Genomic DNA, 54,610 nt, shown 5'->3' with positions numbered 1-54,610 from the left:
ACAGGGTGTCCTGGCCGTCGTCGGCGTCGGACAGGCCCGGTTCGGGCAGGTCCGCCGGGACGGGCAGGCCGCGCAGCCGGGCCCAGGCGGCGCCGAGCGACCGGGGCGCGCCGAACCGGCCCTCGTGCGCCAGCAGCAGCGCCTCGACCAGCCGCAGGTCGTGGCCGCGGGCGAGCCGGTCGGGCAGCTGCGGCAGCAGCGGGGCGTACCCGGAGTCGGTGGCGGCCCAGACCCAGCGCGGGTGGTCGGCGGCCTCCCGGGCGGCGACGGCGGTGGCGAGGTCGCGGACGGTCTCCGGCGGGCCGAGCGGGGCGCCCGCGTCGTCCAGTGCCTGGAGCCGGCCGCCGGGGCCGTGCGGGTCGGGCGCGAGGGCGGTCCTGGGCGCCACGGGGGCTGCTCCTCTCCGGCGCGCGGTCGGGCGTGCGGGGACGGGTACGGGGGGTGCGGGCCCGCGGGCGGGCGCGCGGCGGCCCGCGACCGACGGGCCCGCGCCGTCGACGTTAACGGGTGGGTGTGACAACGCGTGGCAGGCGGGCACGGCGGCGCCCGGCGGGACGGCCCCGGCGGGTGTTCCGCAGGGGTGGTGAACCGCGTGGGCAGGGCGGGTGACACGGCGTAGGGTTCGCGAAATGACCGAGAACCCGTTCTTCCAGGCCAGTCCGCTGGTCTACGAGCTCCCGCCGTTCGCCGAGATCCGCGAGGAGCACTACCTGCCCGCGTACGAGCGGGGAATGGCCGAGCAGCTGGCCGAGATCGCGGCGATCACCGCCGACCGGAGCCTGCCGACCTTCGAGAACACCCTGGTGGCCCTGGAGCGCTCCGGGGAACTGCTGCGCCGGGTCGACGCGGTGTTCCGCAACCAGTCCTCCTCGGACACCACCGACGTGCTGGACGAGGTGGAGGCGAAGGTCAGCCCGCTGCTCGCCGCCCACCACGACGCCATCCACCTGGACCTCGCGCTGTTCGCCCGGATCGAGGCGCTCCACGAGGCCCGCGCCGGGCTCGGACTGGACCCGGAGTCGCTGCGGCTGCTGGAGCGCCGGTACACCGCCTTCGTGCGCTCCGGTGCCCGGCTGGGCGAGGCCGAGCAGGCCCGGCTGCGCGAGCTGAACGCCGAACTCGCGGCGCTCGGAACGACGTTCCAGCAGAACGTGAACGCCGCCACCCGCTCCGCCGCGCTGGTGCTGGACTCCGCCGGGGAACTGGCCGGACTGTCCGAGGGCGCCGTCGCCGGGGCCGCGGAGAACGCCCGGGTGCTCGGTCGCCCGGGCGGCTACGTGCTGAGCCTGCGGAGCACCTCCGGCCAGGCCGAACTGGCCCGGCTCGACGACCGCTCGGTGCGCGAGCGGCTGCTGGCCGCCTCGCTCGGCCGGGGCGCCGAGGACAACGGCCCGCTGGCGATCCGGATGGCAACGCTGCGCGCCGAGCGGGCCGCGCTGCTGGGGTACCCGAGCCACGCCGCGTACGTGGTGGCGGACGAGACGTCCGGCACCGTCGAGGCGGTCTCCGGCCTGCTGTCCCGGCTGGTCGGCCCGGCCGTGGCGATGGCCCGGCGGGAGGCCGGGGAGCTGGCCCGGGCGGCCGCCGCGGACGGGATCGGGGAGCTCGCCGCGCACGACTGGGCGTACTACTCGGAGAAGGTCCGGCAGAGCTCCTACCAGGTGGACGCGGCGGTGCTGCGCCCGTACTTCGAGCTGGAGCGGGTGCTGCGGGACGGCGTCTTCTTCGCCGCGAACCTGGCGTACGGGGTGAGCTTCACCGAGCGGCCGGACCTGACGGCCCACCACCCGGACGCCCGGGTCTTCGAGGTGTTCGAGGAGGACGGCAGCCCGCTGGGCCTGTTCATCGGCGACTTCCACGCCCGGGCGTCCAAGCGCGGCGGTGCCTGGATGGACGCGCTGGTCTCCCAGTCCGGGCTGACCGGGCAGCGGTCGGTGGTGCTGAACAACCTCAACATCCCGCGTCCGGCGCCCGGCGAGCCGGTGCTGATGGACTGGGACGAGGTGCGCACGCTGTTCCACGAGTTCGGGCACGCGCTGCACGGGCTGTTCTCGGACGTGCGCTACCCGCTGTTCTCGGGCACCGCGGTGCCCCGGGACTTCGTCGAGTTCCCCTCGCAGGTCAACGAGATGTGGATGGTCCGGCCCGAGGTGCTGGCCAACTACGCCCGCCACCACGCGACCGGGGAGCCGCTGCCGGCCGAGCTGGTCGAGCGGATGACGGCGGCCGAGGGCTTCGGGCAGGGCTTCCGGACGGTCGAGTACCTGGCGGCCACGCTGCTGGACTGGGCCTGGCACACCGTGCCGCAGGGCGAGGAGATCGCGGACGCCGAGGAGTTCGAGGCGCGGGCGCTCGCGGCGGCCGGGATCGCGGTGGACGCGATCCCGCCGCGCTACCGGACGGCGTACTTCCAGCACATCTTCTCCAGCGGCTACAGCGCGGCGTACTACGCGTACATCTGGTCGGAGGTGCTGGACGCCGACACCGTGCGATGGTTCGAGGGCAACGGGCGCCCGGTGCGGGAGAGCGGCGAGCTGTTCCGGCGGGAGCTGCTGGCGCGCGGGTTCAGCCGGGACCCGCTGGAGTCCTTCCGCGCGGTGGTCGGCCGGGCGCCGGAGACCGGGCCGCTGCTGGCCCGCCGGGGACTGGCGTGACCGTCCCGCGCGTGCTGATCGGCCCGTTCGGCCCGTTCGGCCCGTTCGGCCCGCTCGTTCCGCTCGTTCCGCTCGGTCCGCTCATCGAGCGGTGAGCGTGACCGTCACGGTTGTGCCCCGGTGGGCGTGCGGGAGCCGGACGCGTACGGTTCCCGCCCGCCCGCCGGTCGGCTGTTCGACCTCGACCCGGGCGCCGGCGGGGGCGACGGTGACGTCGGCCCCGTGCGGGAACGCGGCCGGGGGCAGCAGGATCTCGCTGCCGCGCCCGGTGCCGTCCGAGCGCCAGCCCACGGTGGTGGCGGCCGTCCGGACCTCGGTGCCCGCGACGGCCACCGGGTACGGGCCGAAGGCGGGTTCGTCGCCGGGGGCGGGGCGTCCGGCCGGGTCGAGCGCGCAGTAGCCGCCGGTGCCCCGGCACCAGTACCACATCGTCCAGCCCTCGGCGAAGCCGTCCATCGCGGCGACCTGACGGCGGACCAGCTCGGCGTTGCCCGGGGTGCGGGAGTTCGGCGGGCCCCACTCGCCGACCAGGACGGGCAGGCGGTGGGCGGCCGGGTAGCCGGTGATCGCGGCGGTGTACTGCTCCACGAAGCCGCCGGCCGGGTCCCAGTCGGCGCCGCCCTCGACCGCGGTGTCGTAGAAGTGCGGCGCGTAGCCGAGCCGGGGTGCGCCGGGGCGCGGGTCGGCGAAGCCGGGCAGCCGGGTGGGCACGCCCTGGCCGACCAGCACGGTCGGCTCCACGAACAGCCAGGAGCGGGAGTCGACCCGGCGCACGGCCGTGATCAGGCGGCGGTACATGTCGGCGAGCCGGCCCTGCTCCAGGGCGGCGGAGGCGGCGGCCAGCACGGCCGGGTCGCTCGGGTCGCCGTCCACCGGGCCGAACGGCTCGTTGAACAGGTCGTAGCCCAACAGTGAGCTGTGGCCGCGCAGTTCGCGGGCGAGCCGGGCGTAGAAGTCGGCCTGCCAGGCGCGCAGGTCGGGGTCGTCGTAGAGGTGCCGGAAGGCGGCCTGGACGGCGGGCTGGAAGTAGCCGGCGAACCAGTCGTCCGGGTCGGGGGTGAACGGCAGGTCGTCGTCCCGGGTGGCCCAGACGGGCACGCCGTTGGTGCCGCCGCCGAACTTCGGCCCGTAGACGTCCTGGTGGAAGTCGATCAGGACCAGCAGGCCCAGCCGGTCGGCCCGGTCGAGGAGCCGCTGCACGCGGTGCAGTTCGGCGGGGTCGAGGCGGCCGCGCCCGGGCTCCAGCCTCGTCCAGGAGACCGGCAGCCGCACCAGGGTGAAGCCCTGGGCGGCGACGGAGTCGAGGTCGGCGGGGGTGGCCTCGGCGTACTTGTCGAGGTTGAAGCCGCGCAGCCGCAGGCGGCGGCCCTGGGCGTCGGTGAGGGAGGTGCGGCCGTCGGCGGCGGTGACCGTGCCGGTGGGGAAGCGGTCCGGGGCGGGGGAACGGCCCGGCTGCCCGCCGTGGGCCGAGGCCGGGACGGCGGTGAGGACGGCGGTGGCGGCGAGCAGCAGGGCGACGGCGGTGCGGCGCAGGCGCATCGGGGACCTCGCACGGCAGGGGTGGGGGTGGGGCCCGATGATGCCCGGACTGTCGTGCGCGGCACAAGAGTTCGGGCGCCGGACGGTTCCCTCGGCGGTCGGCGTTCGGCGGTCGGCTCGGGGAGGGGCGCTCCGGTCGGCGGACGCTGTCGGGCGACGCGGGCCTCAGTCGGCGGTCGGCTCGGGCGCGGTCGGCGGGACGGCGGTCGGCAGGTCCGCGGCGGCGGCGAGCCGGCCCCAGAGCAGGTCGGCCAGCGCCTGCACCATCCGGGTGCGGGAGCAGGGCCTGGTCTCCAGCCACCAGTCCCCGGCGGCCAGCACCATGCCGGTGATGCCGCGGCCCCAGGCCTCGGCGAGCAGGTCGCGGTCGGCGCCGAGGTCGACCTGGCTCCGCACGGCCCTGGTGATCTCCTCGGCGATCTGCTTGAGCGCGGGGGCGAGCGCGTTGCCCGCGCTGCTGGGGTCGCCGGGCTCGGGGTGGGTGAGCAGCCGGTAGACCTGGGGGCGGGCCTCGATGCCGGCGAGGTAGGTGTCCAGGACGTGTTCGACCCGGTCGCGGCGTTCCAGCGGTTCGGCGAGGGCGGCCCGGACGGCGGCCAGCAGCCCGCCGGTGTGACGTTCGGTCAGGGCTCTGATCAGGCCGTTCCGGTCGCCGAAGTGGCGGTAGAGGATCGGTTTGGTGATCCCGGCCTCGGCGGCGATGGCGTTCATGCTGGCGCCCGGCCCCTCGCGCTGGATGACCCGGTCGGCGGCGTTGAGCAGCTGCTCGCGGCGGGGCTCTCGGGACATGCGCTGCTCCTCGGGATCGGGTTCGGCGGGGTCTGCCTGGGCGTTGACACCGGTTACCAATCAGTAGCAGACTCCCACGATGTTACCCGAGGTAACACCCCGGTCGGCCGCACACGTCTTCGGAGGCACGCACCATGAGCAGCACGTTCTCGCTGGACCCGGGCGCGGACCAGCTCGCCGTACGCGACTGGCTGCACGGCTTCGCCGCCGACGTGATGCGCCCGGCCGCGGCCGAGTGGGACGAGCGCGAGGAGACCCCCTGGCCGGTCATCCAGGAGGCCGCCAAGCTGGGCATCTACTCGCTGGACTTCTACGCCCAGCAGTACTTCGACCCCTCCGGCGTCGGCATCCCGATCGCCATGGAGGAACTGTTCTGGGGCGACGCCGGCATCGGGCTGTCCATCGTCGGCACCACCCTGGCCGCCGTCGCGGTGCTGGCCAACGGCACCGACGAGCAGATCGGCACCTGGACCCCGCAGATGTTCGGCACGCCCGAGGACGTCAAGGTGGCGGCCTTCTGCTCCTCCGAGCCGGACGCCGGCTCCGACGTGTCGGCGCTGCGCACCCGGGCGGTGTACGACGAGGCCGCGGACGAGTGGGTGCTGAACGGCACCAAGACCTGGGCCACCAACGGCGGGATAGCCGCCGTCCACGTGGTGGTCGCCACCGTCGACCCGGCGCTCGGCGCGAAGGGCCAGGCCTCCTTCGTCGTCCCGCCCGGCACCCCCGGACTGAGCCAGGGCCAGAAGTTCAAGAAGCACGGCATCCGCGCCTCGCACACCGCCGAGGTCGTGCTGGACGGCGTCCGGGTGCCCGGCAGCTGCCTGCTCGGCGGCAAGGAGAAGCTGGACGAGCGCCTGGCCCGGGCCCGCGAGGGCGTCAAGCGCCCGGGGGGCAGGGGCAACGCGGCGATGGCCACCTTCGAGGCCTCCCGTCCGGCCGTCGGCGCGCAGGCGATCGGCATCGCCCGGGCCGCGTACGAGGTGGCGCTGGACTACGCGAGGACGCGCGAGCAGTTCGGCCGGCCGATCATCGACAACCAGGGCGTGGCCTTCCAGCTCGCCGACATGAGGACCCGGATCGACGCGGCCCGGCTGCTGGTGTGGCGCGCCTCCTGGATGGCGGCCAACAACCAGCCCTTCACGGCGGCCGAGGGCTCGATGTCCAAGCTGTACGCCGGTGAGACCGCCAAGTACGTGACCGCGCAGGCGATGCAGATCCTCGGCGGCAACGGCTTCACCCGGGAGTACCCGGTGGAGCGGATGCACCGGGACAGCGCGATCTACTCGATCTTCGAGGGGACCAGCGAGATCCAGCGGCTGGTGATCGCCCGGGCGATCTCGGGGGTGCCGATCCGCTGACTCAGCGGGCCAGCCAGAAGGTGAGCCCGGCGGTGAGCGCGCCCACCACCGCGCCGACGACCGTCTGCGCGGCGGTGTGGTCCCGCAGCACCACCCGGGACCAGCCGATCGCCGGAACCAGCGGGGCGAGCAGCAGCCAGAGCGGGCCCAGTGCGATGGCGAGGCAGACCACCGCGCCGCTGGCCACGGCGGTGTGGACGGAGACCTTCCACCAGGCGGTGATCACCAGGATCGGGACCAGCGAGGCGAACATCGCCAGGACCAGCGCGGTCAGGTCGGCCGGGGCGTCCAGTCCGATCATCACCGCGAAGCTGAGCAGCACCGAGCCCATGATGAGCGGGAAGACGGTCAGCCGGCGCTGCCGGTGGCCGACGTGGCGGTCCGCCACGGTGCCCTTGCGCATGCCGTGCCGGATGATCAGGGTCGGGACGACGGCGGCGAACAGGATGGCGAACAGCGCCCAGCCGATGCCCGGCAGGCCGTAGCGGAGGCCGCCCAGCACCGGGAGCAGCGCGATGATCACGTTCTTCGGCTCCAGGCCGTCGGTGATCCGGCGGGCCCAGATCGTCCGGCTGGTGGGGGCGGCGGGCGCGGCCTCGGTCGTCATCGGGGTGGGTGCTCCGGGGGCGTGAAGGGGCGTGAAGGGGCGGTCCGGTGGCGGGTTGGTGGCGGGCCCGGCTCAGAACCGGGCGGGACGGCCCTCCAGGAAGGCCGTCAGGCCCTCGCGGATGTCCGAGCCCTCCCGGGAGCGGAGCAGCCAGGGGGCCAGGACCTCGTCCGCCCGCTCGGGCGGGGCGTCCAGGACGGCCTTGGCCGCGCCGATGGTCTGGGTCGAGCGGAGGGTCAGCACCCGGGCGAAGTCCAGTGCGGCGGCGTCCAGTTCGGCGTCCGGCAGGACGCGTTCGGCGAGGCCCAGCGGCAGGGCGTCCCGGCCGGCCACCAACTCGCCGGAGAACAGCAGGTACTTGGCCCGGGCCGGGCCGATCAGCCGGGACAGCCGTACGGTCGGCACCGCCGAGTAGACCACGCCGAGCTTGGCCGGGGTGATCCCGAGCCGGGCGTCCTCGGCGACGAACCGCAGGTCGCAGGCGACGGCGAGCTGGCAGCCGCCGCCGACGCAGGCACCGTGCACCACGGCGAGGGTCGGGTGCGGGAAGGCCGCCAGCGCCTCCTCGGCGGCGACGTTGGTCGCGTGGTAGGCCTCCGCGCGCTCCGGATCGCCGTACACCTCGGAGAGTTCGGCGATGTCCGCGCCCGCGCTGAAGGTGTTGCCGGCGCCGGTGAGCAGCAGGACGCGCACGCCCTCGTGGCCGGCCAGCTGCTCCAGCACCTTGGGCAGCGCCTGCCAGATCGCCAGGGTCACCGCGTTGCGGCGGTGCGGGCGGGCGAACTCCAGGACGGCGACGCCGTCCTCGCCGACGTACGCGTTGAGGCCCTCGGCCTGCGCGGGCAGGGCGGAGCGGTCCCGCGTGAGCAGCGGCTGGTCCATGCGCACCTCCGGTCGGTCGTGGTGCGCCAACTCTCTCAGGCGGCGCGGGTGCAGTAGTCGCCGAGGCCGTGTTCGAGCAGGGCGAAGGCGCGGCCGGCCTCCTCCAGCGCGGTGGGCAGGGCGTCGGCGGCCCGCTCACCGGCGAGCATCCGCCGGTGGTTGGCGGCGATCAGCGCGACCCGGACGGCCAGCGCCTGGGCGGTGGCGACCCGGGCGGTGAGCTCGTCGTGGGCCGGGTCCTGGGCGATCAGTTCGGCGGAGAGCGCGGCGTGCGCCAGCAGGTCGAAGCCGTGGGTGGCCCGGGCGGTCAGTGCCGGGGTGCGGTGGATCAGCCGGACCACGTCGAGCACGATCCGGTCGTCGTTCAGTCCGGAGGCCGGGTCGAAGCGTTCCAGCGCGGCGAGGAACTGCTCGCGCAGCGCCGTCGCCGCGGAGCTGCCCGGGGCGCGGTCGCGCACCGCCCGGGCGGGCTCGTCGAGGTGCTGCTCCATCGGGCGCATGACCAGCTCTTCCTTGGTGGGGAAGTAGTTGAAGACGGTCATCTTGGACACCTCGGCGGCGGCGGCGATCTCCGCGACCGAGACCTGGTCGAAGCCGCGCTCGGTGAAGAGCGCGATGGCCGTGCGGAAGATCCGCATGCCGGTCTGGAGCTTCTTGCGCTCGCGCAGCGGGAGCGCGTCCAGGTCGACGTCGGAGCCGGGGTCCTGTGCGGGTCGCATCGCCATGCTGGGGACTGTACCAGGCTCAAATGTTGACCGGTCCGAAAGATTGGTCAGGTAGAAAGATTGGCTGGGCTGAAAGATTGGTCGGGATGAAGAATTGACCGGGTACAAAAATGCTGCCATGGTGAGGACGCGCCGCCGGCCACCCCGGCCCCGACGCGAACTCGACCGACCCTGGGGGGACTTGACCATGGCCACCGCCGTACCCGCACCGCCCGACGCCACCGCGCCGATGACACCCGGCCGACGCAGGGCGGGCATGCTGCTCTGCCTGGTCACGATCGTGCTGGCCGTGCTCGACATGAACATCGTCTCGGCGGCCACCGTGCCGATCGTCCGCGACCTCGACCCGGTCCACGGCGTCGACCGGCTGCCCTGGCTGATCAGCGCGTTCGCCCTCGCCGCCACCGCGCTGCTGCCGCTCTACGGCAAGCTGTGCGACTCCTACGGCGCCAAGCGCGTGCTCCTCGGGGCGGTCGCCACCTTCACGCTCGGTTCGGCGCTGTGCGGAGCGGCGCAGTCGATGGGCCAGCTGATCGCCTTCCGGGCCGTCCAGGGCATCGGCGGCGGCGGGCTGATGAGCGTCACCATGGTCGTCATCGCCCAGTTCAAGGAGCCGGGCGGGCGCGCCAACGCCAAGGGCAGCGCCATGGGCGGGATCGTCGCGGGACTGGGCATGTCGGTCGGCCCGCTGGTCGGGGGGCTGCTCGCCGACCACGTCAGCTGGCGCTGGATCTTCTACGTCAACCTGCCGCTCTGCCTGGTGGTGCTGGTCGGTGTCGCCCTGGTGATCAGGCTGCCGAGGGCGACCGGCCGCGGCGGCCTGGACTTCCTCGGCTCCGCCCTGGCCGCGGCGTTCGCGGTCGGGCTGCTGCTGGTCACCGAGTGGGGCGGCAAGGACTACGCCTGGACGTCCCCGGTGATCCTCGGGCTGGCCTTCGGCACGGTCGCCGCGTTCGGCCTCTTCCTATGGCGCCAGGCCGTCGCCGCCGCGCCGGTGCTCCCGCTGTCGCTGTTCCGGATCCCGGTGGTGCGGCTGGGCTTCGCGATCCAGGGCCTGGTCGGGATGGGCATGATCGGCGCGATCGTCCAGGTGATGCTCTACCTCCAGCTCGCCCGGGGCGTCGCCCCGACCACCGCCAGCCTGTACCTGATCCCGATGGCGGCCGGGATGACGGTCTCCGGCCTGGCCGTCGGCCGGCTGCTCGCCCGGGGCCACTCGCTGGGGACCTTCCTGCTGGCCGGCGCGGGCTGCGCGGCGCTCGCCCTGCTGCTGCTCGGCCTGAGCGGGCCGACCACCGCGCTGCCCGCGGTGATGGCCGAACTCGCCCTGCTGGGCTGCGGGTTGGGTCAGCTGATCGGCCAGCTGATCGTGGTGGTGCAGCAGGCCGCGCCGGTGCACCAGCTGGGCGTGGCGACCACCGGCATCCGGTTCTTCCAGAACCTCGGCAACGCGCTGGGGGCGGCGGTGTTCGGCACCGTGCTGACCAGGGTCTTCGCGGACGGCGAGCAGGGCCGGCCGCTGGGCGCCGTCCGGACGCTCACCGGGACCGCGCGCGAGCACGCGGTGCGCAGCTTCACCGACGCCGTGGACGTGGTCTTCCTGTCGGCCGGCGGGGTGCTGGTGCTGGTGGTGCTGCTGGTGTGGCGGCTGCGGGTGGTCGGCGGCGCGGCCCTGGATGCGGATGCGGGTGCGGTCCCGGGTGCCGGCGAGGGCGGGGCCGCCGAGCCGCCGGCCGGGGTGGCGGCGGAGCGCCCGGCGGTCGGGGCCCGGGCGGCCTGAGCGAGGGAGTTCGAGCGGGGCGGTGTTCGAGCGAGGGGGTTCGAGCGAGGGGGTTCGAGCTGGACGGTGTCGGAGCGGCGGGGCCCGGTGGCACGGAGGTGTCCACCGGGCCCCGCCGCTTTCGCGGGCGGCTCAGCCCTGGGCGGCGGCCGTCCACTCGGAGGCCAGGATGGCCCAGATCTCCTTGTCGTAGCGGACCCCGTTGTACGGGTACCACTCGCGCAGCACGCCGTCGCGGGTCATGCCGACCCGCTCGGCGACGGCCCGGCTGCGGGCGTTGACGGAGGAGCACCACCACTCGGCGCGGTGCATTCCGCGGGTGGCGAAGGCGTAGTCGAGCAGCAGCTTGACGGCGGCGGTGATCAGCCCGTGGCCCTCGCCGGCCGGTTCCGTCCAGGCGCCGATCTCGCAGACGCCGGACCGGGCGTCGAAGCTCACGAACATCACGCCGCCGACCAGCGTGCCGTCCAGCCAGATGCCGTAGATCCGCTTCTGGTCGGCGTTCAGGCCGTCGGAGTAGCGCTGGAGGGTGGCGCGGGCGGAGTCCAGGTCGACCGAGAAGGTCGCCCAGGGGATCCACGGGTCGGTGTGGGCGCGGGCGCGGTCGAGGTGGGTCAGGAACTCGGGGGCCTGCCAGGGCTCCAGCGGGCGCAGTTCGGCGTTCTCGGTGAGCGGTACGGCAAACACGGGCGGCCTTTCACGGGTGGTGCTGAGGTTGGCGGAACCATTCATAACAAACGTTTGGTATGTACGATAGCCCCCATGACACCGGCCCGTGGAGACCATGACGCCCGACGCTCGGATGTTTCCGAGGGGGTGTGGCGGGTGCTCTCCACCCGGGGCTTCGAGGGGCTGACCCTGCGCGCGGTGGCCGCCGAACTGGGTGCCTCCACCGGGATGCTGACGCACTACTTCCCGAACAAGCGGGCGCTGCTCAGCCATGCGCTGGAGGAGCTGGACCGGCGCTCGCTGGCCCGGCCCCGGCGCACCGCCCCGGCCGACGGCCAGCCGCCGGCCGGGCTGGCCCGGGTGCGGGCCTCGCTCTTGGACGTGCTGCCGCTGGACGGCGAGGCCGCGGCCGACAACCGGATCTGGGTCGGCTCCTGGGACCACGCCCTGGCCGACCCGGAGCTGGCGGCCGCGCATGCGGGCCGCTACGCGCGCTCGCGCACCGCGCTCACGGCGCACGTCGCGGACGCCCAGCGACTGGGGGAGCTCCCGGCGCAGGCCGACCCGGCGGCGCTCGCCGCGGGGGCGCAGGCCTTCGTGCTGGGTCTGGTGGTGCAGGCGCTGTTCGCTCCGGAGGAGTTCCCCGCGGAGCGGCAGGCGGAGCTGCTGGACGCCTATCTGGCCGGGCTGGCGGGCTAGGCGGGTCCGAGCCGGAGTGCGCCGGTCCGGTCCGGTCCGGTCCGGTCGGATCGGGTCGGGTCCGGTCGGCTCGGCCGTCGGGGACGGCGCGTGCTCCGACGCGTGCGGGGCGGGGGATTCACCGGGAATTCCGGTTGTTCCGATTGACCCCGTTTTCGGTCCTGTTTCACGGCGGCCGCGATACACATCGTCACGAGTTCTGCGCGAAGGGTGCGCGGAACGGTTGGTGTACGGGATGACCGGGTGGTCCGGAACGGACACGGATGGTGTCCGCCGGAGCGGTGGCCTGCGGAATTGCCGGATGGTGCCCCCAGCAGGATTCGAACCTGCGACCTACCGCTTAGAAGGCGGGTGCTCTATCCGCTGAGCTATGGGGGCGGGACGGGCGGCGCCCTGGCGGGCGCGACCGTGGCCGGGATCGGGCTGGCGGGCGCCGGGGCGCGCGCTGTCCGGCCCCGTACCTGAGGGTGGGGGTGGGGGTGGTGGGCCCTCGCCCTGTCGGGGACAGGATAAGGGTGACCGCTTCCCCGGCCGGGTGTGACGACACCGCCGTTGGTGTGTCGGTTCGGTGGAGCGGTCCGATAATCGCAGGTGAAGGCCGTGAGTGCAGCGGTCTGGGAGTGTTCCGCGCCGGACGTTGTGCAGTCGTTACGGGGCTGCCTCCTCACCCGTTATGGATTCGGCACGGAGAATGTGCCGCCGACGGGGCGGGTGGGGGGTCTTTATCGCCGTTGCGCCGGTCGGATGACGTGCGCGGACGGCCGTCCGGGTGCGTTCCGGAGCCTGTTCCCCGGTGGCTTCCGGGGCGTGCCGGCGGGGCGGCGAGCAGCGGGTTTGTTGTCATGGCCGCGAAGATTCGGGCCATGCAGAGGCTGCGGGAGGCTGAAATTCACCCCCGCGAGTGACAAAAGTTTCCACAGGCCCGAGTTATCCACAGGATTTCGGAACTCGGTGGCCGGGATTTCCCCCGAAGTGCACGCTCAAGGCGCACCGGTCGATTCCGTACGGTGCATCGGCGGGAACGGAGGGTGTGCCGTGAACGAGACGCATGTGACGGTGGTCGGCAATGTGGCGACGGAGGTGAGCTACGGCGAAACCGGCGGCGGGGTGCCGATGGCCAACTTCCGGCTCGCCTGCACCGAGCGGCGGTACGACCGGCAGCGCGAGTGCTGGGTGGACGGCGAGACGCAGTGGGTGACGGTGACGGCCCGGCGGGCGCTGGCGGTCAATCTGATCGGCTCGCTGGCCAAGGGGGATCCGGTGCTGGTGAGCGGCCGGCTGCGGGTGCGGGAGTGGGCGGACGGGGAGGTGAGGCGCAGCCGGGCCGAGATCGACGCGCGATCGGTCGGACACGACCTCACCCGTGGTACCACGGCGTTCCGGTGGGCGGCGGGGGTGCGCGGGCAGCCGCCGGGCGGCCCCGGGCCGGCCGGGGCGGAGACGGGTGACGAGGTGGTGCCGGAGTGGATCGTCAGCGCGGTGGAGGCGCGCAGGGGCTCCTCGTCGCGGTCCGGGGCGGGCTCCCCGGCGACCCCGGCGGCGGTGGCGGCACCCGCTGTGCGGGCGCTGCCGCCCGGCGGGAGGCCGGTCGCGGGGGAACCGGGGGAGGTGGACGGGAGGGCACGGGGAGGTGGCGCCGCGGATGTGCCGACCTGACCGGTCGGGTGACCTTCCCTGTCGACAAATATGTTGATCGAGAACGTCGTTGCGCCCGCACGCGCAATCCGACCGCATAACAGAAAACCGTCCGTGAGTTTCTGCCGGGCCGTCAGCTTGTGTGGGACCTGAGGGGATTGATAACGATCCAGATACGGAATCGTCCTGATTTCGCATGGGGGTTTCGGGGCCTCCGGGGCTCAATAGGATTCGTCTGGTTCATACCCGCAGCAGTGCCACAGGGGGCACGCGCGGATCGGCAAGTCGGCGGGGACTGCCCACTCGGTGCGGCCCGGCCCGGAGGGATCCCAGATGTTCCAGAGGCAGGGGCTGAGTCTGTCCCGGATAACCACTGTCATGCTCACGACCAGCTTGGCGCTGGGCGGAGGCCTGTTCGCGGCCGGTGCGGCGGCCGCGGCCGGCGCACCGACCTCGGGCGTGACCGCCGAGGTCCAGAACGAGATGCTCGGCGAGAAGATCGACGTCGAGGGCAAGGGGACCGTCGACGGCGGCCTGTTCACCCTCAAGACGGACGCGGGCGAGAAGCTCCGGACGTACTGCATCGACTTCGACAACCCGGTCTACCTGGACAGCAACGCCAAGTACCACGAGGCGGACTGGGCCGCGAGCTCGCTCAACAGCAACGCGAACGCCCCCAAGATCCGCTGGATCCTGGACAACTCGTACCCGCAGGCCAGCCTGGCCTCCCTGGCCACGGCCATCCACGTCGACGGTCTGAGCGAGGCGGACGCCGCCGCCGGCACCCAGGCCGCGATCTGGAAGTTCTCGGACAACAAGAACGCCGTCCCGCGCAACGACAAGGCCAAGAAGCTCCGCGACTACCTCGTCGGCGACGCCAACAAGGGTGTCGCGGCCGAGCCGAAGCCCTCGCTGACCCTCGCCCCGGACTCGGTCTCCGGCAAGTCGGGCGGCAAGCTCGGCCCGTTCCTGCTGAACTCCAGCGCGAACGAGGTCAAGCTGACCGTCACCGGCGACGCCGCGGACAAGGTCAAGCTGCTGGACAAGGACAACAAGCCGGTCGGTGGCGCCCTGGCGGGCCCGATCAACAAGGACACCCCGCTGTACCTGGACGTGCCGGCCGGCACCCCGGACGGCAAGGCCGCCATCAACGCCACCGCCGAGGCCACCGTGCTCAGCGGCCGGGTCTTCATGAGCAAGGTGGACAACCGCGGCCGCCACAGCCAGACCATGATCCTGGCCGGCTCCACCAAGGTGAACGTCGCGGCCGGCGCCAAGGCCACCTGGAAGCAGGGCAAGGGCGCGCTGATCGACAGCTCCGCCAAGGAGGAGTGCGCCAGCAACGGTGTGCGGGTGTCCGTCACCAACACCGGTGACGAGGCGGCCACCGTCACGGTCGGCAAGCAGCAGGTCGCCGTCCAGCCGGGCAAGACCGAGAGCGTGCTCGTCAAGGTCGAGGAGAAGGCGAGCTACGACTTCACCGTGACCGGCCCGAACGGCTACTCCAAGCAGTTCACCGGCGTCCTGGACTGCAAGACCGGCGTGACCCCGACCCCGGCCCCGACCACCCCGGCCGCGACCGGCACCCCGTCCGGCGGCCCGTCCGTGACCCCGTCGGGCACCCCGAGCACCGGTGCCGGCCAGCCGACCCCGGCGACCACCAGCGCCGCCCCCGGCACCGGTGGCCTGGCCCAGACCGGTGCCAATGACTCCACCCCGATCCTCGCCGCCGTCGCCGGTGGCCTGGTCGTGGCCGGTGGCGCCGCCGTCTTCGTCCTGCGCCGCCGCGGCCGTCACGGTCGCACCACCGCCTGAACCGACTGAACCGCCCGAGCGGGCCGGGAGGCGCTGACCTCCCGAGACCCTGAGAGCGGCAACCGGCCCGGCTCCCCGCACCCGTGCGGGGAGCCGGGCCGTCGCGTTCGCGGGGCGGGGCGGAAGGGGCGCTGGTGGCGGGGCCCGGGCGGGCGGGGAGCGGCTCCGGATACCCCCGTGGGGTCACCTGGGCGGTTCGGGCTCCGGGTCGGGTGCGGCACAATGGAAGGCTGCAAGCCGAATTACTCCCGACGACGCCGGAGCGATCTCACGTGGCGGAATACATCTACACGATGCGCAAGGTGCGCAAGGCTCACGGAGACAAGGTCATCCTTGACGACGTGACGCTCAGCTTCCTCCCCGGAGCGAAGATCGGCGTCGTGGGCCCCAACGGCGCCGGTAAGTCCACCGTGCTGAAGATGATGGCCGGCCTGGAGCACCCCTCCAACGGCGACGCCTTCCTCTCGCCGGGCTTCACCGTCGGCATGCTGCTCCAGGAGCCGCCGCTGGACGAGTCCAAGACCGTCCTGGAGAACGTCGAGGACGGCGTCAAGGAGATCAAGGGGAAGCTCAACCGCTTCAACGAGATCGCCGAGCTGATGGCGACCGACTACTCGGACGCGCTGCTGGACGAGATGGGCAAGCTCCAGGAGGACCTGGACCACGCCAACGCCTGGGACCTCGAGGCCCAGCTGGAGCAGGCCATGGACGCGCTGGGCTGCCCGCCCGGCGACTGGCAGGTCACCAAGCTCTCCGGTGGCGAGAAGCGCCGCGTGGCGCTCTGCAAGCTGCTGCTGGAGGCCCCCGACCTGCTGCTGCTCGACGAGCCCACCAACCACCTGGACGCCGAGTCGGTGAACTGGCTGGAGCAGCACCTGGCCAAGTACGCCGGCACCGTCGTCGCCGTCACCCACGACCGGTACTTCCTGGACAACGTGGCCGGCTGGATCCTGGAGCTCGACCGCGGCCGCGCGATCGGCTACGAGGGCAACTACTCCACCTACCTGGAGAGCAAGCAGTCGCGCCTCAAGGTCGAGGGGCAGAAGGACGCCAAGCGCGCCAAGCGCCTCAAGGAGGAGCTGGAGTGGGTCCGCTCCAACGCCAAGGGCCGTCAGGCGAAGTCCAAGGCCCGTCTGGCCCGCTACGAGGAGATGGCGGCCGAGGCGGACAAGATGCGGAAGCTGGACTTCGAGGAGATCCAGATCCCGCCGGGCCCGCGTCTGGGCAGCGTCGTCATCGAGGTCGAGAACCTCAACAAGGCCTTCGGTGAGAAGATCCTGATCGACGACCTGAGCTTCACCCTGCCGCGCAACGGCATCGTCGGCATCATCGGCCCGAACGGCGCCGGCAAGACCACCCTGTTCAAGATGCTCCAGGACCTGGAGACCCCGGACAGCGGCACGGTCAAGGTCGGCGAGACCGTCAAGATCAGCTACGTCGACCAGACCCGCTCCAACATCGACCCGAAGAAGACCCTCTGGGAGGTCGTCTCCGACGGTCTGGACTGGATCAACGTCGGCCAGGTCGAGATGCCGTCCCGCGCCTACGTGTCGGCCTTCGGCTTCAAGGGCCCGGACCAGCAGAAGCCGGCCGGCGTGCTCTCCGGTGGTGAGCGCAACCGCCTGAACCTGGCGCTCACCCTCAAGCAGGGCGGCAACCTGCTGCTGCTCGACGAGCCCACCAACGACCTGGACGTCGAGACGCTCTCCTCGCTGGAGAACGCCCTGCTGGAGTTCCCCGGCTGCGCCGTGGTCATCTCCCACGACCGCTGGTTCCTGGACCGAGTGGCCACCCACATCCTCGCCTACGAGGGCGACAGCAAGTGGTTCTGGTTCGAGGGCAACTTCGAGTCGTACGAGAAGAACAAGATCGAGCGGCTCGGCGCCGACGCCGCCCGTCCGCACCGGGCCACGTACAAGAAGCTGACCCGAGGCTGACACCCAGCCGTCACAACGGCCCGGCAGACTGCCCTCCGGGGCGGCCTGCCGGGCCGCGGCCCGTCGCCACCGTCCGCCGCGTCGCGTCCCACGCCACCGGCGGTGGACGGCGGCGGGCGACCGGACACCGAGGAGAACTGCCGTGGCTCGCCACATCTACGCCTGCCCGCTGCGCTGGTCCGACATGGACGCCTTCGGGCACGTCAACAACGTGGTCTTCCTGCGCTACCTGGAGGAGGCCCGGATCGACTTCATGTTCACCCAGGCCGCCGCGGCCGGCGCCGGGGAGTTCGCGGGCGGCTCGGTGGTGGCCCGCCACGAGATCGACTACAAGCGTCCGCTGGTGCACCGGCCCGAGCCGGTCACCATCGAGACCTGGGTGACGAAGATCGGCGGCGCCTCGCTGACGGTCTCGTACGAGATCAAGGACGTCGCCGAGGACGGCAGCGACATCGTGTACGTCCGGGCGTCCACCGTGGTCGTCCCCTACGACCTGGCCGAGGGCCGGCCGCGCCGGATCTCGCCGGTGGAGCGGGAGTTCCTCGGCCGCTTCATGGACGTAGAGCCGGCCGTCGCCACCGTCTGACCCCATCTGACGATTCGAGCTGAACCGCTGTGACCATCACCGCCCGTCTCGCCCTGACCGACACCGGGGAGGCCGCCGACCTCTCCGCCTTCCTGCTGCGCCTGCTGCGCTTCGACCGGGCGGCGGCCGTCCGGCTCCAGGCGGTGGGCCCGGGCGACGGCGACGGCGTGCTGGCGGTCTTCGGACGGCTGCCGCTGGGCGGTTCGGGCGCGCTGGCGGTCCGTACCGTGCGGCTGGGCGGTCTGGACGGCCCGGTGGACCTGACCGTCTCGGCGGGCCAGCTGCTGGACGGCGTGGACGCCGAGGCGGGCGCCGTCGCGCTGCCCGCGCCGGTGACCGGCCCGGCCTGGGCCGGGCTGCTGCCGCCGCGCACCGGCTGGCGGCCGGTGGGCGCCCCGCCGGTGGCCGAGGTGTACCCCGAACTCATGGCCGGGGTGCAGGAGTTCCGCGAGCGCAGCGAGGCCGTCCCGGCCCACCACCGCGGCCGCACGGTGCTGGACGCGCTGGCCGACGAGATCTGGTCCCGCCCGGTCACGGTGCTGCCCGAGCTGCCGCTGCGCGCGCTGCACGCCGCGTACGTGATCGGCTTCCTGCGGCCCGGTGCCCCGCTGACCGTGCACCGGGCGGGCGGCTGGTTGCGGCTGAGCGCCCCGGCGGGCTCGGTGGCGGTGCGCACGGTGGCCGCGCCGGGCGCGGGGCTGGGGCTCAGCCCGGTCCGGTAGCCGGGCCCGCAAAACCTCGGCCCGCAAGACCCGGCCCGCAAGCCCGGCCCGCAAGCCCGGGAAGACCCCGGTAAGACCCCGGGAACGGCCTCAGCCCGGGGTGTTGATCATCGAGGCGGCGGCGTAGGTCAGGTACTCGAGCAGCTGCTGCTCGTGCTCGGCCGGCAGCTCCAGGCTCGCCACGGCCGCCCGCATGTGGGTGAGCCAGGCGTCGTGCGCGGCCTTGTCGACCTTGAACGGCGCGTGCCGCATCCGCAGCCGGGGGTGGCCGCGCCGCTCGCTGTAGGTGCGCGGGCCGCCCCAGTACTGCATCAGGAAGAGGGCCATCCGCTCCTCGGCCGGCCCGAGGTCCTCCTCGGGGTACATCGGCCGCAGCAACTCGTCCTCGGCGATGCCCTCGTAGAACCGGTGGGCGAGCCGCCGGAAGGCCGGCTCACCGCCGACCTGGTCGTAGAAGGTCTCCTCGCTCAACGTGCCTCGCCGGATCTCTCTCACCCGACCATGGTCGCAGACGCCGACGGGGTCGTACACCGGGACCAAAGGCGTACGACCCCGTCGGGATCGGTGGACGTCAACCGGGGAGGGTCAGTCCTCCCAGCGGAACAGCTTCCAGGAGATGCCGGTCAGCACGGCCGCGAAGAGCAGCAGGCCGCCCATGGTCGGCAGGGCGTCCATGACGCCGCCGCCGCGGGTGAGCACCGACTGGGCGGAGTTGACCAGGTAGTGCAGCGGCATGACCTCGGAGACGGCCTTCAGCCAGCCCGGGGCGCCGTCCAGCGGGAAGAACGAGCCGGACAGGAAGGACATCGGCAGCACGATGATCTGCGAGATGCCGTTGGCCGCCTCCTCGGTCTTGGCGACCGAGCCGGCCAGCAGGCCGATCGACATGAAGGCGAGCGTCGCGCAGGCCACCAGCGGGATGACCAGCCACCAGTTGCCGGTGAGCTTGAGCCCGAAGAAGCTCGTCGCGACCACCAGGAAGACGGCGGTCTGCAGGAACGCGGTCAGCAGCGAGACCAGGATCCGGGAGCTGACCACGGTTCCGGCGTTGATCGGGGCCAGTCGCAGCCGCCGCAGCACCTTGGACTTGCGCCAGTTGACCAGCGTCAGCGCGGCACCGAACACCGCGCCGGTGGCGACGGCCCAGCCGAGCAGGCCGGGGGTGAGGAACTGGATCGGCTTGAGCGACTTGTCCTCGACCTGCTGGGAGTCCAGCACGAAGGCCGGCTTCTGGCCGGTGGCCGCCTGGTTGGCGGTCTGGACCACCGAGTTGAGGATGCCCTGGAGCGCGCCGGCGCGGACCTGGTCGGCGGCGGTGTAGCGCAGCTCGACCGTGCCGTCCGGGCCCTGCTTGATCAGCGCGTCGTAGTCGCCCTTGCGGACCTTCTCCAGCGTGGCGGCCTCGTCGTCGGTCTTCGTGATGGTGAGGACCTTGTCCAGCCCGGCCCGCTCGTCGCCCTGGATCGAGTCGAACAGCTTCACCGCGCCGACCTGGGCCACCTTGGCGTGGGGGCTGCCGGAGCCCTTGGTCACGCTGCCGAAGAACACCAGGAACACCAGCGGGAACAGCAGGATGAAGAAGGTCGCGGTGCGGTCGCGCTTCATCCCGAGCAGCATGGCGCGGGACAGGCTCCAGAACGCGCTGACCCGCTCCCGCTCGTCGGTGGCGGGGCCGCCGCGCCGGGCCGGGGCCTGCGGCTCGGTGGAGGTGCTGGCGGTCATGCGCGGAACTCCCGTCCGGTCAGCTGGAGGAAGACGTCCTCCAGGGTGGCGCCGCGCACTTCCAGGCCGCGCAGCGCGTTCTGCTCGGCGAGGACGCTGAGCACCGGGGCCGGAACGCGGGTGGAGACGGAGAGCGAGACGGTGTCGTCCTCCAGGTTGGCGATGTCCGCGCCGGCCGCGGTCATCAGCTCCCGGGCCCGGGCGAGCGGGAGTTGGCCGGAGGCCACGCTGATCCGGACGGTGTCGTCGATCTCGCGGATCAGCGCCGCCGGGGCGCCGGTGTGGAGGATCTTGCCGTGGTCCATGATCGAGACCCGGTCGCAGAGCACCTCGGCCTCGTCCAGGTAGTGCGTGGTCAGCACGACCGTGCGGCCCTCGGCGTTGATGTCCCGCAGGAGGTCCCACAGGTTGCGCCGGGACTGCGGGTCGAGTCCGGTGGTGGGCTCGTCCAGGAAGACGAGCTCCGGGTCGTGCGCCAGTGCGCAGGCGATCGACAGGCGCTGGGCCTGGCCGCCGGACATCTGGTCGGTCAGGGTCTCGGCCTTGTCCGAGAGGCCGACCCGCTCCAGCATCGCATCGGCCCGCTTGGGGCCGACCCCGTAGAACGACGCGAAGGTGCGGATGGTCTCCCGGGCCGTCAGTTTCCGGAAGAAAGCGGTCGCCTGGAACTGCACGCCGATTCGCGGCAGCAGTTTCGGATTGCGCGGCCAGGGCTCCATGCCCAGCAGCTGGATCCGGCCCTCGTCCGGTTTCCGGACTCCTTCCAGGATCTCCATCGTGGTGGTCTTCCCGGCGCCGTTGGGGCCCAGGATCCCGTAGAACTCGCCGGCCTCGACGGTGAACGACACCCCGTCGACGGCCTGCACATCCCCGTACCGCTGACGTATGCCGTCAGCGGATATAGCAGCAGTCATGTGGCCTGAGCCTAGGGGCTGCGAAGGCTCCTGTGCACATCCGTGCGAGCGAATTTGCGGATATTTTGAAGAGGACTCAAACAAAGTCGGGCCGGGCGGATGTCGAATTCCGCCCGGCCCGACCGGAGTTGGCGCTGATGGTCCATCAGGAAATGATGTGGCGGTCTTTCAGCCGCGGTGCACGGTGATGGTGGTCCAGGCGCCGACGTGGATCCGGTCGCCGTCGTTCAGCGGGATCGCGGTGTGCGGGGTGATCGGCTCCGCGCCGCCGTTCACGGTGGTGCCGTTGGTCGAGTCCTGGTCGACCAGGACCCAGCTGCCGTCCGCCTGTTCGGCGAGCAGCGCGTGCTGGTGCGAGGCGCCCGGGTCCTCCGGCGGGACGGACAGGTCGATCTCCGGCACCGTGCCGCGGTGCTGGCTGCGCCGTCCGATCCGCAGCTGGCCGCGGCCGGTCAGCGGGATCCGGCGCTCGGGGCAGTACGGCGGGAAGAACAGGCCGGCCGCCTCGGGGCCGCTGCGGGCCATCATCTCGGTGAAGTAGTCCCGGTCGGCCGCGACCACGGCGATCCAGTTGGTCCGCACCGGCTCGGCCGGGGCGGGTTCCTGGGGGTGCTGCGGCTGTGCCTGCTGCGGCGGGGCCAGGTGGAAGGAGGTGCCGAAGTCGCCGCCGCGGCTGTTCGGGCCGGGGCCGGCCGGGTGGGCGTAGACCGGGCCGGAGTCCTCGCGCACGGAGGTGTCGGGGAACGCGCCCTCCGGCGCGGGCCCCTCGCCCCCGGCGTGGTGGCCGGGAGGTGCCGTCGGCCCGGTGCCGGGCTGGGCGGGCGGGTAGCCGTAGGTGTGCGGGTGTCCGGGGGCCTGCGGCTGCTGCTGGACGGGCGGCGCGACGGCCTGCTGGGCGGCCGGCGGCTGTCCGAACGGTGACTCTCCGAACGGCGGCTGGCCGGCCGGGGCGTGACCGAACGGCGGCTGGCCGAACGGGGGCTGTTCGAACGGCGGCTGGCCGGCCGGCGCGTGACCGGGCGGGGCCTGCGGCGGGGTGCCGCCGTAGGCCGCCGGGATGTTCAGCGGCGGCTGCTGGGCCGGGCCGGGCGGGAGGTGGCCGGCGCCGGGCGCCTGGCGGCGCGAGGGCGTGGAGAGCTCGTAGTCGTAGCCGCACTCCTCGCAGAACCGTCCGGTCTGCGGGCTGCGGCAGATCGGGCAGACGGCCAGGCCCGCGGTGAGGCCCTGCGGCCCGGCCTGGGGCTGGACGGCCCCGTGCGGGGGCGGGGGCACCATGCCCGGGGGCGGCAGGGGTGCCCCGGGCGGCGGGACGGCTCCCGGGGGGACGGCCCCCGGCGGCATCGGCGGCGGAGGCGGCGGAGCGCCGAAGGACGCGCCGCCGTACCCCGGGTGGTGTCCGGCGTGCGCGCCGGGCGCGGGGTCGGCCCCGGGCGCCCCCGGGTAGCCTCCGTGCGCCCCCGGCGTGGGAGCCGGCGGAGTCATCGGGAAGCCGCAGAAGTCGCACCAGTCCTCGGCCTGCGACTCGTGGCCCCTCGGGCAGATCGGCATCAGGTCCCCCTCGTTTCGGGCCGGCTCGGTGCGGCGTCGCGCCGGGGTGCCGGCCCGGTCACGTCTTCAGCGGTCACTTCTTCACACGTACCGTCTTGGTCGACCGGGTCTCAAGGGTCATCGAGTCGGCCTCGCTCACGTTCTTACGGAACCGAACCGTACCCTCCTTCGGGTCCACCACGTCCACCACCTTCTGGAGCAGCTTGTAGGTGCCCTCGTTCCCGGTCGCGTGGGCGATCCGGACGGCCGCGCCCAGCTTGGCGGTCGCGCGGTCGACGTCCCCGGCCCGGTGGGCCTCCAGGCCCTCCTGGATGGAGGAGGCGAGCTCGGCCTGCCCGGTGTAGTGGGCGACCTGCGGGCTGATCCGGGTGGAGGAGGCCAGGTCGTCGGTCCAGACCGCCTTGACCAGGCCCTGGGTGAGCACCTCCGGGGTGCCGCCGGCGACCTGGTCGGGCAGCACCAGGCTGATCCGGGCGGCCAGCATCTCGTTGCCGACCGAGGCGGCCGGCACCTCGACGCAGACGTGGTAGTCGCGGCTCTCGTCGCCCCAGGAGCCGGTGGGGTAGTCGCCGGCCCGGGGGCCGGCCCCGGTGCGGCGGGAGGTCAGGTCCTCGACCGCGGGGGCGACCTGCTTGACGAACCTGACCGTGGCGTTGGCCGGGGTCCAGATCCGCAGGGCGACGTCGGCGACCTGCTTGCCCATCGCCCCGGCCATCATCGAGCGGAAGTCCTCGGCCAGGCCGGAGGGTTCGGCGACGATGTCGGTGGTGCCGAGCAGCGCCGAGGAGATCCTGCGCAGCTCGTCGATCCGCCAGTCGGTGCCCACGCCGCGGCAGTCGGCGGTGAAGTGGCCGGTCACCAGTTCGATGGTGCGGGCCAGGTCCTCGGCGGACTCGTGCTCGTTGTTGCCGTCGGTGAGCAGGACGGCGTGCCGGATGGCGATGTCGCGGCGGGTGAGGAAGAGCTTGTCGGCCTTGGCCAGCCAGGTGCCCATCGCGGTGCCGCCGGCGGCGGTGAGCCGGCGCAGCGACTCCTTGGCCTGCCCGCGGGTGGTGGCGGAGGCGGTGGCGAGGGTGCCGTCGCCGGGGTAGATGTCGCGGGCCTCGTGGGTGCCGGCGACCACGGCGAAGGCGGTGCCGTCGCGCAGCGCGTCGATGGCGGCGGCGGTGGCCTCGCGGGCGCCGTTGATCTTGCTCTTGGGGTAGTCCATCGAGCCCGAGCAGTCCACCAGGATGACCACGGCGGCCGCGGCGCCGGTGCCCGCCGGGGTGGCGTCGGCGAAGCCGAGCGGCCGGCCGCCGGAGGTGCCGCCGCCGGTCGCGGTGACGGTGACGATGGCGTTGACCTCGCGGGCGCCGTCGGCCAGGTACTCGTTCTGGAAGATCTCCACGGTGAACCTGGGCAGGTTCGGCTTCGCCAGTGTTGCCATGGGGCGGTCGGCTCCCGTCGGGTGAGGGGTGGACGTGCTCAGGACGGTGGGGCGGCCCGCCGGGCGGGCCGGCGGGCCGTGCTGCCGGGGCGTCCGGCGGGTGGTCGGTCAGGCCGTCGGAGGGTGCGGCGGCTGCGGCGGGACGGGCGGGGCGACGGGCGGCGCGACGGGCGGGGCCGGAGCGGCGGGGACGACCGGCGGGACGGCCGGCGCCGGGGGCACCTCCGGCGGCGCCGGCGGGACCGGCGGGACCGGGGGCAGCGGGGCGGCGGGGGAGCCGATCACCGGGAGGTCCGGCAGGGTCGGATCGTGGTCCTCGTCCTCCTCCGCGGCCGGTCGGCCGGCCGGCCGCGGAGCGATCACCGGCAGGTCCAGCGCGGTGGGGCTCTGCTCGGCCTCCTCGACGGCGGCGGCCGGCGGGTCGATCGGCAGCACGGCGACGGTGATGTTGTCGTGGCCGCCGGCCGCGACCGCGAACTTCACCAGGGTCTGTGCGGTGGCGAGCGGCTCGGTGCGGGCGTCCGGGCGCACGTAGTACGCCAGGTCGGTGGCCGCCTCGGCGTAGTTCCACAGCCCGTCGGTGCAGATCAGCACCACCCCGGGGACGTGCGGGGTGAAGTCGAGGGTGTGCGGCACGACCTCCTCGGCGTCGGCGCCGAGCCAGCCGGTGATCGCGTGCGCGCGGGGGTCGGAGTAGGCCTCGGCCTCGCTCATCAGCCCGGCCTCGACCATCCGGGCCGCCCAGGAGTCGTCCTGGGTGAGCCGGAAGGGCTCGGCGGCGGCGCGGTCGTCCGGGATCCAGTACGCCCGGGTGTCGCCGACCCACCCGATGGTGACCCGTCCGCCCGCGGCTATGGCGCTGACGTAGGTGCAGGCGGGCGCGTTGAGGTCGGGGCGGGTGGGGCCGGCGCCGTCGGTGGCGAGGTCGGCGACGGCCTTGGCGGCGTCGGCGATGGCCTGGTGCATCGCCCGGTTCGGGTCCCGGCCGGCCTCCAGGGCGGTCAGCAGCGACTCGGAGGCGGCGTCCACGGCCGTCTCCGAGGCCTCGTCCGGGCGGTCGGAGGAGGAGACGCCGTCGCACACCACGGCGACCACGACCGGCTCGCCGCCGGGCAGCGAGGTCGCGGCGACGGTGAAGGAGTCCTCGTTGCGGTGGTGGCGCACGCCGCGGTCGCTGACCCCGGCGACGCCCCCGAGCGACTTCTCCATGTGGTCGCGCGGGCGCGGCTGGGCGCCGCCGCAGCCCTCGCAGTAGCCGTCCGGGGCGACCTGCGGCTGCCCGCAGTGCACGCAGACCGGCCCGCGCGGCGACGGTACGGCCTCGCCGCGCGCGGCGGCCCAGCTCGCCGGCATCGAGCCGGGGGCCGCCCGGCCGTTCCGGCCGGTCCCGCAGGAGCCGCAGAAGGCGTCCTCCTGGTCCATCGGCTCCGAACAGCTCGGGCACTCGGTCTGCTGCGGCATCTGCTACACCCACGTCCTGGGACGGGCACGGTTGGCCCGTTCCACCATCTCGATCCTGATCTCGGCCCGGTCGGCCAACCGGGCGAGTACCCGGTAGGACTGTTCCAGGGCGAAGCGCAGTTCCCGCTCCTGTGCGGGACGTCCCAGTACCACCAGGTCGGTGGCCCGTCGGCCGGCGGCCGCCTCGGCGCCGACCCAGCCGAGGGCCGCGTCGAGCACCTCGACCGCGAGCTCCTCGCGGCGGCGGGAGTCCAGCCGCAGCGCGGTCAGCTGCGCGGAGCTCGCGCCGAGGTCGACGGCCAGGTCGTCGGTGGCCGGGCGCTCGCGCAGCCGGGCCCGGACGGCGGCGATCCGGGCGGCCGTGTACTGGTTGGAGGTGGCCGGGACGGTCTCCAGGACGCGGACCGCGCCGGTCCGGTCCTCCTCGGCCAGCCGGACCCGGGCCAGCCCGAAGGCGGCGCTCAGGTAGGCGTGGTCGGTGGCCCACACCAGTCGGTAGAACTCGGCCGCGTCGCCGCCGTCGGCGAGCAGTTCGGCGCAGATGGCGAGGGCCAGCTTGGGGGCGGCCTCGCCGGGGAAGGCGTCGTAGACCGCGTCGAAGGCCTCCGCGGCGGCCCGCAGGGCCGTGACCCGCCCGCTCGCCTCCGGGCGCTCCTCGCTCTCGGCGCCGGCGCGCTCCTCGGCCCGGGGCGGGGCCTCGCTGCCGACCAGCGCGGTCAGGCCGCGGTACCAGACCACCCGCCAGTCGTCCGGCTGGTCCTGTTCCAGTTCGGCGAGGCGGCGCACGGCGTCCGGGTGGCGGCCGAGTTCGAGCAGGGTGCGCAGTTCGCGCAGCCGGCTCTCGACCGAGACGGTGGGCGCGGCGGCCAGCGCGGCGAGCGTCTCCTCGGGGTCGGGGGTGACCAGGACGGCCAGGAAACCGGCGTTGGGGTCACCGGGGTCGACCCGGGGGACGGGCAGTGCGAGGGCGGCGGCGGCCGGGTCCAGGGGGGCCACCCGGAGCTGTCCGGCCTGTTCGGTGGGCAGCACCAGCTCGGTGTCGACGACGCGCAGTTCGGGGCCGAACAGGGTGGACGGCGCGGGCCGGGGCCGGTCGTCCTGGAGGGCCATGATCTCCCGCAGCACGCCGGTGAGCTGGTCGGCCATCTCCTCGGCGGAGGCGAAGCGGCGGGCCGGGTCCGGGTCGGTGGCGCGGACCAGGAAGCGGTAGTAGGACTCGTACCGGGCGAAGGCCTCGACCTGCTCGGGGCCGGGCAGCGAGTCGCGGTAGGTGCCGCTGTAGCCCTGGAAGTCGAAGGTGAGCACCGCGAGGGTGCGGGCCACGGTGTACAGGTCGGAGGCGACGGAGGGGCCGTCGGTGGCGATCTCCGGGGCCTGGTAGCCGATGGTGCCGTAGATCGGGCCGTCGTCGTCGAGCCGGCGGACCGCGCCCATGTCTATGATCTTGAGCGTGTCGCCGCTCTGGATCACGTTGTCGATCTTGAAGTCGCAGTACACCAGGCCCCGGCCGTGCAGGTACCCCAGGGCCGGCAGCGCCTCCAGCGCGTAGGCGATCGCCTGCTCGACCGGCAGCGGCTCGCGCCGGCCGTCCGCGGTGCGGCGCTCGTTGGCGATGTCCTTGAGCGACTTCCCGCCGACGTACTCCATCACGATGTAGCCGTCGGTGGCGCCGGTGCGCAGGTCCGGGTGCTCGGCGAAGTTGATGATCCGGACGATGTTCGGGTGGTCCACCTCGGCCAGGAACCGCCGCTCGGCGACGGCCACCGCGAGCGCGTCCTCGTCGCCGGTGTCCAGCAGGCCCTTGAGCACCACCCACTTGTCGTTGACCCGCCGGTCCACCGCCAGGTAGATCCAGCCGAGCCCGCCGTGCGCCAGGCAGCCCACCACCTCGTACTGCCCGCCGACCAGGTCGCCGCGGCGCAGCTTGGGCGTGAACGAGTACGGCGTGCCGCACTTGGTGCAGAAGCCGTCCGGGCGGCCCGGGCTGCCGTTCTTCTCCCGGCCCACCGGGGCCTCGCACTTGGAGCAGAACCGCTTGCGCTCGGGCACCTCGGGGTTGGCCAGCACCGCCCGGGACGGGTCGGCCGCCTCGACGGTCGGCACGGTGACCAGGCCGGCGCCCAGCCGGCTGCGGGTGCCCGCGGTGCCGCCGCCCCGGGTGGAGCGGACCGAGAGCGAGCGGCCGCTGCCGGTGCGGGTGGAGCGGTGCGAGCGGGAACGGCCGGACATCGTACGGGCCGAGCCGGTGCGGGCCGACATCGAACGGGCCGGGCCGCCGGAGCCGTGGCCGGAGCCGTGGCCGGAGCCGGTGGGGCCGGAGCCGGGGGAGACCCGGGCGGAGGGGACGTACGGCTGGGTGACACCGGTGTCGCCGCCGGGCGGGGTCAGGCCGCACTCGTCGCAGTAGCCGTCCGGGTCGATGGTGCCGGAGCAGTCGCGCGGGCAGGGCGAGCCGGGGCCGGCGGACGCCGGTGCTCCGGTTCCCGGTGCTCCCGTCCCCGGTGCTCCCGTCGTCGGTGCTCCCGTCCCCGCGGTCCCCGTCGTCGCCCCCCCGGGCGTGGCGGTGGTCCTGGCCGCCGGGGCCAGCCCGCACTCGTCGCAGTAGCCGTCGGCGTCGATCCTGCCGCTGCCGGAGCACTCCGGCCGTTCGCACGTCCCGCCCATCAACCTCAGCCCCCCTGAACCTCTCCGTCGGCCGGCGGCCGGCCGGCCGCCTCCTGAGCCTGCCCGGTTCCGGCCTCGGTGTGGGCCGGCCGCAGCGACTGCTGGAACCGGGCCACCGCGGCGGCCGCCGCCCGCAGGTCGCAGGGCGCGCTCCACAGCAGCCAGCGCGCCTTCTCGTACCGTTCGATCACTTCCGGGTCCTCGGAGACCCGCAGCCGGGCCGCCATCGCCTTGTAGGCGTCCAGCCGGCCGCGCAGCTCGGCCCGGACGGCCAGCGGCTGGGTCACCTCGGAGAGCGACTGCCGGGCCCGGGTCAGCTCCTTGGCGGCGGCGTCCTCCAGCGTGTCCAGCAGCGGCGCCAGCCGGCCCCACTGCCCGGCCTGGCGCAGGTCCAGCGCCGCGACGATCCGCTCGCGCAGCGCCGAGGCCGGTCCGGGCACCGCCGGGACGTCGCTGGACGCTATCTTCGCCAGCACCTCGCCGCGCGCCCGGCGGGCCTCGGCCAGGGTGGCGTCGGCCCGCTGGAGCAGGTCGCCGACGCCCTGGAGGCGGTCCTCGGCCTCGTCGCGCAGCCGCAGCAGGTCCTCCAGCTCCAGCCGGACGCCGTCCAGTGCCCGCCCGGCCCGGTCGAACCGCTCGGTGTCCACCACCCCGGCCGGGCCGGCGAAGGCCGAGCCCTCCGGGACCGTGCCGCGCTGGGCGGGCACCCGGGCCGGGCGCCACAGTGCCAGCGGGTCCCCGCGCACCTCGGTGCGCAGCTCGGTGAGGTCCTTCTCGATGCCGGCCAGGTCGTCGCCCAGCGGGTGGGCGCCGGTGCGCACGCCGAGCGAGGCGGCCAGGGTGCGCACCCGCTGGAGCTCGGCCAGCAGCAGGTCGATCCGGGCCGGCAGCGCCGACCAGACCGCGTCGGCGGCGCTGACCACCTCCAGAACGGTGGCGTACCAGGAGTTCATCCGGGTCATCAGCGCGTCCAGGCTGATCCGTTCGACCAGCTTGGCGGGCGCGCCGAGCACCTGCGGGCCGTCCGGCACCACCCCGCCCGGGACGGTCACCGCGTCGCCGGTCAGCAGTTCGCTCAGCTCGGCGAGTTCGGGTGTGCCGGGCTTGGCCTTGCGGGCTCGGACGGCCCGGGCCGAGGCCAGGGCCTCGGAGTAGCGGTCGAACAGCGCCCAGAGCAGCGGCAGTCCCTTGCCGGCGACCGACCAGCGCTCCAGGGTGCGCCCGGACAGCTCGGCGCCGTCCAGCAGCCGCAGGCCCGGGTGGTCCTGGAGGGCGAGCAGCGCCGACTCGACCGCGTCCCGCTCCGCGCCGAGGCGGGCGAGCGCGCGGTCGACCTCCTCCCGGCTCAGTGCCGGGCCAGCCGATGCCGCCACCGCGGTGTCCTTCCTTCCTCGCGTGCGATCCCGACGTACCTGACGTGCTCGACGTACCGGACGTGCGGTCCCACGACAACCCCCGTGTCCACCACCGGTCTCCCCGTGGTGATCGTCCCGAACCCTAGCCGGTGGCCGTTCGGGCGGAGCGGGCGCGGGGCGTCAACGTGCCGTCAACGCCCCGCTGACGGATCGTGCGCCACCTCTCCCGCGCCGTCCTGCGCGCCGTCCCGCGCCGTCCCGCGCGCCGCCCCCGGACCTGCCCCGACGCCGGATCAGTGCGGTGCGGGCCAGTAGTGCTCGGCCTCGTTGAGCATGTACGGCTTGAGCCAGTGTTCGTACGAACGGGTCCAGTCGCCGCGCGCGTAGTAGTCGGCCAGGACCTGGTTGACCCGGGCGGCCAGGTCGGTGCTGTCCTTCAGCATGGCGACGCCGATCACCTCCGGCTGGGCCTCGCCGTCCACGATCCGCACGGTCTGGTCCTGCGCGGCCTGGCCGGCCGCCAGGCCGTTGTCGGTCATGGTGGCGTCGACCTTGCCGAGCTGCATCAGGACCAGGCAGTCCAGCTGGTTCTCCACCGTGACGACCTGCCGGGCGGTCTTCTTCTCCTTGACCACGGTCAGCGCGGTGGAGCCGTCGGCGGCGCAGACCGCCTTGTCCTTGACCGCGTCGTCGATGTTCTTCGCCGGCGACGACTTCGGCACCAGGACGCGCTGGCTGATGTTGAAGTACGGCTTGGAGAAGGCGACGTCCTCCATCCGCTTGCAGTTGATCGTCATGGTGCGGACGATCAGGTCGACCCGGCCCTTCTTGATGGCGTCGATCCGGTCGGCCGTGGCCACCGGCTTGAGCACCACCTTGTCCGGGTCGCCCATGACGGCCGCGCCGATCGCCCGGGCGAGGTCGATGTCGAAGCCCTCGATCTGGCCGGTGTTCGGGTTGCGGGCGCCCCAGCGGTAGCTGTTCTGGTCCACGCCGATCACCAGGCTGCGCCGGGCCTTGATGGCCTTCACGGCCGGGCCGTCGTCGGTGCTCGGCGGCACGCTCCTGTAGATGTCGCAGCCGTCGGCCGGGGCCTGCTCCTCCTGGACGGCCAGGGGCGCGGCGGTCGTGGCCGCCGGTGCGGCGCCGACCGGGCCGCCGCCGGTGAGCACGGCCGTGCCGGCCGCCAGCAGCGCGAGCGCGGCGGCGGGCCTGGTCCTTCTCCTCGATCCGCTGGATCCTCTGGTGCGCATTGCGTCTCCCCCTCTGCCCGTCACCGGTACTCGGCCAGTCGCCGGCCCAGGCCCCGCAGCGCGGCGGTCGCGGCCACCAGGCCGAGCAGCGCGGCGGCGACGGCGGCGGCGCGCAGGTCCCCGCCGGTGCCCTCGGCGGCCTTGTCGAAGCGGTCCTGCTCGATGTCGGCGGCCCGGGCGAGCGCCTTGTCGGTGGCGTTGAAGGCGGCGTCGGCGGTGGCCGCGTCGCCCTTGGCCGTCACGGTGGCCTCCAGGGCGCCCTGGTAGTCGGCGTTGTCGACCTCCAGGGCGCGGGCGTCGTCGTGCCGCCGGCGCCACTCGTCGAACTGCTTCGAGGCGTCCACGACGCTCGACACGGCGGCCGACGGCGCCAGCCGGACGGCCTGCGGCAGGGAGCCGTTGGACCGGTCCGGCGGGAGGTCCTTGGCTCCGGCCAGGTGTTCGGTGGCCTTCGTCCACTGGTCGGCGTACTTGGTGGTCGAGCCGCGGGCGACGAAGTGCAGGTTCTCCGCCAGCCGGGCGGTCAGGACGTCCACCCGGGCGGTGTTGAGCGCCCGCAGCGGGGCCGCGCCCTCCCGGTTGCTCCGCTGGAGCGCCGAGCTGGTGGTCAGCCCGGTGACGGTGAGCCACAGGGCGCCGGACAGGACGGCGGCGGTGGCGCCCAGCAGCCCGATGTTGAACACCCGGTTGGTGCGGCGGAACAGCGTCAGCTGCACCCAGGCCAGCGCGGCCAGGGCGACCAGCGCCAGGCCGTACGCCGCCCACGGGACCGCTCTGGCCTCGGCGTAGTCGTCGGACAGCTCCCGGTCCTCGACGGCGGCCAGTTCGGCGGCGGTCGGCAGCAGGACGGTCTGCATCTGCTCGGAGGCGTACCGCAGGTAGGCGCCGCCGAGCGGTATGCCCTGCCGGTTGTCGGCCCGCGCGGTCTCCACCAGGCCGGCGTACACCGGGAGTTGCTGGTTCAGCCGGGCGAGCGAGCCCTGCGCGGGCGAGGTCGCGGTGGTCCGGGCGGCGGCCTGGGCGATCAGCTTGGCGGCGGTGGCGATGTCCTGCTCGTAGCGGTTGCGGACCTCGTCGGGCTCGGCGCCGGCCAGCAGGAAGCCGCTGGCCGCGGTGGTGGCGGCGTCGGCCAGGTTGCGGTGGATCTCGGCGGCGTCCCGGCTGAGCGGCTGGCTGTACGAGACCACCCGGTCGGCGGCCTGGGCCCTGGTCTCCAGTTGCCAGGCGGTGAGCCCGCCGAAGGCCACGGTGAGCACCGCGAGCACCACGCCGGCCAGCCGCAGCCGGCCGGGGGGTGTGCGGGTGGCCTGCGCGAGCCGGGCGCGCACGCCGGTGGCGACGGCCGCCGGAGGGCGCTTCGCGGGCGCCCCGCCGGGTCTGGGTGCCGGGGGCGCCCCGCCGGACTTCGCGAGCGGGGCCGATCCGGGGACGGCCGGTGCCCCCGGTGCGGCCGTCGCCACTGCTGCGCCCGGTGCCCCCGGCAGCTGGTTCGGCCGTGCCGGGAACGCGGCGCCGGACGCGCCGCTGCCTACTGGTGTTGCCACCCGCCTCATCCTCCCCTGGGGCCGGGCCCGTCCCCGGGGCCCGACCGATGGCAGCAGTATGGCCGTGACTCCCCCCGGCCACACCTGACTTGCGCCGATCTTGAGCATGTCGTGCACGTTCCCGGGACGGCCGGTACCACTGGTGCGGCGGGTGCCGCCGGTACCGCCCGTGCCGTCGGTCCGGCCCTTTCGGCTCGGGCCGCTCCCACCGGTCGTCCCGAGAGGTGGCGAACCGTCCGACGCGGGCCGCACCCTACGCGGTTCCCCCGGCCGGGCGGAGCGCGGGGGTCCGCTTGAGGGCGCGCGATCCCGGGTGCGGCGACCCCTCGCTCCGTACGATGGAGGTATGCGCCTGCTTGGAACGATCTCGTCCGACCGCCCGCTGCTCGTCGTCGCCGTGCGCGAGGAGGCCGCCCACCTGGACGACCGCCTGCCCGTGCTGCTCACCGGGATCGGGAAGGTCAACGCCGCCGTCGCGCTGGCCACCGTCCTCGCGCAGGGCGAGAAGCCCTCCGAGGTGATCAATCTCGGCACGGCCGGTGCGCTGCGCCCCGGCTGGGAGGGCACCCACCACGTGGTCCAGGTGATCCAGCACGACCTCGACACCGCCGCCCTGCACGCGCTCACCGGGCGTGAGTACGGCGCCCCGCTGGTGATCGGCAAGGGAGACGGCCCGGTGCTGGCCACCGGGGACCTCTTCGTCTCCGACGTGGACGCCCGCGACCGGCTCGCCGAGCACGCCGACCTGGTGGACATGGAGGGCTACGCCGTCGCCACCGTCGCGCACCGGGCCGGGCTGCCGGTGCGGCTGGTCAAGCACGTCAGCGACGAGGCCGGGGACGGTGCGGAGCACAGCTGGAAGGAGGCGGTCGACGACTGCGCCCGCAAGCTGGCCGACTGGGTGGTCGCCCAGGGCTGGTGACGCCTGCTCACGATGACGCCTGCTCACGATGACGCCTGCTCAAGGGGCGCGCCTGCTCAAGGGGCGCGCCTGCTCAAGGGGGGCGCAGGAGTGTGGAACGGGGTGGGAGGGCGACGGCCCTCCCACCCCGCTCCGTGCGCCCGCGCGTCACTGCTCCCGGAAGTCCGTGAGGTCCAGGGCCGCCAGCCGCTCCGGGTCGGTGAGCACGTCGATCGCGACGATCGCGCCGTCCACCACGGTGAAGGCCATGATCGACAGCGCCCGGCCGTTGTCGCCGACGACCACCGCGCCGGCGGTGCCGTTGACCAGCGCCGGGCGGGCGAACGGCGACAGCGTGCCCCACAGGACGGCCTGGCCGGCCACCGTGCCGGCGCCCGAGAGCACCACCGTGTGCCGGGCCATCGCCGTGCCGCCGTCCGAGCGCAGCACCACGTCCGGGTCGAGCACGGCGACGAGCGCGTCCAGGTCGCCGTTGCGGGCGGCGGCGAAGAAGGCGTCCACGGCCCGCCGCTGCCGGCCGAGGTCCGGGTCGGGCGCGGGCGCCTGCCCCTGCACCTTGCGGCGGGCCCGGCTGGCCAGCTGGCGGGTGGCGGCGGCGGTCCTCTCGATCAGCGGGGCGATCTCCTCGAACGGCACCGCGAAGAGGTCGTGCAGCACGAAGGCGACCCGCTCGGCCGGTGACAGCGACTCCATCACCACCATCAGCGCCAGCCCGACCGAGTCCGCGAGCATCACCTCCTGCTCCGGGTCCACGACGCCCTCGCGCCGCAGCAGCGGGTCCGGGATGCGCGGCGGGCCCGGCTCGCCGCCCGGCCCGGCGGGTTCCAGCGGCTCCTCGCGGCGCTGGGCGCGGGTGCGCAGCAGGTTCAGGCAGACCCGCGAGACCACCGTGGTGAGCCAGCCGCCGAGGTTGGCCACGCCGGCGGTGTCGGTGCGGTCGTAGCGGAGCCAGGCCTCCTGGAGGGCGTCCTCGGCCTCGCTGATCGAGCCGAGCATCCGGTACGCGACGGCGCGCAGGTGCGGGCGCTGCTCCTCGAAGAGCGCGGCCCGGGCAGAGCTCTCGTCCACCTTCTCGTCCACGTGTCACATTCCTTCGTCGCCGGGGGTCAGGGCAGCAGGAGCCACCCAACAACGGCCGCGGCGGGGAGATCAACTCCCTGCCCGGGACGAAACGGAGACGATCATGACGAAGCACACCGTGCTGGTCACCGGCGGGACCGGAACCCTGGGCCGGCAGGTGGTCCCGCTGCTGCGCGCGGCCGGGCCGCCGGTGCGCGTGCTCAGCCGGCAGGACCGTCCGGACGCCGACGGCGTGACGTACGTGCGCGGCGACCTCCTCGGCGACCCGGCGACGGCGGCCCGGCAGCTGGACGCGGCGCTGGCCGGGGTGGACACCGTGCTGCACCTGGCCGGCGGCCCCAAGGGCGACGACGTCGCCACCCGGCTGCTGGTCGCCGCCGCGCGGCGGGCCGGGGTGCGGCACCTGGTGTACATCTCGGTGATCGGCGCGGACCGGCTGCCGCTCGGCTACTTCCGGGCCAAGCACGCCGCCGAGCGGGCGGTGGCCGACTCGGGCCTGCCGTACACGATCCTGCGGGCCGCGCAGTTCCACGACCTGGCGTTCACGGTGGCGGAGAAGATGGCCCGGCTGCCGCTCGTCCCGGCCCCCGGCGGGGTCCGCTGGCAGCCGGTGGACGTGCGGGAGGTCGCCGCCCGGCTGGTGGAGCTGGCGCTGGACGGGCCGGCCGGGCCGGTGCCCGACCTGGCCGGCCCCACGGTGTACGAGATGGGCGAGCTGACCCGCGGCTACCTCGCGGCGCGCGGCCGCAGCCGCCGGCACCTGCCGCTGCGGGTGCCGGGCAGGGTCGGGCGGGCGTACCGGGCGGGGGAGAACCTGGCCCCGGCGGGGGCCGAGCACGGGCGGCGGACCTGGGAGGAGTACCTGGCGGAGCGGCTGGCGGGCTGAGGACTGTCCGTGGCGGTCCGTAGGGTGGCCGCCATGTCCCTCCTCGATGCGATCCGCGCCGACGCCGCCGCCGCCGACTTCCTGGCCTGGCCGGGCGACTTCTCCCTCGACGTCCACGAGCACGTGGAGGAGGTCGTGCTCGCCTCGGGCGCGGCCCTGGAGCCGGTGGCCAAGGACGGCGCGGGCGGCACCTTCTTCCTCTGCGGCGAGGGCGGCGAGGAGCGGCCCGTGCTGTACGCCGATTCCGAGGGCGGCGCGGCCCTGCTGGCCGTCGGGGTGCCGGAGCTGGTCCGGCTGCTGCTGGCGGTGCCGTGGTGGCGGGACTGCCCGCGGCTGACGGTCGAGGAGAGCACGGGGGCGGCCGAGGAGTACCTGGAGGACGAGCCCGACCTGCTCGCCGGCCGGGACGCGGCGGCCGCCGCGCTCGGGCTCGACGTCCCCTCCCCGGCCGAGGCCCTGGCGCGGCTGCGGGAGCTCGCGCTGGGCCCCGGGACCTCGTACGTGCTGCTCAACGCGGAGGAGGGCACCGCGTACGAGCCGCTGTTCAGGCCTTAGCCGCCCGGAGCACCTGCTCCGTCGTCACGACCTTGGCGAAGCGCATCGCGTGCAGGGTGGTGGCCGTGGCGCGGGCGAGGTCGGCGGCGGGGACGGTGGTGCCGTCGGGGCCGGTCATGTCGAAGGAGTGCATGGCGTCGACGGGGAAGACCGCGTCGTAGCCGAGGTTGCCGGCCATCCGGGCGGTGGTCTCGTTGCAGACGTTGGTGATGATCCCGGTGACCACCACCTGCCGGGCGCCGCGTTCCTGGAGCCAGGCGTGCAGGTCGGGGGTGCCGTAGAAGGCGCTGTTGACGGTCTTGGTGATGTGCAGGGCGGGGGTGACGTCGGCGACGAAGTCCTTCAGCCCGTGCCCCGGGGTGCCCTCGGCGAGCGGGCCGGCCGGGGAGGTGTGCTGCACGGTGACGATCGGGCGGCCGGTGGCCTGCCAGGCGGCGATCAGCTCGGCCATCCGCTGCTCGGCCCGCGGGTTGTCGCGGGGGCCCCAGAAGGCGGTGTCCTCGAAGCCCTTCTGGACGTCGATGAGCAGCAGGACGGCGTCCTGGTCGAGGGTGAGGGGGGCGTCGAAGGCGTCGGTGTTCGTCATGCCGTCCATGGTGGTCGGGGTCGTCGGGCGGGCGTGATGGGCAGCGGGGCCACCCATCGATAGGTTCCTGCCATGCGAACGGTGGGTTGTCTGATCTTCGACGGTGTCCGGGCCTTCGACTACGCGGTGATCGGCGAGGTGTGGGCGAACCGGACCTCCCGGCCCGGCCTGCCCGCCTTCGACCTGCGGGTCTGCGGGCCGGAGGGCGCCCGGGTGCGGCTGGGCGGCGGGCTGGAGCGGGTCCCCGACCACGGGCCGGCGGCGCTGGCCGCCTGCGACCTGGTGGTGGTGCCGGGCGTCGAGGACCCGGCCGCCCGGCGCGGCCCGGAGATCCTGGACGCCCTGCGGGCGGTGGCCGCCGCCGGCGTCCCGGTCGCCTCGCTCTGCGCGGGCGCCTTCGTCCTCGCCGAGGCCGGCCTGCTGGACGGCCGGGAGGCCACCACCCACTGGGCGCTCGCCCCCGAACTCGCCCGCCGCTTCCCGGCGGTGACGGTCCGGCCCGAGGTGCTCTTCACCGGCGGCGACGGCCTGTGGACCTCGGCGGGCGTCGCGGCGGGCATCGACCTCTGCCTCCACCTCGTCCGCACCGCCCACGGCCAGCAGGCCGCCGCCGCCATCGCCCGCGCCATGGTCACCGCGCCCTTCCGGGCGGGCGGCCAGGCCCAGTTCATCCCCTCCCCGGTCCCGGACGCCGCCGCCGGTGACGACCCGCTGGCCCGGCTGCGGGCCGAGGTCGCGGCCTCCCTCGACGCTCCCTGGACGGTGCGCCGGATGGCCGCCGCCGCCCTGATGTCCGACCGCACCTTCGCCCGCCGCTTCACCGCCACCACCGGCACCACCCCGATGCGCTGGCTCCTCGACCAGCGCGTCCTCACCGCCCAGCGGCTCCTGGAGGAGACCGACCTGCCCGTCGACACCGTCGCCACCCGCTGCGGCTTCGCCTCGGCGGTCTCCCTGCGGCCGGTCTTCACGGACCGGGTGGGCGTCGCCCCGAGGGAGTACCGCCGGGCCTTCCGCGGCCGCGAGGAGGGGTAGCGCGGAGGGCCGGCGGCAGCGAGGGCCGGGCGCGGGCCGGCGGGGTGGCGGCTCTCCGCGCCGCCACCTCTGGACTTCGCCGCCCTCAGGCCGTGGCGGCTTCGCGCAGGCGCTTCTTGTCCGGCTTGCCGACGGGCGTCAGCGGGATCTCGTCGACCAGGTGGAGCGCCTCGGGGGCGAAGATCCGGCCCTTGCGCTCGGTGACGAAGGCGCGGAGTTCGTCGAGCCGCGGCCGCTGCCCCGGGGCGGGGACGACGGCGACGTGGACGTGCTCCGTCTCCTGGTCGTCGCGGACGCCGAAGACCGCGCAGCGGGCGACGGCCGGGTGGGTGAGGAGGAGGTCCTCCACCTCGGACGGGTAGACGTGCCCGCCGACCACGATGATCAGGTCCTTGACCCGGTCGGAGAGGTAGAGGTAGCCGTCCTCGTCGAAGTAGCCGACGTCGCCGGTGTTCAGCCAGCCGTCCCGCAGCACCGCGGCGGTGAGGTCGGGCCGCTTCCAGTACCCGGCCATGATGCCGTCGGAGCGCAGGTGGACCTCGCCCTGTTCGCCGGTCGGCAGGTCGGTGCCGTCGAGGGAGCGGATCGCCACCTCGACGCCCGGGGCGGGCCGGCCGACCGGGACCTGGATGCTGTCGGGGCCGATCCGGACGTGCTCCTGCGGGGTGAGGTAGGAGATCAGCTGCGCCTCCGACATCCCGTAGACGCCGACCAGGACGGGCCCGAACACCTTGAGCGCCTCGCGGATCCGGGTCGGCGAGGCGGCGCTGCCCCCGTAGAGGATCTGCCGCAGGCTGGACAGGTCGGTGCGGCCGATCGCCGGGTGGTCGAGCAGTTGGTGGAGCAGCGCCGGCAGCACCCAGAGGTCGGTGATGCGTTCGCGTTCGACGGCGGCCAGGACCGCGCCGGGGTCGAAGGAGCGCTGGAGGACCACCGTGCCGCCGCGCTGGAGGGTCAGGTCGGACATGATCCCGGCGAGGTGGGCGAGCGGGGTGGCGGCGAGGAGGCGGGGCGCGCCGTCGACCGGGTCGCTGCCGACCGGGGCGTCGAAGACGCGGCGGTAGGGCCCGTGCAGGCTGAGGATGCCCTTCGGGATGCCGGTGGTGCCGCCGGTGTGGCGGATGCCGAGGTCGTCCTCCGGGCCGATCCGGACGTCCGGCGGTTCGGCGGGGCGGTGGGCGGCGGCGGCGATGACGTCCTCGCCGAGGGCGCCGGGGGCGCGGTCGGCCGGCCCCGGGCCCAGGGTGAGGACGGTGGGCCCGTCGAGCAGCGGGAGCAGGCGGGCGGCCGAGGCGTACCGTTCGGCGTCCACGAGCAGGAGGGTCGTGTCGACGCTCGCCGAGATCTCGGCCAGGACCGGCTCGCTCATGCCGTCGTACAGGTTCACCACCCGGGCGCCCGCGAGGCCGGCCGCGTACCGGGCGACGAGGGCCTCGGGGGTGTTGCCGGTCAGCAGGGTCACGGTGGTGCCGAGGGCGGCGCCCCGGGCGATCAGCTCGTGGGAGAGGCGGTAGGCGGCGGCGGCGAGGTCGCCGGCGGTGATCCCGGCGCCGTCGGCGGTGACGACGGCCCGCCGGTCGGGGTCGGAGGCGAGGGACCGGAGGATCAGGGCGGGGCCGCTGACGAACTCCGCGTCGCCCATGGCTACTTCTTCCTTGCAGTTTGCAACCATGGCCACAGGCTAACCCCACCCGCACCGTCGTACCGGGGAGGTTCTGCCGGTAATTGGCGTGAACGCATCGCCATCGGCGCAATCATGACGGTCCGTCATGTCGATGGCGCCGCGCGCGCCGCCCCGTCCGGGTGAACCACGCGGGGGCCGGTGCGTCGCCCCGCTCAGAACGCCGCCGGGGGCCGCAGGGCGAGGTCGGTGGCGGTGGCCCAGTGCTCGGTGGCGGCGGTGACGATCACACAGCCCTGCTGGGAGGGGAGTCGGGGGACGAGGGCGCTGCGGCAGCCGTGGCTGTGGTGGACCTCGACCGGGACGCGGACGCCGTGGAGCAGGACCTCGCCCGGGGTGGGCGGGCCGTCGAGCGGGGCGAGGTGGGTGCGCGGGTCGAGGCGGTCCGAATGGGCCAGGAAGGTGGAGAGTTGGGACTGCGGGGTGGTGAGGGAGCCCACCCGGTGGCCGGCCGGAACGGGGCGCGAGGTCTGGACGACGGCGACGAGTTCGCCGTCCAGGTGGTAGTTGAGGTCGAGGTGGCAGAGGTAGCCGTCGGAGGACAGCCGTCCCAGCAGGAAGGACCACCCGGGCGGAGCGGCGCGGAGCGCGGCGATCTGCTCGCCCCACTCCTCGGCGGTCTCGCGGTGGGTCGGTATGCGGATGCTGCGCGGGCCGGTGTCGCGAAACAAGGGCTTTCCCAACGAGTGGTGGCTGATCGGTCGTTGGGACGAGTATGCGGGTGGCGCCCGGCAGTTCGGGGGCGGACCGGTCGGTAGGCTCGGGCGCGGTCCAGAAGTGATCCGTTCCGGACGGGGAGTGATCCGTGGCGACGTACGTTCTGATCCATGGCGCGGCGGCCGATGCCTGGTACTGGGGGCCGCTGGCGGCCGAGTTGCGCGGGCGGGGTCACGAGGTGGTCGCGCCGGGCCTGCCGTGCGACGACGACGCGGCCGGGCTCGCCGAGTACGCGGACGCGGCGGTGGCGGCCGTCGGGGACGGGCCGGGCGAGCTCGTGGTCGTCGCGCACTCGTTCGGCGGCTTCACCGGACCGCTGGTCTGCGCGCGGATGCCGGTGGACCTGCTGGTCATGCTGCATGCCCAGGTGCCGGCGCCCGGGGAGACACCGGGCGCGTGGTGGGAGAACACCGGCTACTGGGCGGCCCGCCGCGAATCCGACCGCAGCAGGGGCGTGGCAGAGGGCGCGGAGGAGGACGAGCGCGCCCTGTTCCTGCACGACACCCCGGCCGCGCTGGCGGAGGAACTCCTCGCGACGCACGGGCGGCGGCAGTCCGCGACCCCGTTCGGGACGCCGTGGCCGCTGGAGGCCTGGCCGCAGGTGCCGACCAGGTACCTGCTGGCCACCGGCGACCGGTTCTTCCCGCCCGCGTTCCTGCGGCGGCACGTCGAGGAGCGGCTCGGCTTCCGCCCGGACGAGATGCCGGGCGACCACCTCCCCATGCTCGGCCACCCGCAGGAGCTGGCCGAGCGGCTGGAGGCGTACCGGGCCGCGCTGTAGCCGCCGCGCGGCGGCTGGGGGGATCAGGGCGCCGGGCAGGTCTCAGGCGGGGACGTTCGACGCGTCGGAATCGGGTACGACCTCGACGGACGCCAGCTGCTCGGGCGTCAGTCACGCCGTGGCCAGGCTGCTCCTGGTGAAGCGTGCTCCGGAAAGGTCGGCGTCGGCGAAGGAGCTGCCGCTCGGCTCGGCGTCGGTGAAGGAGCTGCCGCTCGGCTCGGCGTCGGTGAAGGATGCGCCGGCGAGGACGGCATGGTCGAAGCGGCAGCTCGTGACGGTCCTGCTCGCCCGGCTGGTCAGCTGGTGGGGCTAGAGCGGTCGCACGTCAACCCTGCGGACGGCCACCCGCGTGCCGGCCGGCTGGAGGTCGCCGCTGTCCCGAACCACTGCCGTCCCGGGGCGCGTGCAGCCGTGGCTGCCGAGGGGCCGGAGGAACGGGAGCCCCTGACGGTGGAGCAACTGCACGACACCCTCGCAGCATGGTTGGGCACGAGCGAGCGATAGCACCGTCCGGTCATCGCCCGGTGTCGTCGAGCAGCTCGCGCTTGGCCGCTCGGAAGTCCGCCAGGGCCCGGGGGTCGTTGTCGAAGTAGTCGTTCCAGAAGTTCGGGCGCTGCCAGAGGGCGTGGGCCAGCCGCATGCGGCCGTTCTCCAGGACGAGGGTCCAGCTGGAGGGCAGGTGTGCGTCGACGGTCTCGAACATCGCCGGATCCCAGAATGAGCCGGGGTCGTTCCCGCTGTCGTCCAGGACGCGGATCATCCAGTAGTCGGGTCCGGTCATCATCTCCAGGACCGGGTAGACACCGCCCACGTGTATCGCGGGATGAACCGCGATCGTCTCGTCGCTCTGCGGATCGATGATCTGGGTGCACTTCACTCGCATGGAGGCAGTCTTCACCAAGAAGTGGACCGGGTGGCTGTTCGGTGGCGCGCGCCGGCTGCGGGCGAGGTGGGCCGCGGTGTGACCGGTCAGGACGTAGCCCTGAGCCGGGTCCTTCGGCGCACAGGAAGTCGGCGGGGCCGACTTCCTGTGCGGGGCTACGGGCGGGGGCGGGGGCGGTGGTGGCCAGGCCGGGGGGCGTGGCTACCACCGCGCGGGAGCCGTCACGGAACGGTCAGGCTTCGGTGGGCAGGAGCGCGGCGAGATCGCCCAGGACCCGGGCGGCCGGTGCCGGGTCGACCAGCCACTTCAGGTGGCTGCCGGGGAGCGTACGGACGTCGTAGGGATTGTCCGGGGTGAGCGCGTCGCCCTCGCGGATCATCCGGTCCTGCATGGCGAGCGGGATGCCGGCGTCCTCGCTCAGCCGGACGTAGGTCCTGGGGATGCGCCCCCAGGTGTCGGCCTGCGCCCGGTCGTCGGGGGTGCCGGTGTCGAGGTTCTCGTCGGGCTGGAAGCTGTTGAGGAAGACCATGAGCTGGTCGTCCGTGCCGTCGGCGAGGAAGGCCGCCTTGAAGCCCGCGAGGATGCCGGGGTCGGCGGTGCGGAAGTTGCAGCGCAGCAGCCCGAGTTCGGCGGGGTTGCCGACGAGCGCCGCCGCCATCCCCGCGGCGTCGGCCGTGGCCATCTCGGGCTCGGCGTAGTAGGCGCCCACCGGGAGGTCGACGGGGGCCCAGGAGGAGACGTAGACGATGCGGTCGATCAGGTCGGGCCGCCGGTTGGCCGCGACGGTGGCCGTCAGGCCGCCGCGGCTGTGGGAGACCAGGACGACGGGCCCGTTGCGCTTGGCCCGCTCCAGGATCCCGATCAGGTGCGCGACGTTGTCGGCGAGGGTGACGCCCTTGATGGCGCCGGGCACGGTGGCGAGCCCTTCGAGGTCCTGCGGCGCCTGGTAGGCGGCCGGGTACGTCGCGGCGAATCCGTGCCCCGGGAGGTCGACGGCGACGGACCGGTGCCCGAGGAGGCCGAGTTCGGCTTGAAGCGGCGCGAAGGAGAAGGAGTTCGCGAAGGCTCCGTGGACCAGGACGAACGTCGGTTGCATCTGTCTGCTCACTTTCTGACCTCCGTGCGGCGGCGACATGCGCGTCGCACGGGGGCAGCCGTCGAACAGCTGCCCAACTGTTCGACGGCACACAGTACTCAGCGAATGATCATTGCACTACCCGGAAAGGCCGTTCGCCGCCTGGGTGCGGCAGTGGGTGAGGGCGTACTTGAGGCGGGTGTCGGGGTTGGGGGTGGTGGTGAGGAGTTCGCCGGCGGTGACGAGGGTGGTCCAGTAGGTGGCGGGGTTGCCGGTGCGGGGGAGGGGGCGGGCGGCGGCGAGGGAGAGGTAGGCCGCGGTGAGGTTGCCGGTGGTGAACCAGCGGGTGAGGCCGTGGTGGTGGCCGGGGCGGATGCCGCCCATGGCGTCGATGGCGGTGAGGAAGTGGTCGACGACGGCGAGTTCGGTGTCGGTGAGGGAGGCGGGGACGTCGAAGACGCCGAGGGCTTCGAGGAGTTCGCCGGTGTCGGTCTCGGAGCCCGCGCGGGGGTTGGCGAGGAGGGCGTCGTGGCACTCGTTGAGGCGGCGGACGGTCTCGGCGAGGGGGATGGTCAGGGCCAGGCAGACGGCGCGGGCGGAGGGCAGCGGTTTGTGGGTGCGGCGGGCGAGGAGGGCGTAGGTGTCGGCGGGGGTGCGGCCGCGGGAGAGGGCGTGGCCGGCGAGGGTGGTGAGGTGCATGGGGGGGGGGTCGGTCTTTCAGGCGGTGACGAGCGAGATGGTGGGGCCGGGGGCGGGCGCGACGAGGGCCCAGACGTACTTGCCGATGCCGCCGGGGCGGTTGGCGCTGCCCCAGCGTTCGGCGAGTTCGTCGACGAGGAGCAGGCCACGCCCGTGTTCGTCGTCGGGGGTCGGGGTTCGGGGGGTGGGGTGGTCGGTGCCGGCGTCGTGGACTTCCAGGCGCAGACGGGAGCCGGTGACGGTGAAGCGGACCTCGATGTGGCAGTCGTCGGGGGCGTCGGAGTGCTGGACGGCGTTGGCGAACAGTTCGCCGAGGAGGAGTTCGGCGGTGTCGGCGTAGCGGTCTCCGGCGGGGAGGGCGGAGAGGTACGCGCGGAGGAGGTAGCGGGCCAGGGGCGTGGACTCGGTACGGGAGTCGAGGCGCGCGACGAACATGCGGGGGCGACGGTGCGTTTTGAGCATGGGGGGACCTCGGAAGGGGCGGAGGGGGGAGTGCGACAAGAGCGCACGCAATCACACTGCGCATGCAGATGATTGCGTTCCGGTATCAATGATCGGCCCGTGGGAGTACGGTGACGCCCAGATCCACGTGTTGAGCACGTGACGCACAGCTGGGAGCAGTGATGGCACACCGGAAGATCAAGCGCGGACCGACGGCGAGCTCCGCGATCATGTTCGGCGAAGAGGTCCGCTATGCGCGCGAGTTGGCATGCCTTACCCAGGAGGAGCTGGGCAAGCTGCTCCACCTCGACCGGACGGTGATCTCGCGGACGGAGAGCGGGCAGCGGAGGCCCTCGGTCGAGGAGGTCGAGGAGCTCGGGCAACTGCTGAACACCGGTGACCTGCTCATGCGGCTGTACGGGCGGGTCGACTGGAATGCGTCGATCGAGCACCCGGACTGGTTCCGGGATCACGTGGACCTGGAGGCCATCTCGGTCGGGGTTCGGGTGTACCAGGATGGCGTGGTGCACGGGCTGTTGCAGTGCCCGCAGTACGTGCGAGCGCTCTTCGCCACTGGCGATGCAGCTGGCAATCCGGAGGAGATCGAAGAGCTGACCAATGCTCGACTCAGTCGACAGAGTCGATTTCTGGCGCCCAATGGGCCGCTGCTGGTCGTCATTCTCGATGAGAGCGCCATCCGGACGGTTATCGGAGGGCCTGGCGTGATGAGAAGCCAGATGGAGCACCTGTTGCGGGTGGCCCAGCTCCCGAACATCGTCATCCATGTAGCGCTGTTCTCAAGTCGGCAGGCTCTGATCAACACGGCTATGGTGTTGCTGGAGCTGCCGGATGGGCAGCGCTTGGTCTACTCGGAGAGCCTCGATCGGGGGCATCTCAATGAGGATCCCGCCAGTGTGACCAAGCATCACCATCGGTTCGACCAGCTCCGTGGCGAATGCCTGTCAGAGAGCGACTCGCGTCGGCTGATCGTCGATGCGCTGGAGGGTTTCAAAGATGATGAGCAACGAGCTCGCCGTGACCGCCTGGCGGAAGAGCAGCTACAGCGGCAACAACGGCGGCGACTGCATCGAGGTAGCCCCCGGATTCCCCGGCCTCGTTCCGGTGCGTGACTCCAAGGACCCGCAGGGCCCGGCCCTCGTTTTCCCGGCCGCTGCCTGGGAAGCCTTCGTTGCGGCCGTCCGTACGGGCGACCTTCCCGCATAGAACTCCCCAAGGAGTTGGCTGTGTTGATCTGGCGGAAGAGCAGCTACAGCGGGGACGACGGCGGGGACTGCATCGAGGTGGCGCCCGGATTCCCCGGCCTCGTTCCGGTGCGTGACTCCAAGGACCCGCACGGCCCGGCACTCGTCTTCCCCGACTCCTCGTGGGGCGCCTTCATCGCGGCAGTCCGGGCGGGCGAGTTGCCGATCGAGGGCTGATCCACCCCTCCACACCCCTCGGGGCGGGGCGCCGACCGGTGCCCCGCCCCGCCGTGTCTCTTCTGTCTCCTGCCCTTAACTACTTCGCCTTCGCCCGGTAGGCCCGCTTCTTCACCAGCGCGCCGCAGGTCTTCATCGAGCACCAGCGCCTCGCGCCCGCCCGGGACGTGTCCACGAACGGCGTTCCGCAGTCCGGGTTTCCGCAGATGCGGACGCGTGTCCGCTGCTCGGACCCGCAGAGTTCGATCAGGTCCCGCGCGACCATCGACAGCACCGCTGCCACCCCGTCCCCGTCCCACCGCACGGATCCGGCGTCGGCCGACAGGACGGGCACCGAAGTCGGTTCTGCCGCCGCCCCGTTGACCACGGCGACGTCCTCGCGCTCAGCCGGCGCCCCCTCCGCCAGTGCGACGCCGATTCGCTGGATCGCCTCGCGCAGCCGCCGCGCTCCCTCCAGCTCGACCTCGTCGCACCTCGGCGCCACCGCCGTGCAGCCGCTCTCCACGCCCCACCGGCTCAGGTCCTCCGGCCCGGCCAGCCGTTCCACCCGCACGTCCTTGCCGCGGTCGGCCAGTGTGCCGGCGAAGGCGAAGCACAGTCGTGCGTCGTCGAACCGGAAGTCGGTCCTGGCGCGCTGGCGCCCTTCTCGTCGGCCGTCCCCATCGCTCATGTCCACCACTCTATGCGGTTGACACGACTCCTCGCCTCCACATAGCTTCCAAGTCCACCGCTTCAACCGGTGGACATCTCCCAAGGAGGTCGCGTCCATGCGCGCCGCAGTCATCGAAGAACTCCACCAGCCCCTCGTCGTCCGCGAGGTGCCCGACCCCGTCTGCCCGCCGGACGGCGCGATCGTGCGCGTCGGTGCCAACGGCATCTGCCGCACCGACTGGGCCCTGTGGGCCGGGGACTTCTGGACCGGAGGGCCGCAGGTCCAGCCCCCGTTCGTGCTCGGCCACGAGTTCGCCGGCACCGTCGTGGAGGTCGGCCGGGACGTCCGCGACTGGCGGGACGGCGACCGCGTCATCTTCCCGATGAACCCCGGCGAGGGGTCCTGCGAGATGTGCCGCAGCGGCAATCAGCACGTGTGCGAGCACGTGGACTCCCTCGTGCCCGGGGTGTCCTACTGGGGCGCCTTCGCCGAGTACGTCATGGTCCGCTTCGCCGACGTCAACCTGGTCCGGGTCCCCGAGTCCGTCGGCTTCGTCGATGTCGCCGCCCTCGCCTGCCGCTACATGACCGCCTTCCACGGCGTCGTGGACCAGGCCCGGGTGCGCGGCGGCGAATGGGTCGCGGTGTACGGGGCCGGCGGCGGCATGGGGCTGTCCACGGTGGAGATCGCCGCGGCCACCGGCGCCAACGTCATCGCGATCGACATCTCCGACGAGAAGCTGGAGGCCGCGCGCGCCCTCGGCGCCGTCCACACCGTCAACGCGGCCGTGGACGAGCCGACCGAGGCCGTCAGGACCCTCACCCGGGGCGGCGCCCACGTGTCCGTCGACGCCGTCGGGATCGCCGAGGCCTGCCGGAACTCCGTCCTCTCCCTGCGCACGCGCGGCCGCCACCTCCAACTCGGGCACACCACCGGCGCCGAGCGGGGCGACGTCCCGCTGCCGATCGACGTCATGATGGTCAAGGAGCTGGAGATCCTCGGTGCCTTCGGCATGCAGGGGCAGCGGTTCGGCACGATGCTCACCATGATCGAGGCCGGCCGCCTCAACCCCGGCAGGATCGTCACCCGCACCGTCGGCCTCCACGAGGCGGGCTCGGTGCTGGAGTCCCTGGAGACGTACGGGCCGACCGGTGTGGTCGTCATCGACGAGTTTCGGGGCTGAGCGGCCATGGCAACGGACACCACCGGGCCCGCCCCCCGCCTGCTGATGGACCCGGAACTGCGCCGGGCCCTCGACGCCGTCCCGATGACCCCCCGCGGCGCCTTCGACCTCACCGACATCGCCGCGACCCGCGAGACCCTCCGCTCCTTCGCCGCGGCCGTCGCCGCCGCCACGCCCGACGAGCCGACGGTCACCGTGGAGGAACACCGCGCCGTCCGGCCGGACGGTGGACCGGACGTGCCGGTCCGCATGCTGCGACCCACCACCGCGACCGGCGCGCTGCCGGTGCTGCTCTGGTTCCACGGCGGCGGGCAGGTGCTCGGCTTCGCCGCCCAGGACGACCCCTGGCTCAAGCAGCTGGCCGCGCGGCTCGGCTGCGCCGTCGCCGCCGTCGACTACCGGCTCGCCCCCGAGACCCCCGCCCCCGGCGCCGCCGAGGACGGCTACACCGCCCACCGGTGGCTCGTCCGCGAAGCGCCCGCGCTCGGCCTGGACGGCACCCGGATCGGCATCGCCGGCCAGAGCGGCGGCGGAGGGGTCGCGGCGGCCACCGCCCTGCTGGTCCGCGACCGCGGCGGCCCGGCGCCGCTGTTCCAGGCGCTGATGTACCCCATGCTCGACGACCGCGACCGGACCGCGTCCAGTCGTGAGATCACCGACATCGGCATCTGGGACCGCTCCACCAACCGCCTCGCCTGGCAGGCGGTCCTCGGCGACCACGCCGGCACCGACGACGTCTGCCCGTACGCCGCCCCCGCCCGCGCGGAGGACCTCGGCGGGCTGCCGCCGGCCTTCATCGCGGTCGGCGAACTGGACTGCTTCCGCGACGAGGACCTCGACTACGCCATGCGCCTGCGCGCCCACGGCGTCCCGGTCGAACTCCACCTGTACCCCGGCGCGTACCACGCCTTCGACCTGTTCGCCCCCGAGTCGCAGCTCGCGGAGAGCTTCCAGCACACCTGGACCGGCTACCTCGCCCGCCACCTCCGGGCCCCGACGCCGTAGCCCGCCCCGAGCCGCCGCCCCGCACCCCCGCGTGCGGGGCGGCGGCCGCCCGTTCGCCCGGGGGTGGTCGGAGGCACCCCACCAGATGGTCTATAGTTTTCCTCATCACCCAGATGCGCGGGTGGCGGAATAGGCAGACGCGCTGGATTCAGGTTCCAGTGCCCGAAAGGGCGTGGGGGTTCAACTCCCCCCTCGCGCACAGCGAACGGCCGGTCGATCTTCGGATCGACCGGCCGTTTTGTCGTCCGGGCATGCGTCGAGGCCGTCCCTCGACCGTGTCGGGTCGGTGGCGTTGTGGCCGGTCGGATGTGGCTCTCAGGGTGGGGCGGGATGGGCGCCCGGTGCTCTGGCGGTGACGGAGCCGGGCGGTCGGTCCTGTGGCCGAGGTGTGCCGTCAGGCCGCCGACGGGTTTCCGGCAGGAAGCAGCCGGCTCCGGGCGGGCGGCGAAGGCCCGGCCGACGCCGGGGGAGCGAAAAGGTTGGTATGTGGGGTCGACGGACCCGGGTAACGTTCTTGTCGTGTTCTTCCAGACACCGATTTACGAGTGAGAGCGTGACGGGCTCCTGTCGACGTCCTTCGACGTCGCCGACCGTCCCCTATCGATGAATCCGTAGATCACTTCACATCATTGACCGGAGACCCTGACCGTGAGCAAGAACATCAACAACCCCGTGGGCATGGGTGGCGGCCAGCGCAAGAGGCTGTCTCGCGCCGAACGGCAGAACAACGGTCCGCACCGCAACCTCGACCGCCAGGGTGCGGCCGACCAGAAGGCGGAGCTGGTGCGAAGGATGCGCGACAAGACGGGCACGGCCGAAGGCGCCGCGCAGGCGGGCGACGACGCCGCACAGAGCTGACGCACCGCCGCCGCAGGGGCGCGGGGCAGGGCCCGGACCGCGACGCGCGGTCCGGGCCTCCTGCCAGTGGAGTCAGGTTCCCGTGGCTGACGAGCCGGGCGACGGCGGGTTCGACCGGGGGTCGCCATCGCTGGTGCGCCCCCTGCCTCGTCGGTGTCCCCCACAAAGAACGGCCGGTCGACCTCGCGGTCGACCGGCCGTTTCGTCATTCCAGGGACCGGATCAGGCCCGCCCCGGAGCCCGCACCTGCGGTGGTGCGGGGTTCGTCAGCCCTGCTGCCAGGTGGCGCCGGAGCCGGTGAACGCGCCGGAGACGCCGCTGTCGTCGGCCCAGATCCAGAAGTCGGTGTGCTGGACTCCGTCGGAGTTGACCACGGAGTTCGCGTCCGCGACGCCGGCACCGTGCTGGTTGACGATGAACTGGCCGCTGCCCCAGGTCGCGTCCAGGCCCTCCTGGGCCGAGGCCAGGCCGGCGGCGCCGATCACGAGCGGGACGGTGAGGGCGCTGACGGCCAGGACACGCTTGAGGGCACGCATGACGGTCTCCTCCAGGGAGTACGGGGTAACAGTTGGCAGCGCCGGCCGGCCCGGCCGCAACCAGACAGCCATGTGCCGCCGGCCCCCGCAATCGGCGCCGCCGTCCGAACGGAGTTGACGGTATGTCAGGATCGCCGTGCCGACCTGCGGAAATGGCCGATCGGGTGATCGTATTGAGGGATCGTCCGGGCGGAGCAGGTGCTCTCCGGGTGGGCCCATGGGAACGGCCGGTCGACCTCGCGGTCGACCGGCCGTTTCGTCATTCCAGGATCCGGATCAGCGGCGGCCCTGTCCCGGGGCCGCCCCCGTACGTCCGATGGTGCAGGGTTCGTCAGCCTTCGTGGGTGGTGGCGCCGGAGCCGGTGAACGAACCGGTGACGCCGTTGTCGTCGGCCCAGATCCAGAAGTCGGCGTGCTCGACGCCGTCGGGGCCGACGTGGGACTCGACGGCCGCGAGGCCGGCGCCGTTCTCGTTGGCGGTGAAGAAGCCCTTGCCGTAGTTCGCGTCGATGCTGCCGTGGGCCGAGGCCAGGCCGGCGGCGCCGATCACGAGCGGGACGGTGAGGGCGCTGACGGCCAGGACACGCTTGAGGGCACGCATGATGGTCTCCTCCAGGGAGTACGGGGTAACAGTTGGCAGCGCCGGTCGGCCCTGCCAGAACCAGACAGCCATGCCCTGCCAGTCCCCGCAATCGGCGCCGCAATCCGAACAGACCTCACGGACCGTCAGACACACCGCTGCGACCTGCGGAAATGGCCGATCGGGTGATCGTATTGAGGGATCGTTCGGGCGGAGCAGGCGCAGGCCCGCCGACGGCGGACGGCCGGCCGGTCCTCGGACCGGCCGGCCGTCCGCCGTCGAACCGTCAGGACTTCCAGACGATCACGTGGGCCGCGACCGGCTCGCCGGCCGCGTCGAGCTCGACGGCGTTCCCGGCGACCACCCCGGCGTCGTTGACGAACAGCGCCTGGGCGTACGGGCTGAGCGGGGACGGCGGGAGCGGCACGGCCGTCCCGTCGGGCCTCCACAGCAGGGCCGTGGTGCGGTTCCAGTCCGGGCCCTGCGCCTCGCCGACGGCGGTTCCCGCGCCGTTGACCGCCATCGCCTCGCTCTGCCGGCCCGCCGGGCCGTCGAGCAGGGTCTGCGTACCGTCCGGGTTCCAGCGGGCGGCGAAGGCGGAGCGGTGGCTGTCGAACGTCGCCCCGACCACGGTGCCCGCGCTGTTGACGGCCCTCGTCCGACCGTAGCCGGCGTCGCGGACGGCGCCGCCGGGAGTCCACACCAGCACCCGGTCGAACTCCGTGCCTCCGGTGCGCCGCCCGTGACCGAGCACCACGCCGTCGTCGGTCATCCCGTCCACCCGGGCCCCGTCGAGGCCCGGCGGAAGCGGGAGCGCGGACACGGCGCCCGCCGGGCTCCAGAGCACCGGGGTCTCCTGGGAGCGGCCGTCGCCGAGGCTCCGCTCGGAGGTGCCGGCGACGACGCCCGCGTTGGTGACGGCGGCGGTCGAGCCCGCGGTGTCGCCGGGCAGCAGCGGCAGATCCACCCTGGTGCCGTCGGCCCGCCACTTCAGGGGCTTGGACCGGTACGTGTCGTCGTACGAGCCGCCGGCCACCACGCCGGCGTCGTTGACCGAGGACGCGCTGCCGCCGCGGACACCGGCCGGCAGCGCCAGCGCCGTGGCGGTCCCGTCCGGGGCCCAGCGGACCGGGTGGTTGTCGGACATCGTCCGGTAGGAGAGCCCGACCACGGTGCCCGTGCCGTTGAGCCCCACCGGGCGGCTGGACAGGTCGCCGGTCAGCGGCGCCAGGACGGTGTAGCCGAGATGGTCGGGATGCCAGCGCACGGCGCGCGGGGTGAACTGCCCGGAGACGTCCGCGTAGTACTCGCCGACGACGGCGCCGTCGCGGCTCAGGCCCCGCGCCAGGCTGTAGGCGGTGCCCGGCGGTTCGGGAAGGAACCGCGGGGTCGGCAGCGGTGCGGCCGGAGCGGCCGCCGTGGCCGTGGGCACCGGGCCGAGCAGCAGGGCGGCGGACGCGGCGGTGGCGACGAGGGTCGCTGCGGCGACGAGGGCCGCGGGGCGCGGGGGACGCGAGCCGGTCGTCCGGCGGACTCCCGTCCCGTCCGTCGCGTCCGTCCTGTCGAGGTCGAGGTCGAGGTGGAGGCGGGCCGCGGCCATCAGGGCTTCCAGATCATCGCGCGCGGGAGGTCCTGCGCGTTCGGCGCGTCGTACCAGGTGGCATCCCCGGCGATCACCCCGGATTCGTTGACGAGGAGGGCCCGGGCGTAGGGGCCGAGCGAGGACGGCGGGAGCGGCACGGCCGTGCCGTCGGGCCGCCACAGCACCGGCGTGCGGCGGTACGGGGTCGGACCCTCCGCGAAACCGACGGTCGTGCCCGCGGCGTTGATCGTGCTCGCCCAGGCCTGCCGGCCCGCCGGGGCGTCGAGCAGCGTCAGCGTGCCGTCCAGGGTCCAGCGCGCGGCATGCTCGGAGCGGTCGGCACCGAACGTCGTTCCGGCGATGGTGTTCGCGTTGTTGACGGAGCTCAGCCGGCCGTAGGCCACGTCCCGGGCGGTGCCGTTCGCGTCCCAGGCCACCACCCGGTCGAACTCGGTGCCCCCCGCGCGCCGTCCTTGGCCGAGGATCACGCCGTCGTTGGTGATCCGGACGACCCCGGCCGCGTCGATCCCCGGGGGGAGCGGAAGCGCCGTCACGTCGCCCGACGGGCTCCAGACCACCGTCCGGGTCCGGGACTCGCCGCCGACGGACCCCGAGGACCAGCCGATGACGAAGCCCGCGTCGTTGATGAACGAGGCCGAGCCGGTGCCGTCGCCGGGCAGCAGCGGCAGGTCGACCCGGGTGCCGTCGGCCTGCCACTTCAAGGGCTTGGACCGGTAGCCGGAGTCGTACCAGCCGCCGATCACCACACCGGCGTTGTTGATCCTGGACGCGCTGCCGCCGCGGGCTCCGGCCGGCAGCTCCAGCGCGGTCGGGGTGCCGTCCGCCGCCCAGCGGACCGGGTGGTTGTCGGTCAGCGTGGCGAAGGAGACCCCGACCGCGACGCCCGCAGCGTTCAGGGAGCCCGGGCGGGTGGCGACCTCGCCGGGCAGCGGTTCCAGGGTGGTGACGCCGGACCGGTGGGCGTTCCAGCGGAGCGCGCGCGGGGCGAACCGGTTGGGGATGTTCAGGTAGGTCTCGCCGAGGATGTCGCCCGCGTTGTTCAGGTCGTACACCGAGCTGAGTGGGGCGGCGTTCGCGGGCAGTGGCAGCAGGTGCGGGGTCGGCAGTGGTGCGCCCGGGTCTGCCGCCGTGGCCGTGGGCACCGGGCCGAGCAGCAGGGCGACGGCCGCCGCGGCGGCGGCCGGGGCGGCTCTGCGAAGGGTGGGGGAACCAGCCATCCGGAAACTCCTGTCGTGTCAACGATCAAGTGGATCAAGAGAGTTGATGCTCCGTCGGATTCGGGTCGGTCGGGTTCCCGGTCCGACGGCCAAGTCTCATCCACGGTCGGTTCGTTGGCAGGGCGATCGCCGAATCGGCCGGAATCACACCCCTTTTGGGCGCGTCCGCGGGGTGGCGGCGGAGCGGTTCCGAACGGTTTGGGGCGGTCTCGTGCGATGTCGGACGACTGTGACGGGTGCCCTGGCGGCGGGTGCCCGGGCGGCCGTCCCGACCGGACGGGCCGCCGCCGGGCCCCCGGGCGTACACCGTGAAGGAGGTCAGGCCGGCGGGCAGCGCCCAGGCCCCGGCGCTCCGGATGGACACCTTGTAGCGGTGCGGGCCGTCGTCCCGCTGGACGGGTGCGGCCTGGGCGGCCGTCGCGGCCAGCGCCGCGACGGTGGAAGCGGTCGCCACAAGGCCTTGTCGGAAGAGCTTTTGATTGATCGTCATTCATGCGATGGTCTGGAACTCCGGCGGCCTGGCGGCGGCTTCGACCCGTATTCACGCGAACGGGTGGTCGCGATCCGGCCGAGTTCGCGGCGACCCCCGCCGCCCCCCCGCCGACCCCTCGCAGACCCCCCGTCGACCCCCACCGGCGACCGCCGATGTGCCCCCGACGGGTCGCCGGGGGAGGCCGCCGGAGCTCCTCCCTCGATCGGGGGAGGGCGGGGGCGAGGAGGCCGGTGATACTGGCGAACATGATCAAGGGAATGCGGTTGCTGCTGCGCAGGTCGACGTACACGGGGGTGCTGTTCGCGGTACTCGGAGCGCTGGCCGGGCTGCCGGTGGCGATGGTGGCGCTCGGGATGACGCTCGGGGTGTCCGGGCGGCCGGACACGGTCTGGCTGGCGCTGCCGCTGTGGGTGCTGCTGCTCGCGGTGGCCGGGCTGCCCCGAGCGGTGCGCCGGGTGCTGGCGGCGGGCGCGCGGCGACTGCTGGGCGTCGCGGTGCCCGCCCCGGTGAAGGGGGCCGCGGCGGAGCGCTGGCGGACGCCGGCGTTCGTGGTGGCGCACGTGGCGCTCGGGTGGACGGTGCTGATCGGCGGCAGCACGCTCCTCGTGATGGGGATGACGCTGCCGGGACGATGGGTGGAGGGCTCGGCCCGGGTCAGCCTCTTCGGCTGGGGCGCGGACGTGACCGGCGTCTGGTCGTGGGTCATCGGGGCGCTCAGCCTGGTCCTCGCGGCGGTGCTGCTCGCCGGGGCGTCGGGGGCGCTGCGGTGGCTGGCACCGCGACTGCTCGGACCCTCGCCCGCCGAGCGGCTCGCCCTGGCCGCCGAGCGGGAGCGGCTGCTGGCCGAACGCAACCGGCTGGCCCACGAGTTGCACGACTCCATCGGGCACACCCTGACCGCCGCCACCATCCAGGCGGCCGTCGCGGGGGAGGTGCTCGCCGACGACCCGGCGGCGGCGCGGGCCGCCATGCGCAGCATCGAGGAATCGACCCGGGCCGCGCTGGAGGACCTCGACTACGTGCTCGGCGCACTGCGCGAGGAGCAGACCGGCACCGCCCCGACCCGCACCCTCGCCGACCTGCCCGAGCTGATCGACCGGCTGCGGCACGCGGGCGCCGTCGTGGCGCCGCGGACCACGGGGGACCTCGCGCAGGTGCAGGGCACCCTCTCCCGGGCCGCCTACCGGATCGTCCAGGAAGGGCTGACCAACGCGCTGCGGCACGGCACCGGCGGTCCGATCGAGCTGCGGGTGACGGCGGGACCGGAGGAACTGGAACTGACCGTGGTCAACGGGACGGCGGGCGCGGCCGAAGGACCGGGCGCGAGCGGCTTCCCGACCTCCGGGCACGGCCTGCCCGGGCTGGCCGAGCGGGTGCGGCTGCTGCACGGCGAGTTCGAGGCCGGCCCGGACG

Annotated in this window: 53 protein-coding genes and 2 tRNA genes (2 of these 55 only partly in view); 22 read left to right on the top strand and 33 right to left on the bottom strand. The window is 73.7% G+C overall.

Translation table 11 applies throughout. The features are described from left to right. A protein-coding gene (locus ACZ6EM_RS26605; RefSeq protein WP_401055342.1) for a bifunctional 3'-5' exonuclease/DNA polymerase crosses the window boundary here: on the bottom strand, positions 1 to 388 show its beginning. It extends 1,325 nt beyond the left edge of the window; 388 of the gene's 1,713 nt are visible here — the first part of the coding sequence; the start codon lies at positions 386 to 388; its stop codon lies off the left edge, out of view. 241 nt (positions 389 to 629) lie between these two features. Here ACZ6EM_RS26605 and ACZ6EM_RS26600 point away from each other — a divergent pair, with 241 nt between their 5' ends. Then, on the top strand, positions 630 to 2,654 hold the full coding sequence (locus tag ACZ6EM_RS26600) for a M3 family metallopeptidase (protein ID WP_465773395.1): 2,025 nt from the start codon (positions 630 to 632) through the stop codon (positions 2,652 to 2,654). 81 nt (positions 2,655 to 2,735) lie between these two features. Here the strand turns inward: ACZ6EM_RS26600 and ACZ6EM_RS26595 are convergent, their stop codons facing one another. Beyond that, a complete protein-coding gene (locus ACZ6EM_RS26595; RefSeq protein ID WP_465773394.1) occupies positions 2,736 to 4,193 on the bottom strand; it encodes a cellulase family glycosylhydrolase in 1,458 nt (485 codons plus the stop codon). 165 nt (positions 4,194 to 4,358) lie between these two features. Beyond that, positions 4,359 to 4,982: a TetR/AcrR family transcriptional regulator gene (locus ACZ6EM_RS26590; protein ID WP_387685401.1), complete on the bottom strand. Its 624-nt coding sequence runs from the start codon at positions 4,980 to 4,982 to the stop codon at positions 4,359 to 4,361. Positions 4,983 to 5,116: 134 nt separating this feature from the next. On the opposite strand from ACZ6EM_RS26590, the gene ACZ6EM_RS26585 reads away from it, so the two are divergent. Next, positions 5,117 to 6,343 carry an acyl-CoA dehydrogenase family protein gene (locus tag ACZ6EM_RS26585; protein WP_387685403.1) on the top strand — a complete coding sequence of 409 codons (1,227 nt, stop codon included), beginning with the start codon at positions 5,117 to 5,119 and terminating at the stop codon, positions 6,341 to 6,343. 1 nt (position 6,344) lies between these two features. Here the strand turns inward: ACZ6EM_RS26585 and ACZ6EM_RS26580 are convergent, their stop codons facing one another. The 3 genes from ACZ6EM_RS26580 to ACZ6EM_RS26570 all read right to left on the bottom strand — a co-directional run bounded on the left by ACZ6EM_RS26580 (position 6,345) and on the right by ACZ6EM_RS26570 (position 8,557). Next, the gene (locus ACZ6EM_RS26580; protein WP_465773393.1) at positions 6,345 to 6,950 is read right to left on the bottom strand and encodes a hypothetical protein; all 606 of its coding nucleotides are present in this window, start codon (positions 6,948 to 6,950) and stop codon (positions 6,345 to 6,347) included. A gap of 72 nt (positions 6,951 to 7,022) precedes the next feature. Next, positions 7,023 to 7,832, bottom strand: a complete 810-nt coding sequence (locus ACZ6EM_RS26575) for an enoyl-CoA hydratase/isomerase family protein (protein ID WP_452180198.1) — start codon at positions 7,830 to 7,832, stop codon at positions 7,023 to 7,025. A gap of 35 nt (positions 7,833 to 7,867) precedes the next feature. Further along, entirely contained in the window at positions 7,868 to 8,557 is a 690-nt protein-coding gene (locus tag ACZ6EM_RS26570) for a TetR family transcriptional regulator (protein WP_465773392.1), read from the bottom strand. A 187-nt stretch (positions 8,558 to 8,744) separates the two neighbouring features. Between ACZ6EM_RS26570 and ACZ6EM_RS26565 the strand changes: the two genes are divergently transcribed. Beyond that, entirely contained in the window at positions 8,745 to 10,337 is a 1,593-nt protein-coding gene (locus tag ACZ6EM_RS26565; RefSeq protein WP_465773391.1) for an MFS transporter, read from the top strand. Positions 10,338 to 10,469: 132 nt separating this feature from the next. Here ACZ6EM_RS26565 and ACZ6EM_RS26560 read toward each other — a convergent pair whose 3' ends face one another. After that, entirely contained in the window at positions 10,470 to 11,024 is a 555-nt protein-coding gene (locus ACZ6EM_RS26560; RefSeq protein WP_380550310.1) for a GNAT family N-acetyltransferase, read from the bottom strand. 75 nt (positions 11,025 to 11,099) lie between these two features. On the opposite strand from ACZ6EM_RS26560, the gene ACZ6EM_RS26555 reads away from it, so the two are divergent. Continuing rightward, entirely contained in the window at positions 11,100 to 11,705 is a 606-nt protein-coding gene (locus tag ACZ6EM_RS26555; protein ID WP_380550313.1) for a TetR/AcrR family transcriptional regulator, read from the top strand. Positions 11,706 to 12,007: 302 nt separating this feature from the next. Here ACZ6EM_RS26555 and ACZ6EM_RS26550 read toward each other — a convergent pair. Further along, positions 12,008 to 12,083: transfer RNA gene (locus ACZ6EM_RS26550), tRNA-Arg, on the bottom strand. 657 nt (positions 12,084 to 12,740) lie between these two features. On the opposite strand from ACZ6EM_RS26550, the gene ACZ6EM_RS26545 reads away from it, so the two are divergent. From ACZ6EM_RS26545 to ACZ6EM_RS26525, 5 genes are all read left to right on the top strand, one after another. Further along, positions 12,741 to 13,361, top strand: a complete 621-nt coding sequence (locus ACZ6EM_RS26545; RefSeq protein WP_401054821.1) for a single-stranded DNA-binding protein — start codon at positions 12,741 to 12,743, stop codon at positions 13,359 to 13,361. Between the two features lie 357 nt (positions 13,362 to 13,718). Continuing rightward, positions 13,719 to 15,155 carry a Cys-Gln thioester bond-forming surface protein gene (locus ACZ6EM_RS26540; RefSeq protein WP_401054820.1) on the top strand — a complete coding sequence of 479 codons (1,437 nt, stop codon included), beginning with the start codon at positions 13,719 to 13,721 and terminating at the stop codon, positions 15,153 to 15,155. A 272-nt stretch (positions 15,156 to 15,427) separates the two neighbouring features. Then, the gene (gene ettA, locus ACZ6EM_RS26535) at positions 15,428 to 17,092 is read left to right on the top strand and encodes an energy-dependent translational throttle protein EttA (protein ID WP_359910599.1); all 1,665 of its coding nucleotides are present in this window, start codon (positions 15,428 to 15,430) and stop codon (positions 17,090 to 17,092) included. Positions 17,093 to 17,234: 142 nt separating this feature from the next. Then, entirely contained in the window at positions 17,235 to 17,678 is a 444-nt protein-coding gene (locus ACZ6EM_RS26530) for an acyl-CoA thioesterase (protein ID WP_359910602.1), read from the top strand. Between the two features lie 29 nt (positions 17,679 to 17,707). Continuing rightward, positions 17,708 to 18,400 carry a DUF8010 domain-containing protein gene (locus ACZ6EM_RS26525; RefSeq protein ID WP_387685422.1) on the top strand — a complete coding sequence of 231 codons (693 nt, stop codon included), beginning with the start codon at positions 17,708 to 17,710 and terminating at the stop codon, positions 18,398 to 18,400. A gap of 90 nt (positions 18,401 to 18,490) precedes the next feature. Here the strand turns inward: ACZ6EM_RS26525 and ACZ6EM_RS26520 are convergent, their stop codons facing one another. The 10 genes from ACZ6EM_RS26520 to ACZ6EM_RS26475 all read right to left on the bottom strand — a co-directional run bounded on the left by ACZ6EM_RS26520 (position 18,491) and on the right by ACZ6EM_RS26475 (position 32,290). Continuing rightward, complete coding sequence (locus ACZ6EM_RS26520; RefSeq protein ID WP_387685424.1) at positions 18,491 to 18,895, bottom strand: globin; 405 nt, start codon at positions 18,893 to 18,895, stop codon at positions 18,491 to 18,493. A gap of 90 nt (positions 18,896 to 18,985) precedes the next feature. Then, on the bottom strand, positions 18,986 to 20,122 hold the full coding sequence (locus ACZ6EM_RS26515) for an ABC transporter permease (protein ID WP_401049965.1): 1,137 nt from the start codon (positions 20,120 to 20,122) through the stop codon (positions 18,986 to 18,988). Further along, positions 20,119 to 21,036 (bottom strand): ABC transporter ATP-binding protein, encoded by a 918-nt coding sequence (locus ACZ6EM_RS26510; protein WP_359910612.1) that lies wholly within the window; start codon positions 21,034 to 21,036, stop codon positions 20,119 to 20,121. Before ACZ6EM_RS26510 ends, ACZ6EM_RS26515 begins: the two co-directional genes overlap by 4 nt. A gap of 168 nt (positions 21,037 to 21,204) precedes the next feature. Then, entirely contained in the window at positions 21,205 to 22,311 is a 1,107-nt protein-coding gene (locus ACZ6EM_RS26505; protein ID WP_465773390.1) for an FHA domain-containing protein, read from the bottom strand. Between the two features lie 346 nt (positions 22,312 to 22,657). Beyond that, complete coding sequence (locus ACZ6EM_RS26500) at positions 22,658 to 24,013, bottom strand: vWA domain-containing protein (protein WP_465773389.1); 1,356 nt, start codon at positions 24,011 to 24,013, stop codon at positions 22,658 to 22,660. Between the two features lie 108 nt (positions 24,014 to 24,121). Further along, the gene (locus ACZ6EM_RS26495; protein WP_465773388.1) at positions 24,122 to 25,474 is read right to left on the bottom strand and encodes a protein phosphatase 2C domain-containing protein; all 1,353 of its coding nucleotides are present in this window, start codon (positions 25,472 to 25,474) and stop codon (positions 24,122 to 24,124) included. Between the two features lie 3 nt (positions 25,475 to 25,477). Continuing rightward, complete coding sequence (locus ACZ6EM_RS26490) at positions 25,478 to 28,138, bottom strand: serine/threonine-protein kinase (RefSeq protein ID WP_465773387.1); 2,661 nt, start codon at positions 28,136 to 28,138, stop codon at positions 25,478 to 25,480. A gap of 5 nt (positions 28,139 to 28,143) precedes the next feature. Next, positions 28,144 to 29,511, bottom strand: coding sequence for a hypothetical protein (locus ACZ6EM_RS26485; RefSeq protein WP_465773386.1), 1,368 nt, complete (start codon positions 29,509 to 29,511; stop codon positions 28,144 to 28,146). Between the two features lie 275 nt (positions 29,512 to 29,786). Then, the gene (locus tag ACZ6EM_RS26480; protein WP_401052178.1) at positions 29,787 to 30,746 is read right to left on the bottom strand and encodes a glutamate ABC transporter substrate-binding protein; all 960 of its coding nucleotides are present in this window, start codon (positions 30,744 to 30,746) and stop codon (positions 29,787 to 29,789) included. Positions 30,747 to 30,766: 20 nt separating this feature from the next. Further along, positions 30,767 to 32,290 carry a hypothetical protein gene (locus tag ACZ6EM_RS26475; protein WP_401052181.1) on the bottom strand — a complete coding sequence of 508 codons (1,524 nt, stop codon included), beginning with the start codon at positions 32,288 to 32,290 and terminating at the stop codon, positions 30,767 to 30,769. Between the two features lie 346 nt (positions 32,291 to 32,636). Here ACZ6EM_RS26475 and ACZ6EM_RS26470 point away from each other — a divergent pair, with 346 nt between their 5' ends. Then, on the top strand, positions 32,637 to 33,212 hold the full coding sequence (locus ACZ6EM_RS26470; RefSeq protein WP_401052183.1) for a nucleosidase: 576 nt from the start codon (positions 32,637 to 32,639) through the stop codon (positions 33,210 to 33,212). A gap of 147 nt (positions 33,213 to 33,359) precedes the next feature. Here ACZ6EM_RS26470 and ACZ6EM_RS26465 read toward each other — a convergent pair whose 3' ends face one another. Next, complete coding sequence (locus ACZ6EM_RS26465) at positions 33,360 to 34,292, bottom strand: sigma-70 family RNA polymerase sigma factor (RefSeq protein WP_380545693.1); 933 nt, start codon at positions 34,290 to 34,292, stop codon at positions 33,360 to 33,362. 103 nt (positions 34,293 to 34,395) lie between these two features. Here ACZ6EM_RS26465 and ACZ6EM_RS26460 point away from each other — a divergent pair, with 103 nt between their 5' ends. Together ACZ6EM_RS26460 and ACZ6EM_RS26455 are read left to right on the top strand one after the other, a co-directional pair. After that, positions 34,396 to 35,178 (top strand): SDR family oxidoreductase, encoded by a 783-nt coding sequence (locus ACZ6EM_RS26460; RefSeq protein WP_452180555.1) that lies wholly within the window; start codon positions 34,396 to 34,398, stop codon positions 35,176 to 35,178. A 33-nt stretch (positions 35,179 to 35,211) separates the two neighbouring features. Continuing rightward, a complete protein-coding gene (locus ACZ6EM_RS26455; RefSeq protein ID WP_465773385.1) occupies positions 35,212 to 35,733 on the top strand; it encodes a hypothetical protein in 522 nt (173 codons plus the stop codon). Here ACZ6EM_RS26455 and ACZ6EM_RS26450 read toward each other — a convergent pair. Further along, on the bottom strand, positions 35,723 to 36,319 hold the full coding sequence (locus tag ACZ6EM_RS26450) for an isochorismatase family protein (protein WP_387685446.1): 597 nt from the start codon (positions 36,317 to 36,319) through the stop codon (positions 35,723 to 35,725). The genes ACZ6EM_RS26455 and ACZ6EM_RS26450 overlap by 11 nt on opposite strands. A 72-nt stretch (positions 36,320 to 36,391) precedes the next feature. Between ACZ6EM_RS26450 and ACZ6EM_RS26445 the strand changes: the two genes are divergently transcribed. Beyond that, positions 36,392 to 37,354 carry a GlxA family transcriptional regulator gene (locus ACZ6EM_RS26445; RefSeq protein ID WP_380357638.1) on the top strand — a complete coding sequence of 321 codons (963 nt, stop codon included), beginning with the start codon at positions 36,392 to 36,394 and terminating at the stop codon, positions 37,352 to 37,354. 85 nt (positions 37,355 to 37,439) lie between these two features. On the opposite strand, the gene ACZ6EM_RS26440 is transcribed toward ACZ6EM_RS26445, so the two are convergent. Beyond that, a complete protein-coding gene (locus tag ACZ6EM_RS26440; RefSeq protein WP_465773384.1) occupies positions 37,440 to 38,996 on the bottom strand; it encodes an AMP-binding protein in 1,557 nt (518 codons plus the stop codon). A gap of 194 nt (positions 38,997 to 39,190) precedes the next feature. Further along, complete coding sequence (locus ACZ6EM_RS26435; RefSeq protein ID WP_465773383.1) at positions 39,191 to 39,706, bottom strand: hypothetical protein; 516 nt, start codon at positions 39,704 to 39,706, stop codon at positions 39,191 to 39,193. A gap of 134 nt (positions 39,707 to 39,840) precedes the next feature. Between ACZ6EM_RS26435 and ACZ6EM_RS26430 the strand changes: the two genes are divergently transcribed. Beyond that, complete coding sequence (locus tag ACZ6EM_RS26430) at positions 39,841 to 40,533, top strand: alpha/beta hydrolase (RefSeq protein WP_465773382.1); 693 nt, start codon at positions 39,841 to 39,843, stop codon at positions 40,531 to 40,533. Positions 40,534 to 40,644: 111 nt separating this feature from the next. On the opposite strand, the gene ACZ6EM_RS26425 is transcribed toward ACZ6EM_RS26430, so the two are convergent. From ACZ6EM_RS26425 to ACZ6EM_RS26405, 5 genes are all read right to left on the bottom strand, one after another. After that, positions 40,645 to 40,833 carry a pentapeptide repeat-containing protein gene (locus ACZ6EM_RS26425; protein WP_465773399.1) on the bottom strand — a complete coding sequence of 63 codons (189 nt, stop codon included), beginning with the start codon at positions 40,831 to 40,833 and terminating at the stop codon, positions 40,645 to 40,647. Positions 40,834 to 41,047: 214 nt separating this feature from the next. Continuing rightward, positions 41,048 to 41,416: a hypothetical protein gene (locus ACZ6EM_RS26420; RefSeq protein WP_401048999.1), complete on the bottom strand. Its 369-nt coding sequence runs from the start codon at positions 41,414 to 41,416 to the stop codon at positions 41,048 to 41,050. A 232-nt stretch (positions 41,417 to 41,648) separates the two neighbouring features. Beyond that, positions 41,649 to 42,512, bottom strand: a complete 864-nt coding sequence (locus ACZ6EM_RS26415; protein ID WP_465773381.1) for an alpha/beta hydrolase — start codon at positions 42,510 to 42,512, stop codon at positions 41,649 to 41,651. A gap of 117 nt (positions 42,513 to 42,629) precedes the next feature. Beyond that, positions 42,630 to 43,190, bottom strand: a complete 561-nt coding sequence (locus ACZ6EM_RS26410; RefSeq protein WP_465773380.1) for a hypothetical protein — start codon at positions 43,188 to 43,190, stop codon at positions 42,630 to 42,632. Positions 43,191 to 43,208: 18 nt separating this feature from the next. Then, positions 43,209 to 43,625, bottom strand: a complete 417-nt coding sequence (locus ACZ6EM_RS26405) for an ATP-binding protein (RefSeq protein ID WP_465773379.1) — start codon at positions 43,623 to 43,625, stop codon at positions 43,209 to 43,211. 188 nt (positions 43,626 to 43,813) lie between these two features. On the opposite strand from ACZ6EM_RS26405, the gene ACZ6EM_RS26400 reads away from it, so the two are divergent. The 3 genes from ACZ6EM_RS26400 to ACZ6EM_RS26390 are packed head-to-tail and all read left to right on the top strand — an operon-like array spanning position 43,814 to position 45,070. After that, positions 43,814 to 44,761, top strand: coding sequence for a helix-turn-helix domain-containing protein (locus tag ACZ6EM_RS26400; protein ID WP_465773378.1), 948 nt, complete (start codon positions 43,814 to 43,816; stop codon positions 44,759 to 44,761). Further along, positions 44,718 to 44,855 (top strand): DUF397 domain-containing protein, encoded by a 138-nt coding sequence (locus ACZ6EM_RS26395; protein ID WP_401056276.1) that lies wholly within the window; start codon positions 44,718 to 44,720, stop codon positions 44,853 to 44,855. Before ACZ6EM_RS26400 ends, ACZ6EM_RS26395 begins: the two co-directional genes overlap by 44 nt. Before the next feature lie 20 nt (positions 44,856 to 44,875). Beyond that, the gene (locus ACZ6EM_RS26390; protein WP_465773377.1) at positions 44,876 to 45,070 is read left to right on the top strand and encodes a DUF397 domain-containing protein; all 195 of its coding nucleotides are present in this window, start codon (positions 44,876 to 44,878) and stop codon (positions 45,068 to 45,070) included. Positions 45,071 to 45,149: 79 nt separating this feature from the next. On the opposite strand, the gene ACZ6EM_RS26385 is transcribed toward ACZ6EM_RS26390, so the two are convergent. After that, entirely contained in the window at positions 45,150 to 45,740 is a 591-nt protein-coding gene (locus ACZ6EM_RS26385; protein WP_401054967.1) for a CGNR zinc finger domain-containing protein, read from the bottom strand. Positions 45,741 to 45,837: 97 nt separating this feature from the next. Here ACZ6EM_RS26385 and ACZ6EM_RS26380 point away from each other — a divergent pair, with 97 nt between their 5' ends. The 4 genes from ACZ6EM_RS26380 to ACZ6EM_RS26365 all read left to right on the top strand — a co-directional run bounded on the left by ACZ6EM_RS26380 (position 45,838) and on the right by ACZ6EM_RS26365 (position 48,768). Beyond that, entirely contained in the window at positions 45,838 to 46,905 is a 1,068-nt protein-coding gene (locus ACZ6EM_RS26380) for an alcohol dehydrogenase catalytic domain-containing protein (protein WP_401054966.1), read from the top strand. Between the two features lie 6 nt (positions 46,906 to 46,911). Further along, positions 46,912 to 47,910: an alpha/beta hydrolase gene (locus tag ACZ6EM_RS26375; RefSeq protein WP_465773376.1), complete on the top strand. Its 999-nt coding sequence runs from the start codon at positions 46,912 to 46,914 to the stop codon at positions 47,908 to 47,910. Between the two features lie 115 nt (positions 47,911 to 48,025). Beyond that, positions 48,026 to 48,109, top strand: a tRNA-Leu gene (locus ACZ6EM_RS26370). Positions 48,110 to 48,552: 443 nt separating this feature from the next. Further along, positions 48,553 to 48,768, top strand: coding sequence for a DUF6243 family protein (locus ACZ6EM_RS26365; RefSeq protein ID WP_452181097.1), 216 nt, complete (start codon positions 48,553 to 48,555; stop codon positions 48,766 to 48,768). A 266-nt stretch (positions 48,769 to 49,034) separates the two neighbouring features. Here ACZ6EM_RS26365 and ACZ6EM_RS26360 read toward each other — a convergent pair whose 3' ends face one another. From ACZ6EM_RS26360 to ACZ6EM_RS26340, 5 genes are all read right to left on the bottom strand, one after another. Further along, the gene (locus tag ACZ6EM_RS26360) at positions 49,035 to 49,304 is read right to left on the bottom strand and encodes a hypothetical protein (protein ID WP_401056384.1); all 270 of its coding nucleotides are present in this window, start codon (positions 49,302 to 49,304) and stop codon (positions 49,035 to 49,037) included. A 331-nt stretch (positions 49,305 to 49,635) separates the two neighbouring features. Further along, positions 49,636 to 49,977, bottom strand: a complete 342-nt coding sequence (locus tag ACZ6EM_RS26355; RefSeq protein WP_380545657.1) for a hypothetical protein — start codon at positions 49,975 to 49,977, stop codon at positions 49,636 to 49,638. Positions 49,978 to 50,170: 193 nt separating this feature from the next. Continuing rightward, positions 50,171 to 51,484: a hypothetical protein gene (locus ACZ6EM_RS26350; RefSeq protein WP_452191728.1), complete on the bottom strand. Its 1,314-nt coding sequence runs from the start codon at positions 51,482 to 51,484 to the stop codon at positions 50,171 to 50,173. After that, positions 51,484 to 52,704 carry a hypothetical protein gene (locus ACZ6EM_RS26345; protein WP_465773375.1) on the bottom strand — a complete coding sequence of 407 codons (1,221 nt, stop codon included), beginning with the start codon at positions 52,702 to 52,704 and terminating at the stop codon, positions 51,484 to 51,486. The genes ACZ6EM_RS26350 and ACZ6EM_RS26345 overlap by 1 nt, the downstream gene beginning before the upstream one ends. Before the next feature lie 34 nt (positions 52,705 to 52,738). Further along, a complete protein-coding gene (locus tag ACZ6EM_RS26340; RefSeq protein WP_452180314.1) occupies positions 52,739 to 53,194 on the bottom strand; it encodes a hypothetical protein in 456 nt (151 codons plus the stop codon). A 248-nt stretch (positions 53,195 to 53,442) separates the two neighbouring features. On the opposite strand from ACZ6EM_RS26340, the gene ACZ6EM_RS26335 reads away from it, so the two are divergent. Further along, positions 53,443 to 54,610, top strand: partial view of a sensor histidine kinase gene (locus ACZ6EM_RS26335; RefSeq protein ID WP_465773374.1) — the 5' portion only. Its footprint extends 53 nt past the window's final position; 1,168 of the gene's 1,221 nt are visible here — the first part of the coding sequence; it begins with the start codon at positions 53,443 to 53,445; its stop codon lies beyond the right edge, outside the window.

The organism is Kitasatospora sp. NPDC041917, from assembly GCF_055589745.1.
The sequence above is the reverse complement of the archived record's forward strand: the minus strand, read 5'-3'. Positions and strand labels throughout refer to the sequence as shown.

Coding starts and splice junctions, on each gene's coding strand:
- ACZ6EM_RS26555 (WP_380550313.1), top strand. CDS start 11,100: ATGACACCGGCCCGTGGAGACCATGACGCCCGACGCTCGGATGTTTCC.
- ACZ6EM_RS26460 (WP_452180555.1), top strand. CDS start 34,396: ATGACGAAGCACACCGTGCTGGTCACCGGCGGGACCGGAACCCTGGGC.
- ACZ6EM_RS26575 (WP_452180198.1), bottom strand. CDS start 7,832: ATGGACCAGCCGCTGCTCACGCGGGACCGCTCCGCCCTGCCCGCGCAG.
- ACZ6EM_RS26505 (WP_465773390.1), bottom strand. CDS start 22,311: ATGGTGCCCCCGCCCCCGCACGGGGCCGTCCAGCCCCAGGCCGGGCCG.
- ACZ6EM_RS26385 (WP_401054967.1), bottom strand. CDS start 45,740: ATGAGCGATGGGGACGGCCGACGAGAAGGGCGCCAGCGCGCCAGGACC.
- ACZ6EM_RS26480 (WP_401052178.1), bottom strand. CDS start 30,746: ATGCGCACCAGAGGATCCAGCGGATCGAGGAGAAGGACCAGGCCCGCC.
- ACZ6EM_RS26350 (WP_452191728.1), bottom strand. CDS start 51,484: ATGGCCGCGGCCCGCCTCCACCTCGACCTCGACCTCGACAGGACGGAC.
- ACZ6EM_RS26360 (WP_401056384.1), bottom strand. CDS start 49,304: ATGCGTGCCCTCAAGCGTGTCCTGGCCGTCAGCGCCCTCACCGTCCCG.
- ACZ6EM_RS26380 (WP_401054966.1), top strand. CDS start 45,838: ATGCGCGCCGCAGTCATCGAAGAACTCCACCAGCCCCTCGTCGTCCGC.
- ACZ6EM_RS26510 (WP_359910612.1), bottom strand. CDS start 21,036: ATGACTGCTGCTATATCCGCTGACGGCATACGTCAGCGGTACGGGGAT.
- ACZ6EM_RS26570 (WP_465773392.1), bottom strand. CDS start 8,557: ATGGCGATGCGACCCGCACAGGACCCCGGCTCCGACGTCGACCTGGAC.
- ACZ6EM_RS26400 (WP_465773378.1), top strand. CDS start 43,814: ATGGCACACCGGAAGATCAAGCGCGGACCGACGGCGAGCTCCGCGATC.
- ACZ6EM_RS26345 (WP_465773375.1), bottom strand. CDS start 52,704: ATGGCTGGTTCCCCCACCCTTCGCAGAGCCGCCCCGGCCGCCGCCGCG.
- ACZ6EM_RS26420 (WP_401048999.1), bottom strand. CDS start 41,416: ATGCGAGTGAAGTGCACCCAGATCATCGATCCGCAGAGCGACGAGACG.
- ACZ6EM_RS26455 (WP_465773385.1), top strand. CDS start 35,212: ATGTCCCTCCTCGATGCGATCCGCGCCGACGCCGCCGCCGCCGACTTC.
- ACZ6EM_RS26495 (WP_465773388.1), bottom strand. CDS start 25,474: ATGCCGCAGCAGACCGAGTGCCCGAGCTGTTCGGAGCCGATGGACCAG.
- ACZ6EM_RS26450 (WP_387685446.1), bottom strand. CDS start 36,319: ATGACGAACACCGACGCCTTCGACGCCCCCCTCACCCTCGACCAGGAC.
- ACZ6EM_RS26500 (WP_465773389.1), bottom strand. CDS start 24,013: ATGGCAACACTGGCGAAGCCGAACCTGCCCAGGTTCACCGTGGAGATC.
- ACZ6EM_RS26445 (WP_380357638.1), top strand. CDS start 36,392: ATGCGAACGGTGGGTTGTCTGATCTTCGACGGTGTCCGGGCCTTCGAC.
- ACZ6EM_RS26415 (WP_465773381.1), bottom strand. CDS start 42,512: ATGCAACCGACGTTCGTCCTGGTCCACGGAGCCTTCGCGAACTCCTTC.
- ACZ6EM_RS26440 (WP_465773384.1), bottom strand. CDS start 38,996: ATGGGCGACGCGGAGTTCGTCAGCGGCCCCGCCCTGATCCTCCGGTCC.
- ACZ6EM_RS26405 (WP_465773379.1), bottom strand. CDS start 43,625: ATGTTCGTCGCGCGCCTCGACTCCCGTACCGAGTCCACGCCCCTGGCC.
- ACZ6EM_RS26375 (WP_465773376.1), top strand. CDS start 46,912: ATGGCAACGGACACCACCGGGCCCGCCCCCCGCCTGCTGATGGACCCG.
- ACZ6EM_RS26540 (WP_401054820.1), top strand. CDS start 13,719: ATGCTCACGACCAGCTTGGCGCTGGGCGGAGGCCTGTTCGCGGCCGGT.
- ACZ6EM_RS26410 (WP_465773380.1), bottom strand. CDS start 43,190: ATGCACCTCACCACCCTCGCCGGCCACGCCCTCTCCCGCGGCCGCACC.
- ACZ6EM_RS26340 (WP_452180314.1), bottom strand. CDS start 53,194: ATGACGATCAATCAAAAGCTCTTCCGACAAGGCCTTGTGGCGACCGCT.
- ACZ6EM_RS26590 (WP_387685401.1), bottom strand. CDS start 4,982: ATGTCCCGAGAGCCCCGCCGCGAGCAGCTGCTCAACGCCGCCGACCGG.
- ACZ6EM_RS26515 (WP_401049965.1), bottom strand. CDS start 20,122: ATGACCGCCAGCACCTCCACCGAGCCGCAGGCCCCGGCCCGGCGCGGC.
- ACZ6EM_RS26490 (WP_465773387.1), bottom strand. CDS start 28,138: ATGGGCGGGACGTGCGAACGGCCGGAGTGCTCCGGCAGCGGCAGGATC.
- ACZ6EM_RS26355 (WP_380545657.1), bottom strand. CDS start 49,977: ATGGCTGTCTGGTTCTGGCAGGGCCGACCGGCGCTGCCAACTGTTACC.
- ACZ6EM_RS26470 (WP_401052183.1), top strand. CDS start 32,637: ATGCGCCTGCTTGGAACGATCTCGTCCGACCGCCCGCTGCTCGTCGTC.
- ACZ6EM_RS26595 (WP_465773394.1), bottom strand. CDS start 4,193: ATGCGCCTGCGCCGCACCGCCGTCGCCCTGCTGCTCGCCGCCACCGCC.
- ACZ6EM_RS26600 (WP_465773395.1), top strand. CDS start 630: ATGACCGAGAACCCGTTCTTCCAGGCCAGTCCGCTGGTCTACGAGCTC.
- ACZ6EM_RS26565 (WP_465773391.1), top strand. CDS start 8,745: ATGGCCACCGCCGTACCCGCACCGCCCGACGCCACCGCGCCGATGACA.
- ACZ6EM_RS26585 (WP_387685403.1), top strand. CDS start 5,117: ATGAGCAGCACGTTCTCGCTGGACCCGGGCGCGGACCAGCTCGCCGTA.
- ACZ6EM_RS26580 (WP_465773393.1), bottom strand. CDS start 6,950: ATGACGACCGAGGCCGCGCCCGCCGCCCCCACCAGCCGGACGATCTGG.